50 protein-coding genes and 3 pseudogenes (1 of these 53 running past the window's edge) are annotated in these 57,671 nt (G+C 39.6%); 45 read left to right on the forward strand and 8 right to left on the reverse strand.

All coding sequences use genetic code 11. From position 1 onward, the window contains the following. The first annotated feature begins 192 nt into the window (after nucleotides 1-192). Entirely contained in the window at nucleotides 193-1,044 is an 852-nt protein-coding gene (locus tag OTG27_RS23865; protein ID WP_057277192.1) for a tyrosine-type recombinase/integrase, read from the forward strand. Between the two features lie 279 nt (nucleotides 1,045-1,323). Here OTG27_RS23865 and OTG27_RS23870 read toward each other — a convergent pair whose 3' ends face one another. Continuing rightward, entirely contained in the window at nucleotides 1,324-1,563 is a 240-nt protein-coding gene (locus tag OTG27_RS23870) for a hypothetical protein (RefSeq protein ID WP_098865472.1), read from the reverse strand. A 544-nt stretch (nucleotides 1,564-2,107) separates the two neighbouring features. On the opposite strand from OTG27_RS23870, the pseudogene OTG27_RS26810 reads away from it, so the two are divergent. The 8 genes and pseudogenes from OTG27_RS26810 to OTG27_RS23910 form a co-directional block, all read left to right on the forward strand. After that, a pseudogene (locus tag OTG27_RS26810) lies at nucleotides 2,108-2,230 on the forward strand (recombinase family protein); the annotation flags it as partial. A gap of 485 nt (nucleotides 2,231-2,715) precedes the next feature. After that, entirely contained in the window at nucleotides 2,716-4,314 is a 1,599-nt protein-coding gene (locus OTG27_RS23880) for a long-chain-fatty-acid--CoA ligase (RefSeq protein ID WP_268938339.1), read from the forward strand. Between the two features lie 94 nt (nucleotides 4,315-4,408). Further along, nucleotides 4,409-5,677, forward strand: a complete 1,269-nt coding sequence (locus OTG27_RS23885; protein WP_268938340.1) for an MFS transporter — start codon at nucleotides 4,409-4,411, stop codon at nucleotides 5,675-5,677. A 95-nt stretch (nucleotides 5,678-5,772) separates the two neighbouring features. After that, nucleotides 5,773-6,945, forward strand: a complete 1,173-nt coding sequence (locus tag OTG27_RS23890) for a thiolase family protein (RefSeq protein WP_268938341.1) — start codon at nucleotides 5,773-5,775, stop codon at nucleotides 6,943-6,945. Nucleotides 6,946-7,056: 111 nt separating this feature from the next. Beyond that, nucleotides 7,057-8,205, forward strand: coding sequence for an acyl-CoA dehydrogenase family protein (locus tag OTG27_RS23895; RefSeq protein ID WP_268938342.1), 1,149 nt, complete (start codon nucleotides 7,057-7,059; stop codon nucleotides 8,203-8,205). Nucleotides 8,206-8,275: 70 nt separating this feature from the next. Then, on the forward strand, nucleotides 8,276-9,460 hold the full coding sequence (locus tag OTG27_RS23900) for a thiolase family protein (RefSeq protein ID WP_268938343.1): 1,185 nt from the start codon (nucleotides 8,276-8,278) through the stop codon (nucleotides 9,458-9,460). A gap of 86 nt (nucleotides 9,461-9,546) precedes the next feature. After that, a complete protein-coding gene (locus OTG27_RS23905; protein ID WP_063576637.1) occupies nucleotides 9,547-9,951 on the forward strand; it encodes a PaaI family thioesterase in 405 nt (134 codons plus the stop codon). Between the two features lie 63 nt (nucleotides 9,952-10,014). Further along, nucleotides 10,015-11,619, forward strand: coding sequence for a long-chain-fatty-acid--CoA ligase (locus OTG27_RS23910; RefSeq protein ID WP_268938344.1), 1,605 nt, complete (start codon nucleotides 10,015-10,017; stop codon nucleotides 11,617-11,619). Nucleotides 11,620-11,714: 95 nt separating this feature from the next. Here the strand turns inward: OTG27_RS23910 and OTG27_RS23915 are convergent, their stop codons facing one another. Next, on the reverse strand, nucleotides 11,715-12,479 hold the full coding sequence (locus tag OTG27_RS23915; RefSeq protein WP_268938345.1) for a hypothetical protein: 765 nt from the start codon (nucleotides 12,477-12,479) through the stop codon (nucleotides 11,715-11,717). 343 nt (nucleotides 12,480-12,822) lie between these two features. On the opposite strand from OTG27_RS23915, the gene OTG27_RS23920 reads away from it, so the two are divergent. Next, entirely contained in the window at nucleotides 12,823-13,398 is a 576-nt protein-coding gene (locus OTG27_RS23920) for a hypothetical protein (RefSeq protein ID WP_063576634.1), read from the forward strand. A 152-nt stretch (nucleotides 13,399-13,550) separates the two neighbouring features. Here OTG27_RS23920 and OTG27_RS23925 read toward each other — a convergent pair whose 3' ends face one another. After that, nucleotides 13,551-13,967, reverse strand: coding sequence for a PaaI family thioesterase (locus OTG27_RS23925; protein ID WP_034312878.1), 417 nt, complete (start codon nucleotides 13,965-13,967; stop codon nucleotides 13,551-13,553). 1,689 nt (nucleotides 13,968-15,656) lie between these two features. Here OTG27_RS23925 and OTG27_RS23930 point away from each other — a divergent pair. From OTG27_RS23930 to OTG27_RS23995, 14 genes are all read left to right on the forward strand, one after another. Next, the gene (locus OTG27_RS23930; RefSeq protein WP_268938346.1) at nucleotides 15,657-16,514 is read left to right on the forward strand and encodes a MurR/RpiR family transcriptional regulator; all 858 of its coding nucleotides are present in this window, start codon (nucleotides 15,657-15,659) and stop codon (nucleotides 16,512-16,514) included. Nucleotides 16,515-16,560: 46 nt separating this feature from the next. After that, nucleotides 16,561-17,691, forward strand: a complete 1,131-nt coding sequence (locus tag OTG27_RS23935; RefSeq protein ID WP_268938347.1) for an amidohydrolase — start codon at nucleotides 16,561-16,563, stop codon at nucleotides 17,689-17,691. A gap of 36 nt (nucleotides 17,692-17,727) precedes the next feature. Then, the gene (locus OTG27_RS23940) at nucleotides 17,728-19,212 is read left to right on the forward strand and encodes an amino acid permease (protein ID WP_268938348.1); all 1,485 of its coding nucleotides are present in this window, start codon (nucleotides 17,728-17,730) and stop codon (nucleotides 19,210-19,212) included. Between the two features lie 381 nt (nucleotides 19,213-19,593). Then, complete coding sequence (locus OTG27_RS23945; RefSeq protein ID WP_268938349.1) at nucleotides 19,594-20,424, forward strand: GNAT family N-acetyltransferase; 831 nt, start codon at nucleotides 19,594-19,596, stop codon at nucleotides 20,422-20,424. A 111-nt stretch (nucleotides 20,425-20,535) separates the two neighbouring features. After that, complete coding sequence (gene menC, locus OTG27_RS23950) at nucleotides 20,536-21,651, forward strand: o-succinylbenzoate synthase (protein ID WP_268938350.1); 1,116 nt, start codon at nucleotides 20,536-20,538, stop codon at nucleotides 21,649-21,651. Between the two features lie 260 nt (nucleotides 21,652-21,911). Next, on the forward strand, nucleotides 21,912-23,885 hold the full coding sequence (locus OTG27_RS23955; protein WP_268938351.1) for a transporter substrate-binding domain-containing protein: 1,974 nt from the start codon (nucleotides 21,912-21,914) through the stop codon (nucleotides 23,883-23,885). A 19-nt stretch (nucleotides 23,886-23,904) separates the two neighbouring features. Next, nucleotides 23,905-25,260, forward strand: a complete 1,356-nt coding sequence (locus tag OTG27_RS23960) for a sigma-54-dependent transcriptional regulator (protein WP_268938352.1) — start codon at nucleotides 23,905-23,907, stop codon at nucleotides 25,258-25,260. 363 nt (nucleotides 25,261-25,623) lie between these two features. Beyond that, nucleotides 25,624-26,568 (forward strand): formimidoylglutamase, encoded by a 945-nt coding sequence (hutG, locus tag OTG27_RS23965; RefSeq protein ID WP_268938353.1) that lies wholly within the window; start codon nucleotides 25,624-25,626, stop codon nucleotides 26,566-26,568. 5 nt (nucleotides 26,569-26,573) lie between these two features. After that, the gene (gene gltS, locus OTG27_RS23970) at nucleotides 26,574-27,767 is read left to right on the forward strand and encodes a sodium/glutamate symporter (protein WP_268938354.1); all 1,194 of its coding nucleotides are present in this window, start codon (nucleotides 26,574-26,576) and stop codon (nucleotides 27,765-27,767) included. 337 nt (nucleotides 27,768-28,104) lie between these two features. Beyond that, on the forward strand, nucleotides 28,105-28,719 hold the full coding sequence (locus OTG27_RS23975) for a HutD/Ves family protein (protein ID WP_268938355.1): 615 nt from the start codon (nucleotides 28,105-28,107) through the stop codon (nucleotides 28,717-28,719). A 590-nt stretch (nucleotides 28,720-29,309) separates the two neighbouring features. Beyond that, entirely contained in the window at nucleotides 29,310-30,497 is a 1,188-nt protein-coding gene (locus OTG27_RS23980; protein WP_268938356.1) for a hypothetical protein, read from the forward strand. A 17-nt stretch (nucleotides 30,498-30,514) separates the two neighbouring features. Beyond that, nucleotides 30,515-31,741 (forward strand): Zn-dependent hydrolase, encoded by a 1,227-nt coding sequence (locus tag OTG27_RS23985; protein ID WP_268938357.1) that lies wholly within the window; start codon nucleotides 30,515-30,517, stop codon nucleotides 31,739-31,741. 2 nt (nucleotides 31,742-31,743) lie between these two features. Then, nucleotides 31,744-32,919: an amidohydrolase gene (locus OTG27_RS23990; protein ID WP_268938358.1), complete on the forward strand. Its 1,176-nt coding sequence runs from the start codon at nucleotides 31,744-31,746 to the stop codon at nucleotides 32,917-32,919. A gap of 358 nt (nucleotides 32,920-33,277) precedes the next feature. Continuing rightward, nucleotides 33,278-33,427: a hypothetical protein gene (locus OTG27_RS23995; RefSeq protein WP_268938359.1), complete on the forward strand. Its 150-nt coding sequence runs from the start codon at nucleotides 33,278-33,280 to the stop codon at nucleotides 33,425-33,427. A gap of 36 nt (nucleotides 33,428-33,463) precedes the next feature. Here the strand turns inward: OTG27_RS23995 and OTG27_RS24000 are convergent, their stop codons facing one another. Together OTG27_RS24000 and OTG27_RS24005 are read right to left on the reverse strand one after the other, a co-directional pair. Continuing rightward, nucleotides 33,464-34,897 carry an aldehyde dehydrogenase family protein gene (locus OTG27_RS24000; protein WP_268938360.1) on the reverse strand — a complete coding sequence of 478 codons (1,434 nt, stop codon included), beginning with the start codon at nucleotides 34,895-34,897 and terminating at the stop codon, nucleotides 33,464-33,466. A gap of 27 nt (nucleotides 34,898-34,924) precedes the next feature. Then, nucleotides 34,925-36,559 (reverse strand): acetolactate synthase large subunit, encoded by a 1,635-nt coding sequence (locus OTG27_RS24005; RefSeq protein WP_268938361.1) that lies wholly within the window; start codon nucleotides 36,557-36,559, stop codon nucleotides 34,925-34,927. Between the two features lie 285 nt (nucleotides 36,560-36,844). Here OTG27_RS24005 and OTG27_RS24010 point away from each other — a divergent pair, with 285 nt between their 5' ends. From OTG27_RS24010 to OTG27_RS24060, 11 genes are all read left to right on the forward strand, one after another. After that, nucleotides 36,845-37,828 carry a tRNA dihydrouridine synthase gene (locus tag OTG27_RS24010; RefSeq protein WP_098936091.1) on the forward strand — a complete coding sequence of 328 codons (984 nt, stop codon included), beginning with the start codon at nucleotides 36,845-36,847 and terminating at the stop codon, nucleotides 37,826-37,828. An 817-nt stretch (nucleotides 37,829-38,645) separates the two neighbouring features. Beyond that, nucleotides 38,646-38,906, forward strand: a complete 261-nt coding sequence (locus tag OTG27_RS24015; RefSeq protein ID WP_268938362.1) for a metal-sensitive transcriptional regulator — start codon at nucleotides 38,646-38,648, stop codon at nucleotides 38,904-38,906. A gap of 38 nt (nucleotides 38,907-38,944) precedes the next feature. After that, complete coding sequence (locus OTG27_RS24020; RefSeq protein ID WP_268938363.1) at nucleotides 38,945-39,250, forward strand: monooxygenase; 306 nt, start codon at nucleotides 38,945-38,947, stop codon at nucleotides 39,248-39,250. Nucleotides 39,251-39,361: 111 nt separating this feature from the next. After that, entirely contained in the window at nucleotides 39,362-39,841 is a 480-nt protein-coding gene (locus tag OTG27_RS24025) for a DsrE/DsrF/DrsH-like family protein (RefSeq protein WP_048687705.1), read from the forward strand. A 26-nt stretch (nucleotides 39,842-39,867) separates the two neighbouring features. Then, nucleotides 39,868-40,236, forward strand: a complete 369-nt coding sequence (locus OTG27_RS24030; protein WP_268938364.1) for a rhodanese-like domain-containing protein — start codon at nucleotides 39,868-39,870, stop codon at nucleotides 40,234-40,236. Nucleotides 40,237-40,254: 18 nt separating this feature from the next. Next, a complete protein-coding gene (locus tag OTG27_RS24035) occupies nucleotides 40,255-40,557 on the forward strand; it encodes a rhodanese-like domain-containing protein (RefSeq protein ID WP_063576599.1) in 303 nt (100 codons plus the stop codon). 43 nt (nucleotides 40,558-40,600) lie between these two features. Next, on the forward strand, nucleotides 40,601-41,173 hold the full coding sequence (locus OTG27_RS24040; protein ID WP_268938365.1) for a sulfurtransferase TusA family protein: 573 nt from the start codon (nucleotides 40,601-40,603) through the stop codon (nucleotides 41,171-41,173). Nucleotides 41,174-41,197: 24 nt separating this feature from the next. Continuing rightward, complete coding sequence (locus OTG27_RS24045) at nucleotides 41,198-41,593, forward strand: DsrE/DsrF/DrsH-like family protein (protein ID WP_098186535.1); 396 nt, start codon at nucleotides 41,198-41,200, stop codon at nucleotides 41,591-41,593. Between the two features lie 47 nt (nucleotides 41,594-41,640). After that, nucleotides 41,641-42,768: an MBL fold metallo-hydrolase gene (locus OTG27_RS24050; RefSeq protein WP_268938366.1), complete on the forward strand. Its 1,128-nt coding sequence runs from the start codon at nucleotides 41,641-41,643 to the stop codon at nucleotides 42,766-42,768. A gap of 42 nt (nucleotides 42,769-42,810) precedes the next feature. Next, on the forward strand, nucleotides 42,811-43,038 hold the full coding sequence (locus tag OTG27_RS24055) for a sulfurtransferase TusA family protein (protein WP_034312794.1): 228 nt from the start codon (nucleotides 42,811-42,813) through the stop codon (nucleotides 43,036-43,038). A 51-nt stretch (nucleotides 43,039-43,089) separates the two neighbouring features. After that, on the forward strand, nucleotides 43,090-43,869 hold the full coding sequence (locus OTG27_RS24060) for a sulfite exporter TauE/SafE family protein (RefSeq protein ID WP_268938367.1): 780 nt from the start codon (nucleotides 43,090-43,092) through the stop codon (nucleotides 43,867-43,869). Nucleotides 43,870-44,044: 175 nt separating this feature from the next. Here the strand turns inward: OTG27_RS24060 and OTG27_RS24065 are convergent, their stop codons facing one another. Continuing rightward, nucleotides 44,045-44,527 (reverse strand): DUF456 domain-containing protein, encoded by a 483-nt coding sequence (locus OTG27_RS24065; RefSeq protein WP_145506061.1) that lies wholly within the window; start codon nucleotides 44,525-44,527, stop codon nucleotides 44,045-44,047. A gap of 139 nt (nucleotides 44,528-44,666) precedes the next feature. After that, nucleotides 44,667-44,885 (reverse strand): annotated as a pseudogene (locus OTG27_RS24070) (IS4 family transposase); the annotation flags it as partial. 188 nt (nucleotides 44,886-45,073) lie between these two features. Between OTG27_RS24070 and OTG27_RS24075 the strand changes: the two are divergent. From OTG27_RS24075 to OTG27_RS24105, 7 genes and pseudogenes are all read left to right on the forward strand, one after another. Continuing rightward, the gene (locus OTG27_RS24075) at nucleotides 45,074-47,533 is read left to right on the forward strand and encodes a SpoIID/LytB domain-containing protein (protein WP_268938368.1); all 2,460 of its coding nucleotides are present in this window, start codon (nucleotides 45,074-45,076) and stop codon (nucleotides 47,531-47,533) included. 1,353 nt (nucleotides 47,534-48,886) lie between these two features. Beyond that, the gene (locus tag OTG27_RS24080) at nucleotides 48,887-50,695 is read left to right on the forward strand and encodes an amidohydrolase (RefSeq protein ID WP_268938369.1); all 1,809 of its coding nucleotides are present in this window, start codon (nucleotides 48,887-48,889) and stop codon (nucleotides 50,693-50,695) included. A gap of 480 nt (nucleotides 50,696-51,175) precedes the next feature. After that, nucleotides 51,176-52,315 (forward strand): annotated as a pseudogene (locus OTG27_RS24085) (IS110 family RNA-guided transposase). Nucleotides 52,316-52,563: 248 nt separating this feature from the next. Next, complete coding sequence (locus OTG27_RS24090; protein WP_268938370.1) at nucleotides 52,564-52,746, forward strand: hypothetical protein; 183 nt, start codon at nucleotides 52,564-52,566, stop codon at nucleotides 52,744-52,746. A gap of 265 nt (nucleotides 52,747-53,011) precedes the next feature. Continuing rightward, entirely contained in the window at nucleotides 53,012-54,235 is a 1,224-nt protein-coding gene (locus OTG27_RS24095; protein ID WP_268938371.1) for an MFS transporter, read from the forward strand. A gap of 169 nt (nucleotides 54,236-54,404) precedes the next feature. Beyond that, nucleotides 54,405-54,542, forward strand: coding sequence for a hypothetical protein (locus tag OTG27_RS24100; protein WP_187049253.1), 138 nt, complete (start codon nucleotides 54,405-54,407; stop codon nucleotides 54,540-54,542). Nucleotides 54,543-54,662: 120 nt separating this feature from the next. Continuing rightward, nucleotides 54,663-55,139: a GNAT family N-acetyltransferase gene (locus OTG27_RS24105; RefSeq protein ID WP_268938372.1), complete on the forward strand. Its 477-nt coding sequence runs from the start codon at nucleotides 54,663-54,665 to the stop codon at nucleotides 55,137-55,139. Nucleotides 55,140-55,290: 151 nt separating this feature from the next. Here OTG27_RS24105 and OTG27_RS24110 read toward each other — a convergent pair whose 3' ends face one another. Next, on the reverse strand, nucleotides 55,291-55,641 hold the full coding sequence (locus tag OTG27_RS24110) for a winged helix-turn-helix transcriptional regulator (RefSeq protein WP_063576571.1): 351 nt from the start codon (nucleotides 55,639-55,641) through the stop codon (nucleotides 55,291-55,293). Nucleotides 55,642-55,788: 147 nt separating this feature from the next. On the opposite strand from OTG27_RS24110, the gene OTG27_RS24115 reads away from it, so the two are divergent. The 3 genes from OTG27_RS24115 to OTG27_RS24125 all read left to right on the forward strand — a co-directional run. Then, nucleotides 55,789-56,373 carry an NAD(P)H-dependent oxidoreductase gene (locus OTG27_RS24115; RefSeq protein ID WP_145506055.1) on the forward strand — a complete coding sequence of 195 codons (585 nt, stop codon included), beginning with the start codon at nucleotides 55,789-55,791 and terminating at the stop codon, nucleotides 56,371-56,373. Nucleotides 56,374-56,601: 228 nt separating this feature from the next. After that, nucleotides 56,602-57,060: an NUDIX hydrolase gene (locus OTG27_RS24120; RefSeq protein ID WP_268938373.1), complete on the forward strand. Its 459-nt coding sequence runs from the start codon at nucleotides 56,602-56,604 to the stop codon at nucleotides 57,058-57,060. Between the two features lie 382 nt (nucleotides 57,061-57,442). Continuing rightward, nucleotides 57,443-57,671: the 5' end (the start) of an NADPH-dependent FMN reductase gene (locus OTG27_RS24125; protein ID WP_268938374.1), read on the forward strand. It continues 371 nt past the right edge of the window; 229 of the gene's 600 nt are visible here — the first part of the coding sequence; the start codon lies at nucleotides 57,443-57,445; its stop codon lies off the right edge, out of view.

Genomic DNA, 57,671 nt, shown 5'->3' on the forward strand with positions numbered 1-57,671 from the left:
CTCCCCCTGTGAGAGTAGGACGCCGCCAAGCAATGTTTATCACATCAATTAGGATTCATAAACCCGTATAAACAGGTTCAAATCCTATCTACGCATCTAAACCTTAGGATTATCCTAAGGTTTTTTTGTATAAATTCCACAATTTGTTGGAAAGGCTTATTAATAGCATGATTTTGGTAGGGGGCTTCTCGAATGACCAGTAAAGAAGAAATCCTGGACAATAAACAAATTCTTCATTCTTTTGCGAAATGGTTAATGGGTCAAAATAAATCCGATGGTACGATTAAAACCTATGTGGGAGTCATCTCCCAGTTTCTTCAATGGTTTAAAGATGAGGCGGAAGAGATTGAAAAATTCCACGTCCAAACCTATTTAGACGATATGGAACAGTCAAACAAGAGTGGAGGAACGATTGAAAAACATTATTCAGCCATTACCATGTTTTCCAGGTTCCTTGATAAACCCGAAATCGTCCTCAACATCGATCGTAAAGCAAAGGAAAAGAAAGAAGATCCGCCAAAAGCCCTGAACATGCTTGAGCAAGCTGCTCTCCTAAAAGAAATCGAGGCCTCTGGGCATTTCAGGAATATTGCTATTGTCTACACAATGATTCATACGGGTATCCGGGTGTCCGAACTTTGTGATTTGAACCATAGTGACATTCAAAAAGAGGGAGAAAGGCAATATATCCTCATTCGGGATTCAAAAGGTGATATAGACAGGAAGATTCCACTCTCCATGACTGCTAGTGAAAAGATCAAGGCATACAAGGAATTTTTAAATATGGAAACGGAAGCCATCTTCATATCCAGTGTGAATCAACGCATAACGCCAAGGTCCGTGCAATATATGTTGACTAAATATAATACGACTCCCCATAGGCTGCGGAATACGTTTTGCCAAACATTAATCGATAAGGGGATAGACCTTCAAACCGTTTCAAAATTGATGGGGCACAAAGATTTGAACATGACCAAACGTTATATAGGAGAAGGAAAAGAAGAATTGGAATCAGCCATTGAAAATACTTTTGATAATTTGTAGGATTGGGAATACTTAACGATATACAAGAAGTTTTCCTTCATTATATAAGTTCCAATAGCACGGGGAATTTAATGCTGATGATTTAAAAATAGCATTTCTTTTATAGTTGTAGGCCTTTTAAAGGACAGATTAAAATGACTAGGAATTTTTAAGGAGAAGATCTCTTTTGGTGAATGCCACCCAAAACAACCCTTTGGTAGCCAAGAGGGTTAATTAGAAGGAATTTATTCTTTACCTAGGGTAGACTAGAAAACATCATTGGACTTCTTATTCTACAATTTAGGGTTGCAGGGTAGTTTCTCTTAGTAGTTTCTCGGCTTCAATTATACAAGCACCCCTGTCATGTAGGTATTCAAGTGAGATACTCCTTTTTAATGCTGTTTGTTCAATTAATCTAATTTCATGCTGCATAGCACCAGACAAGATTCCATTTTCAATGTTCTTATTTATTTCATAATAAAATCCTGCCAATAATTCTAACGGTAATTCATCGTAAAGGGAACTTTTTTTGATCTTCATAAAGTACCTCCTCATTTTACAATAAAACTAGCATACATATTTGTAATAAAAACATAAGGGATTTAAACGAATTTGACCGAATACAGAGTTTTTTTGTATTTGAATAATATGATTGATAAATCACTGTTTCCTATTTGGAAGAAGCTATTCTTTCTATGTACTGTTCCGGGTATTGGCCCCACCTACGCCAGATACTATGACGGCCACGCATGCCATCCAACCTATTATTATCATATGAGAAAGCGCTTACATTGTCAAGAATTTCATTTGGAAATTCGAGCAAAAACCTCTTGGCATGATAAAAGGATGACAGGCTGATAGGATGAAGGGGCTAAAATTAACAAAATCAGCAGATTTATTATTTTAATAATATCCAAAAAAGAAAATATTGTATTTCACAAAAATGGTTGAGCGCCGTTTAAAGCTAAAAAATTTCCGAAATGGTCTGTATAGCATTGTTACACCCGTTCGTAAAAGTTAGAAAAACATTTACGAACGTTTTTGATAGAATAAGAGAGAGAAAAATAGATGAAGGAGTAAAAAAATGGATGTCCGTAAATTTGGATACATAAGAGTGAGTAGCAAAGATCAAAATGAAGGACGACAACTTCAGGCCATGTTGGATAATGTTCTTAAAGAACGTATATATAGATCTTTACAGGATGGTCCGATCGATTGAACCAGTTGTGTGGCTTTGATGATTCTTGGATTCAGCGGTGGCAAAATCAGTCTACGAATGCGCAAAGTCTAAAAATCCAGGAATGGAAAGGGAGCTATAGATTTTTTATTTAACCGTAGGTCAATAAAATTCAAAAAGCCCATCCTCAGCTGGATGGGCTTTTCAATTTTATAATCCCCAAAGCCTATAACACGATTTGTGGGTAGGTATAATCTATAATATGGTAAAAGTCACCTTTTTCAATATCGTTAGTAAAGAGCAGAGTTTATATTAATTCAAAAATGAATTATGGGCATTTCGATGAATCCCCTATAGAAAGGCATTATTTGTGAATAAAATTCATTAATGAATTGACTGATGTTAATAATAAGTGATTTCACATTAAATTGGGACTTGGCATGCTAGTTGCATAATAATAGTTATAAATCAAACATGCACGATATGAAATTCGTTTATGTGCGGAGGGATAAATGGTGCGAAAAACGATAAATAAACCATGGGAGCAATGGTATGTTGAAAGAATGAAATCTATGGAGCTACCGGAAATATCCGTCTATTCACTGCTTGATATAACAGCGAGTAAGTTTCCACATCATACAGCCATCATTTATGAAGACCAGTCCATGGATTATAAGAATCTAAAAATGCAGGTAGACAAACTTGCAGGTAAATGGAGAGAAATGGGCTTTGTTAAAGGTGAACGGATTGGACTGATGATGGCCAACCACCCTTATTTCATAATCAGTTATTATGCTGCCCAGGCACTGGGTCTGTTGGTCGTACAAATTAATCCCATGTATAAACCGCGGGAACTATTGCAAATATTAATAGACTCGGATACCAAGAATATTGTATTTGACCAAACGGCCGCAAATACAATCAAAGAAACGAAGGCGATATATGAATTTGATGTATGCATTGATACGGAAAATGATCAAAATGGCTCCTATTCCCTTAAAACGATGATTGAAACAGGGGATGCGATTAAGAAGCCCGTAGTGATAATCCCTCATGAAGATACGGCAGTCATCCAATATACTGGCGGCACCACTGGGAAGATGAAGGGTGTCATGCTTACTCACCATAATTTAACCTCCAATGTCGTGCAGAGCTTTGAAATGTATGGTGATTCCCTGAAACCTGGCGAAGAAATCGTTTTGGCAGCTACGCCTCTTTACCATGTTTATGCCATGACGAGCGCAATGAATCTAGGTATCTATATTGGAGCTGCCATCCTCTTATTTCCTAAATTTGAACTTGAAGATGTACTTGCAAAAATAAAAAAGTACCGTCCGACTTTCTTTCCGGGAGTTCCAAAGATGTATAACGCTTTCGTCAATCATCCAGGAATTGAAAACTATGGACTGAATTGTTTAAAAAGTTGTTCTTGTGGATCGGCGCCCCTGCCGGTTGAAGTAATAAAGCGATTTGAGGGGCTGACCGGTGCCAAAATCGGAGAGGGTTTCGGTTTGTCTGAAGCTTCACCTTCCACTCATCGCAATCCGCCTTTCGGAAAAAGGAAAATAGGAAGCATTGGCATCCCTTTTCCAGGCACGGATTGTATGATCATTGACGATGAAAATAATGAAGTGCCTAACACATGCGTCGGGGAGTTGCTCATAAAAGGCCCGCAAATCATGAAGGGTTATTGGAATAACGAAGCCGAAACCAAAAAGGCCTTACAGAATGATTGGCTATATACTGGCGATCTTGCTGTGATGGATGACGAAGGATATTTCTATATCGTCGGCAGGAAAAAAGAAATGATCATCGTCGGCGGATTCAATATTTACCCGCAGGAGGTAGAAGGGGTTCTGTATGAACATCCGGCCATTAAAGAGGCAGCTGTGGTCGGCATCCCACATAAAGAAAAAGGAGAAATAGTGAAAGCATTCATCGTACCTAAAGAAAGCGCTTCCGTGGATCTTGAAGAAATAGAAGGATATTGCTATTCCCAATTGACGCCTTATAAAGTACCAAAAGTATTTGAATTAAGAAAAGAACTTCCGCGTAATACAGTGGGTAAACTATTAAAAAGATTGTTAGTTAAGGAGGAATTAGAAAAGGGTTGAAAGTGGGGGAGTGTGATTTCAACAATCTAAGTTGAACCTTACGTTGGATGGTATGCCAGTTTGTAAACAAAAATAAAGAAGAGGAGGGATTCATATGCGTTGGGTTGTTCTCATTCTATTATTCTTTGGAGCCGTCATCAATTTTGCAGATAAATCGATCGTGGGCCTCGCAGCTGTTCCCATCATGAAGGAATTCAATCTTACCTATGCGGAGTGGGGTCTTGTTGGAAGCAGTTATTATTGGCTTTACCCAGTAACAGGGATTTTTGGGGCAGCATGGGCTGATCGGCTGGGGGCTAAAAAAGTGCTGGGGTTCATCATGCTGACATGGACCGTTTTGCAATTCGGCGTTTTAGCCATCACCGCTCTTCCGTTATTAATTCTATACAGGATTTTACTTGGCGCATTCGAAGGGCCTTATAGCCCGATTGCTTACAGTCATGCCGATAAGTGGTTTCCGCCGAAGCTGAAAGGTTTTGCCAATTCGGTGGTTGTTGGAGGAGGGACCGTTGGCGCGATGATCGTGGCACCGATCCTCGTATCCTTAATTACGATATTCGGCTGGAAGGTTGCCTTTGCCGCCCTTGGTGCAGCAAGCCTTGTTTGGTTCTTCCTCTTTCAATTTTTAACAAAGGAAAATCCGGTTGAAGTATACGAAAACGTCCAAAAGAAAAAGAAACAAAAACTGGAAAAAATAAAAGTGAAAGACTTTTTGCTGCTACTGGCCTCGCCAACTGCTTTGTTTACTACGCTCGCTTATTTTTCAACGTATATTTTAGTTGTTTGGTTTTCCGTTTGGCTCCCGATTTATTTAGTGGAAGCCGTAAAAATGACTCCAGGTCAAATGGGAACCAGCGTTGCGATAATCGGAGTCGTTTCCGTATGTATTTATATGGGTGTTTCGATGGCGTCCGATTATTTATTCAAGAAGAATCAGAATTGGCGATCATCAAGGGTATTCGTCGTTGCGGGCGCCATGATTCTTGGTGCATTGTTCTTTTCCTCAATCATGATATTTCAAAATCCAATCTGGGTGATAGTCGCCATGTGTTTAGCAAAGGGTCTTACATACGCCATTTTACCAATTGGACCAACGATCATGATCAATGAAATGCAGGAGCGGGGGGGATTGATGACAAGCATCTTAACATCATCAGGAAATCTAGCGGGCATTATTGCACCTCTATTAACTGGCTATATCATAAGTCTAGCTGGAGGAAATCAACTATTGGGTTATAACCTATCGATATTGTTCATGGCCATCCTTGTCCTGGCTTTTGGCATCCTGTTTGCGATATTCGTTAAACCGGCCGGGAAACGTAAAAATAAAAGTTCGGATAACTTTGACCTTAAGTCCTCATAAGCAGGTTCGAACCTGCTTACATTCAATGAAACTGGTGAAATGAAGTCATGCCTTCAAATAATGGCGTGAATAAAAGGAAAAGGAGCGGATTGGACATGAATAGAGAAGCCGTCATAGTTTCTGCAGTTCGAACAGCAATTGGAAAACAGGGAGGTGCACTTGCATCTGTTCCTGCCCACGTATTTGGAGCAGAAGTGATGAAAGAAGCCTTGAAACGAGCGAATCTAGAACCTCGTATGGTAGATGATGTAATCATGGGGAATGTGTTAAGCGGGGGTGGAAACATTGCCAGGTTAACTGCACTGGAAACAGGCCTCTCGATTAATCTTCCGGGTCTTACTGTCGACCGACAATGCGGCTCGGGAATAAATGCTGTCAACTTGGCTGCACAAGCGATCCGGGCTGGCGAAGGCGATGTCTATATCGCCGGTGGGGTCGAGAGCATGAGCAGGGCGCCATACTTGATGGACCGACCGGAAAAACCATACAGTGCAAAGCCGCCGCAGTTCAGAAAGTCCAGGTTGTCCCCTAAAGAGGTTGGCGATCCCCCGATGGGAATCACGGCTGAAAACTTAGCGGGTAAATATGAGGTCAGCAGGGAAGAACAAGATGCTTTTGCTCTACAAAGCCAAAAAAATATGGCCAGAGCCGTGGAAGAGGGCCGGTTCAATGAACAAATTGTGCCTATCCACATTCCCGTCAGAAAAGGTGACGATATCGAATTTAAATTGGATGAGCATCCTCGACCGCAAATAACGAAAGAAGGGCTAGCCAAATTATCGCCTGCATTTCTGGAAGGCGGGTCCGTGACTGCAGGCAATAGTTCGGGATTGAATGATGCCGCATCAGCATTGGTCATCATATCGAGGGAAAAAGCGGTGGAATTGGGGATTAAGCCTTTAGCGACGATCAGGGCACAGGCAGTTGCAGGGGTAGATCCAAATTATATGGGAATAGGACCTGTTCCCGCTATAAGAAAGGTAATGGAGAAATCAGGACTTTCCTTAAATGAAATGGACATCATTGAGTTTAATGAAGCATTCGCCGCTCAAGTCATTGCTTGTAATCGGGAGCTTGATATGAATCTAGCAAAAGTGAATGTGAACGGGGGAGCCATTGCACATGGACACCCGCTAGGTGCGACGGGTGCCATCCTCATTACGAAAGCGGTTCATGAATTGAAGCGTTCTGCCGGAAGGTTCGCCCTTATTACAGCATGCATTGGAGGCGGACAGGGAATTGCTACGATAATTGAACGTGAAGGCTGATTTTATATGTGTGTTTACAAAAAAGCAATCAATTTAGCACAGCATTCAGACCTAAATGCCCTACTTGTTGATGGCTACTATATATGAACAGAACTAAGGAGGAATAAACTCATGACAATCACTTTAACCAAGGAAATGCAGCAAATGAAGGAAATGATCCGTAATTTTGTTGAAAGGGAAGTGGAGCCCTTCGCCATACAAATTGAAGAAGAAGATGCCATCCCAGAGCATTTGGTGGAAAAAGCGAAAGACCTTGGCTTATTCGGGATAAGCATTCCCGAACAATACGGTGGAATTGGCTTAAATGCGGTGGGAAAGGCTACCGTTTTAGAGCAGTTAGGAAGGACCCATAATGGTTTCGTTTCATTAATAAGCGCTCACACCGGGATTGGCAGTACAGGTCTGGTTAAGCTGGCATCCGAACATTTGAAAAATAAATACTTGCCTGAAATGGCAGCAGGCACGAAAATTGGCGCCTTTGCTTTATCTGAACCCGGAGCGGGATCGGATGCAACCAATTTGGCAACGTGTGCAGAAAAGAAGGGTGATTACTGGGTGATGAACGGGACGAAACATTTCATCACGAATGGGCCGATAGCTGATGTTTATACCGTATTCGCTTTAACGGATAAAGATAAAGGGGCAAAGGGAGGGATTACCGCTTTTTTAGTGGAAAGAGACTTTCCTGGTTTGACTGTCGGCAAAAAGGACAAAAAAATGGGATTAAGAGGATCATATACCTCACAGGTCATTTTTGAAGATTGTATCATACCTGAAGAAAATGTAATCGGCGAAGTTGGAATGGGATATATTTCTGCACTTAAAATTTTAGGTGAAGGAAGAGTAGGATTGGCTGCAAGAGCAGTGGGGTCAAGTGGGAAATTAATTGAATTATCAGCCAAATATGCCAAAGAGCGCATCCAATTCGGTAAACCGATCGCTGACAACCAAGCGATTCAATGGATGCTTGCTGATATGGCAACCGAAACGGAAGCCGCAAGAGCATTGACGATGATGGCGGCACAAAAGATTGATGAAGGAAAAAAAGTGATCAAGGAAGCTTCAATGGCCAAACTGTTCGCTTCTGACGTTTTTAATCGGGTGGCGGATAAAGCGGTACAAATTCATGGCGGGATGGGATATATGGCTGAATATCCAGTAGAACGTTTTTATCGGGATGCCCGCATAACGAAGATCTATGAAGGAACGAATGAAATCCAACGTTTAATCATTGCAAGAAATGTCTTGGAAGAGTGCTGAATGTTTACTGTTTTATTCGGGCAGGTAGTCTTTTGCCCAAGCATCCGGAATTTCAAGGGGGAGGAACGAAATGGGAGAAGATATCGTGATCGTGAGTGCTGTACGAACACCAATTGGTAGGTACGGTGGAGCATTTAAAGAGATTAGTTCCGGCCATTTGGCTAGCATTGCCATTAAAGAAGCGATCAAGCGGGCAAATATTGCAGCGGAACAAGTGGATGAAGTCATTTTCGGGGAGGTAAGGCAAACGACCGAATCCTCGAATGTCGCGAGGGTGGCAGCATTGCGATCAGGGATTCCCGATTCTGCACCGGCTTTTACGGTAAACCGGTTATGTGCATCTGGAATGCAAGCCATCACCTCAGCAGCACAGCAGATAAGCTCAGGTCAAGCAAATATAGTCGTTGCCGGGGGTACGGAAAGCATGAGCCGGGCACCGCTTTATTTAAGAAGTGCCCGTTTTGGGGGAGACAGGACCCAACTAGTTGATTCTAATATTGAAGCTGGGCAGCAGCCTCAAGAAATTTATGGGAAAAGTTTGGGGATGGGAATCACCGCTGAAAATGTCGCGCAGCGATACAACATTTCCAGGGAAGAACAGGATGCCTTTTCAGTGGAAAGTCAACGAAGAGCAGCGCAAGCTATGGAAGAAGGAAGGTTCAAGGATGAAATCGTTCCTGTCCAGGTCTCTGACAGGAAGAGTACAGTTACGGTTGAAACGGATGAATATCCACGCCCCGATACCACAATGGAAAAGCTTGCAAGCTTAAAACCAGCATTCAGGGAAAACGGAACTGTCACTGCCGGTAATGCTTGTGGCCGTAATGACGGGGCGACTGCATTGGTGTTAATGAAGGCCAGTGAAGCGGAACGGTTGCAAGTACAGCCGATCGCAAAGATCGTCGATTGGGCGACTGCCGGAGTTTCTCCTGAAGTGATGGGAATTGGTCCAGTACCAGCCGTTGGAAAACTTATGGAGCGCACCGGGAAAAAAGTTGAAGAAATTGGGCTTTTCGAATTAAATGAAGCGTTCGCTTCACAGGCATTGGCAGTAATCAGGGATTTATCGCTAGATGAAAACAAGGTGAATGTAAACGGAGGCGCCATTGCACTTGGGCACCCAGTCGGATCGACGGGCGCAAGGATCGTGACAACGCTAATACATGAACTGATTCGCAGGAAAGAAAAATATGGAGTTGCTACACTTTGTGTAGGCGGCGGCCAAGGAATGGCGATCATGATTGAAACGATATAGTCCAACGATAAAGGAGCGGAAACCCCATACGTTTCTGCTCCTTTCCGTATATAATTTGAATCGCGCAAAAGTGAGGGGGAGGAAGATTGCCTGTTGAAGTGGAGGATATTCGGAATCAATTCGAAAGTAGTGCTTTCTTTTCGCATATTGGGTTTGAAATCATTCGGTTTGAAGAAGGAAATGTAACGATAAAGCTAAACATTGAAGAACATCTACTTAATGTCAATGGAACACTGCACGGGGGCATTCATGCCACCATGCTGGATACCATCCTAGGAATGGTGACTCGTTCCGTTACCAAATCTAAAGTCGTGACGACAAGTTTAACAGTACATTATTTAGCTAGCATATCAAGCGGGGAACTCTTTGCGGAAGCAAAAGTCCTGCAAAAAGGATACAAAATTGCCTTTACTGAAGGAGAAATAAAAGATGCTGAAGGCAACATCATTGCTAAGGGCACAGGAATTTTTAAAATCATTCGCGATAAATGAGGCAAGGATGATCAAATTGGCTGACAAGTGACTATGCTCCATTTTAATAGTAAAAAATGAGGTGTGAAAAAATTGACTAGAACTTGGCATCGATTTTATCCGAAAGAAACCCCAGCAGAAATTGACATTCCAGTATTGTCCTTATATGGACTCCTTGAACGTTCAGCCCGACTTTACCCAACCTGCAAGGCCGTAATAGATGGGGATCGGGAAATGACATATATGGAATTAAAGGATGCCGCAGATCGTTTTGCTGTGAATTTAGACAACCGTGGATTTCAAAAAGACGATCGTATAGCAATCATGCTGCCAAATTGTCTAGAATATATCATTGCCTATTATGCCACCCATCGTTTGGGAGGTATGGTCGTTCAAGTGAACCCACTGTATAAGTCGAGTGAATTGGACTATATATTACGGGATTCCGGAGCCAATTGGTTCATTGGGCGGGAGGTACAACGGGAAATATTAGCGCTGACAAGTTTTTCAGAAAGGTTAACGTTCATATCTGCCAAGCAATTAATGGAAACTGGAACGGATTTATCAAGGAAAGATAAAGAACTTCCTGTTCTGGACATCGACCCAAAGGAAGCTGTGGCTGTTCTTCAATATACAGGGGGAACTACAGGGAAATCAAAAGGGGTCATGCTCACGCATTTTAATTTGATCTCGAATGTATTTCAAGATTTTGCTTTCACGGCTAATGCCCTTCAACTCCAAAGTCCTGGCGAACGGATGCTTGGATTGACCCCATTATTCCATGTCTTTGGTAATGGACGATTGAATAGTGCCATATATGCCGGATCAACATATATCACATTAGAGAAATTTGAAATAAATAAGGTGGCAGATTTGATTCGAACACATCGGCCAACCATTTTTCCTGGTGTCCCGACCATGTATATTGCTTTATTGAATCACCCGGATTTGACGGCGGACGATTTATGCTGCTTTAAGTACTGTAGCTGTGGTTCTGCGCCGCTCCCGATAGAAATCATTCAACAGTTCGAAAAAAAATTACGGGTTACAATAATAGAAGGATTCGGGATGTCGGAAACTTCCCCCACTACACACCGTAATCCAGTCATAGGACAGCAAAAACAAGGAAGTATCGGAATTCCATATCCAAATACCGATGCTAAAATCGTCGATTTGAAAACAGGCGTTGATGAATTGCAAGCAGGAGAAAGAGGCGAACTGATCATTAAAGGTCCGCAAGTAATGAAGGGATATTGGGAAAATCCAGAGGAAACCGCAACAGCTTTGCGGGATGGATGGCTTTACACTGGGGATATCGCGACGATGGATGAAGAGGGATATTTCTATATCGTAGGCAGGAAGAAAGATATGATCATTGCAAGCGGTTATAATGTATATCCAATCGAAGTCGAAGATATTATTTATCAGCATCCAGCCGTGAAAGAGACATGTGTATATGGAGTGTCGGATTCATACCGTGGGGAAACGGTAAAAGCGGCCATAGTTTTAAAGAAAGGCAAGTCAGTCACGGAGCAGGAAATCAGGGAGTTTTGCGTGCAGCGACTTGCCAGATATAAAGTGCCGCGAAGTTTTGAGTTCAGGGAGCAATTGCCAAAATCAGCTGTCGGGAAAATATTGCGCAGAATTTTAATGGAGGAAGCACAGAGCCCTACTGCCGGGGGCAGATAAGCATAGCGGTTATCGTAAGGGAGCTCAGATGAAACCCTAAATAAGGGAAACCTTTATTCGAGGTTCCCTTTATTTAGGGTATATAGACGATGAATCTACTTTCCTTTTAGGGGAATTTCAAATGAAGTCCCATCCACCAATAATTCATGAGACTCACCATCCGCTATATCATCGGTAGTGAATGAAAAGGAATCGAGCCGATCTAATTTTGCCTCTGGATCAACCAATAAACCAATTGTGCCTTTTCTCAATTCTCCTGGTTGGTAATCTGATCGACTTACTTTTTTTGTCCCCATAAAAGTATCCCCGGAATGGATGAAATTTTTAGAAGGCACATCATATGTAAGATCATCATTGAAAGTAACATTTTCCATGCTGAAGAACTGAAGTTCCTTCGAATCTTTATTTTCAACAGAATAAGTTATCTCTAGATAAGAAACCTCTTCATCGATATCCGTTTTAGACAACGCCGCCCGTTGATCGATTTGCTCCATGGATAAATTCTCTTTATAATATATCGAATAGGCCTCTTCAAAACTCAATCCAGTATAGGACTTGAGTTCCTCTTTTGCTTCATCTGTGAGTGAAGATAATTGAATCCTGCGGATATCCTTGACTGTGATGACCATCGGTGCCAATTCAAAAGCCTCATTAATAGACTTCGTTTCTAGTAATCTGAAGGTTCCCCAATTTTTTTGGCGAACCTTATCCCCGACTTTTTCAAGATGGATCCCGCCATATTCATCAACCTCAGGAATTTTGGATTCCTTGGCTTCCGCATTTTCCCCTTTTTCAGTTTTATCGCTCTTGAAATAATTTAAGGCAATCACACTTAAACAAATAAGCAATAATCCAACCATTGCTGAAATGATCCAACTTTTACGAATACTTCCATCACTCCTTGTCTTAAACCATTGATGCCAAAGAATAATATACCATTTTTTTTGCAAAAGAAGGAAAGGGGAGTGCCTGAAGATTGATCCTTATGATTTCTAGAACATGTTAATCCAAATGATTCGAAGTTCCCTGGCCATGATAATGATTTCTCAGCTACAGTACAAGCCGTTTTATAAAAGATTCATATCATATTTATAACGAAGGGGAATCTTGAAAAACTGAGAACATTCTTTTATTCTTTTATAGTTTTCTCATCCCTGGAGACCTCTCTAGTAACAAATTTTAAAAAAAGGAGACGTTTAGGGAATGTTGTGGCCAATTAACAATGGTAAGGAAAGGTTACATCAGCCAAATAAAAGTGCAATGCTGTCCATGCAAGAGATAAAAGCCATTGAGTCCTGGATATCTCAAATAGGGATATTCCAAATATATATAACCGCTGGACAATTAGTATCTACCGCCAGAAAAACGCTCAAGTTCAAGTATAAAATAATCGGGCATGGTTTTAACCGGGTTGTCTATGATTTAAATAATGGCTATATTTTAAAAATTGCATTGTCACAAGTAGGACTAATAAGCAATGCAAATGAAGCCTATATATACAATAACTGTAATGAGGAAGTCAAAAAGTATTTATGTCCAGTTAAGGAGTATGGGACGGGCTGGATAATCATGAAGAAGGTGGACACGAAAGTGCCGTTTGCAATCAAGGAATATACGAAACTGATCAAGTTGGAATTAAAATTCCTGAGGCACGGTATTATCCCAATAGATTTGCGTTTAGATAATGTCGGATATAACGAGAATGATGAAATGGTCGTCATTGATTACGGTCTATTCACCATGGATCTCAAAAGCCCCGTGCTGCGATGGCTTGTTTGATGAGGTGTCTATCCAAAGAAAATATAAAATTGATTTACAATGAGGTGATTAGGCGAAGCGATGAATCTTGTGCTCTCTTGATTTTATCGAATGGTCTAAATGAAAGAAGCATGTTACGAGGTTTTTTTTGTGCAACATGCTTTTTTTATGGTTTAAAGGATCATTACTGATGACACAACGCTAGCAACCTTTTTATCATTTTGAAATAAATCTGCAAGTACATAAGCTGTTTTTTTTCCGATTCGGTCTACTTTTGCTTCAACTTGTACGTCACCTAATCTTACTGGTCGATGAAAGGTAGTATGTAAATCAATGGATGCGAAGGATTGTCCGATGCTTAATTTAGATGATATCGCATAAGCCATCATAATATCTGCTGCAGAAGTGACAAATCCACCCATTGCTACACCAATTCCGTTAATAAATTTTTCATCTACTTTCCATACACCTCTCGCAATTCCATCCTGGGCATAATTTGCTTCAATCTGTAACGTTAGATCACAATTCGGAGGTTGTTTCCCCTCTGTAATAACTTGTAAAAGCTCGTTTCCTTTAGATGGTTCCCCCATTAAAATGCCCCCCCTTGAATAAGTAGAAACTACAGAATATTCTAACATATATCTTAGTGTCAATGAAGTTATTGATTTTACAAATAAAGTAATTAGAGACCCGAAGTGGTGGATTAGATTTCCACTTCAGGCACTCGCTTTCCGCGGGCGGTCTGGGGAGCCTCCTCGGCTTCCGCCTGCGGGGTCTCTCTTGGACACGTTTTTCCCGCAGGAGTCTCGTACCTTTCGTTTCAATCACCTTTTATTAAAAATTCAGATGAACCCTTTTGTATAAAAAGTAGCTCGGAATGGTCACACCCTGAACCGAGAAATGTAATTTGGTGGAGGACTTGATTTCCACTCCAGGGACTCGCTTTCCGCAGGCGGTCTGGTGAGCCTCCTCGGCTTCCGCCTACGGGGTCTCCCCTAGACACGTTTTTCCTGCAGGAGTCTCGTACCCTCCGTTCCAATCAACTTTTATTAAAAATTCAGATGTGAAACCCTTTTGTATAAAAAGTAGCTCGGAATGGTCACACCCCCAACCAATAAATGTAATTTGGTGGTGGATTAGATTTCCACTTCATGCACTCGCTTTCCGCGGGCGGGCGGGAGCCTCCTCGGCGCGCCTGCGGGGTCTCCCATGCCACGCTTTTCCCGCAGGAGTCTCGTACACCCGCTCCAATCAACTTTGTGTTCTAAAAGAAAAAATTGTAGGCTGCTCTATTCGGAACCAAGTTTAGACTAGTTTATACTTTAAGTTTTTCAGAGTAATCCTCATTGGATTGAAGAAATTTGCGACACTCCTGCCGAAATACTGTCTAGCCTAGACCCACAGACACTTGCGTCGAGGAGGCTTGGCAGGCAGTCGCCGAAAGGGTGCGGATTTCAGAAATCAACTGGAACGTCCATTAAGAAAAAACTCTAGGCTGGTCTCATCCCGAATTATTTTTAACTAGATAATCCTTCAAGTTTTTTTACTATAATTCTTAATGGATGGAAGAAATTTGCGACACTCCTGCCGAAATACTGTCTAGCCTAGACCCCACAGACGCTTGCGTCGAGGAGGCTTGGCAGGCAGTCGGCGGAAAGGGAGCGGGTTTCTGAAATCAAGTGGAATGTTTTCTAGAAAAAACTGCAGGCTGATCTCACACCGAATTATGTTTGAGACTAGTTAATCCTCCTAGTTTGTTTTTTTACTATAATTCTTAATGGATTGAAGAAATTTGCGACACTCCTGTCGAAAAACTGGCTAGCCTAGACCCACAGACACTTGCGTCGAGGGGGCTTGGCAAGCAGTCGCCGAAAGGGAGCGGGTTTCAGAAATCAACTGGAACATCCATTAAGAAAAAACTCTAGGCTAGTCTCATCCCGAATTATTTTTAACTAGATAATCCTTCAAGTTTTTTTACTATAATTCTTAATGGATGGAAAAAATATGCGACACTCCTGCCGAAATACTGTCTAGCCTAGACCCCACAGACGCTTGCGTCGAGGAGGCTAGGCAGACAGTCGGCGGAAAGGGAGCGGATTTCTGAAATCAACTGGATATCATTTTATAAAAAACTGTAGAAAAGTTCGAAGTTGATAATTGTCAAAAAAATCAAAAACTTCTTCTTTTTCTAATTAAATTGTGATAGTGTATAAAATAAAGAAGTATTTCATTCTTCATAATTTTAAAAAGAAGTATTTAATTCATCAGAAAGGAGTGATATGGTGGAACATCTTCCATTTAAATTATTAGTAAAAGAAAAATTTGACCATCTATCGGCAGGTCAAAAAAAAGTTGCCGCTTATCTGATTGAAAATTTGGATGAAGCCGCCTTTAAAACGGCATTTCAAATTGGTAGGGAAGCGGAGGTTAGTGAAACAACGGTCATTCGGTTTTCCTATTCATTGGGATTTGAAGGGTTTAGTAAAATGCAGTCGAGGATTCAAAAACAGCTGCTGCACCAAAATCAAATAGACTTATCGAATACTGATTCCATTCTCCACATTGATGACAAGCAAGATCCCTTTACAAAAGTGATAGAAAACGAAGTTCATATTTTAAGACATCTATTAGATCATACGAACGTTCAGGATATATGGAAAGCAGTCGATGTTCTGATCCAGGCTGACCAAATATTGATTGCAGGACATCGGGTTTCCCATGCTGCCGCATATTGGTTCTCCTATACGCTAAGTTCATTAAGGGAAAATGTAAGTTTATGTTCACCTACAGGAGACTTCTATGAAAAGTTTTGTAATCTCACAAATAAGTCTGCATTAGTTGTTTTTTCCTTTCCCAGATATGCAAACGAAACATTAAAAGTTGCTGAGTGTGCCAAAGAACAAGGAGTTTGTTTAATTTCAGTTACAGACCGCCTTCTGTCACCTGTTGGCCGCATCTCTGATATTTCTCTGACAACTGAAGAAAACGCAGAAACCGGAACCAATTCAATCGCTTCCGTTATTAGCTTGTTGGACTTGGTCATTGCAGGCATCCATCAAAAAGACGCAAAACGGATATATACCCATCAGCAAAAATTAGAAAGGCTATATTCAAGTTATGAGGTGTTTAATGAATGAGTTTTTAATAAAGTTAAAATTCATGTAAAGGAGGAGGGGCATCATTATGGACCCGATTCAATATATTGATCAGCATCAAGAAACATTGATGAAGTCCTACCATGACTTGCATGCTTTGGCTGAGCCAAGCTGGCAGGAAGAAAGAACGTCTTGCTATATTTTAAAATGTCTTAGGGAAGCGGGCATTACCGTAAAAACATTTCAGGGCCATTATGGAATCATTGCCGAGATTCCAGGCATTTCAAAAAAGGTTGTGGCATTAAGGGCTGATATGGATGCACTTGTTCAGGAAGTAGATGGAGTTGTTAAGGCCAATCATTCATGTGGACATGACGCACATAGCACAATGGTTTTATATACGGCATTGGCCATTGCCTCCAGCGGAATCCGGCCTAAACACACTCTCCGATTTATATTTCAGCCTGCAGAAGAAAAAGGGGAAGGCGCTCTTCAAATGATCAATGATGGTGCGTTGGAGAATGTTACATATTTATTCGGGGTACATGTAAGACCCAGTACGGAGGTTCCTTATATGAAGGCTTCCCCCGTCATTGTCCATGGCTCAGCCGAAACAATAAGGGGTACAATCAAAGGCCTTCAGGCTCATGCATCCCGTCCGAAAGATGGAATAAATGTAATCGAAGCAGCAGCTTTGCTTGTCCAAAAATTACAGCAGATTAATCTGGAAACCGAAATTCCTTATTCCATCAAAATGACTCAATTTGAAACAAACAATAAAGCATCAAACGTTATCCCGGAAACAGCTGTCTTTGCTATTGATGCCAGAGCACAGTCAAATGATGTAATGAATGAACTAAATCGCTTAACAAAGGAAGCTTTTGAACAGACAATGGAACAAACTGAAACATCGATCTCCTGGTCTGCGGAAGAGTTTGTCCCAGCTGCGACCTTGAATGAAAAGGCGATAAAGCTGGCTGAGGCCGCAATTGCAGATATCCTTGGGATGGAAAATGTCGTTCCGGTCTGTGTTTCTCAAGGAGGAGAGGATTTTCATTTTTATACAGCCGAAAATCCTGATATAACTGCAACCATGATAGGGTTAGGCTGCGATCTAACGCCTGGTCTGCACCATCCGGATATGAAGTTTAATTTACAAGCACTTATTTATGGAACGAAAATTTTAATTAACACAGTCATGATGGCGGCAGAAGAGTAAAATTTTTCACTTAAAAAATTAATGAAGGGGTGTTTTATGGAAAATACCGCACAAACATCACAAACCGGGGACCATACAGCAGCTGATGAAAAACAACTGGAGCGAAAACTCAAACCAAGGCATCTTTCGATGATTGCAATCGGCGGCACCATTGGAACGGGGCTATTTTTAGCGAGCGGTTCCATTATTCATACTGCGGGTCCTGGAGGAGCTGTGGCTGCCTATATTATTGCCGGGATCATGGTTTACTTTCTGATGACAAGCTTAGCCGAAATGGCTGCCCTTATTCCTATTACAGGCTCTTTTAGTACCTATACATCAAGGTTTGTCGATCCTGCATTGGGATTTGCGATTGGATGGAACTATTGGTATAACAATGCAATCGTAGTCGCACTGGAATTAGCAGCTTCCTCCCTGATAATGAAGTATTGGCTTCCTTCTGTTCCGGGCATCATTTGGAGCGCAATATTTCTTGCAATCATATTTGGCCTGAATATTTTATCGGTAAAAGGATATGGTGAATCAGAATTCTGGTTTGCCATTATAAAGGTTTTGACGATTATCATTTTTATTGCAGTAGGTTTATTAATGATTGTAGGAATCATGGGAGGGGATGCCGTAGGTTTTGAAAATATCACCAAAGGGGAGGCACCGTTTAAAGGAGGCTTTTTATCTATTATAAGTGTCTTTATGGTAGTAGGATTTGCCTTTCAAGGTACCGAGTTAGTAGGAATTGCGGCCGGCGAGAGTGAAAACCCAAGAAAAAATATACCAAAGGCCATTAAGCAAATCTTCTGGAGGCTGCTCTTGTTTTATGTATTGGCGATAATTGTGATTGGATTTTTAATAAGCTATAATGATCCGCGTTTGTTAAGCTCGGATATTGAAGATATTGCGGTAAGTCCCTTCACTCTAGTTTTTCAAAACGCTGGGCTTGCCATCGCTGCCTCCCTTATGAATGTGGTCATTCTTACTTCCGTTCTTTCTGCAGGAAATTCGGCCATGTACGGAGCTTCTCGCGTGCTTTGGGTGCTGGCGAAAGAAGGCAAAGCCCCTTCGTTTCTAAAAAAAGTGAATTCAGGCGGCATTCCAGTGAACGCTGTGTACTTTTCTACCATCGTTGGGATGGCAGCTTTCCTGACCTCTCTTTTCGGTGAAGGCACGATTTATACTTGGTTATTGAACGCTGCAGGATTATCCGGTTTTTTATCCTGGTTAGGAATTTCGATTACACATTATCGTTTCCGGAAGGCATATATTGCACAAGGTAGAGATTTGAAAGATTTGCCTTATGTATCAAAATGGTATCCATTCGGTCCGATATTAGCCACACTTTTATGTATTACGGCAATTCTGGGACAAAATTACTCTGCATTTTTCGGTCCTGAGATTGATTGGTATGGAATTTTAATTTCCTATATCGGGCTTCCTTTATTTTTCCTGGCTTTTCTAGGTTATAAAATCGTAAAGAGAACAAAAATGACTCCATTGCAAGAGGCCGATTTCAGTAAAGTGGAATAACCTCTTTTGTAAAGGCTCTTTTTGTAAAGATTGTTGTTTTTAAAACGAAACTATTTAAGGTTGATTGGAGCGGAAGTGCGAGACTCCTGCGGGAGCAGCGGGACAGGTGAGACCCCACAGGCGTTTACGCCGAGGAGGCTCACCGCCCGCCCCGCGGAAAGCGAGCATCTGGAGGGGGAAATCAACCACAACTCACTACCTGGTAAATAGCAACAAAGTATGTGAAAACCGCCTTTGTAAACAAGCAGGAAAGTATTTTTTATTAAGAAAGACAATTACATGATAGCGCCAGTGCCTTGTTAGACATGCTGTCAGTTGTGGACTATCTTGTCATCTTATGTTGTCAATAAGGGCACTTGTGCTATACCTAGGAGGTTGACCATGACGAAATCACAGGAAATTGTAATTCGTTCTCTTCATCGAATTGAAGAGCTAGAGGAAGTAAGAAAGCTAGAGTCCAGCATTTGGGGAGAAACCGACTCAATCCCCACACACCAAACCTTAACAGCCGTGAAAAACGGCGGTTTGGTTATAGGAGCTTATTGGGAAGGAAAGCTGATTGGATTTCAATACAGTTTTCCGGGATTCAATGGGCAATCAGCCTATCTTTGTTCACATATACTAGGAATTGATGAGCAATTTCGCAACAAAGGTATAGGCGAGAAGTTAAAGTTAGCACAACGTGAGGAAGCGCTAAAGCTCGGCTATTCCCTTATTACCTGGACATACGATCCTTTGGAAAGTGTTAATGGGTATTTAAATATAGCCAAGCTCGGCGGGGTATGCTCCACATATATCGCAAACTGCTATGGTGAAATGGAAGATCTTTTAAACAGCGGAATTCCTTCTGACCGCTTTCTTGTCGAATGGCATATTGATAAAAAAGAGACAACGGATTCTAGCGGACAGGGAATGCCGCTGGACTTTGTGATGGAAAACTCGCTTATTCAATGGGATACCATTGAAAAGGGATTGCCAGTTCCATCGTTCACTCGCCCGCTGCCTGAACAAGAATGTGAAACAGCTTTTGTTGCCCTTCCAAAGGACTTCCGAACAATAAGAGTCACAAATATTCAAGCGGCCAATGACTGGCGGATGAAAACCAGGGACATTTTTACCGGATTATTTCAACAAGGATGGCAGGTAACAGGTTTTATGAAGAATTCCATGACGGAAATTCCCGTTCAGTTTTATATGCTATCAAGGAAATGAACTAGGAGAATATATATAATGTTTAGTAATTTCAGGCTGTGTAAGCCTATTAATAAAAAATTTGTAAGACTGTGTTCTTTAACAGTTTTATCATAGAAGGAGAATTTCCAAGTGAAAATTAAACAAGTTATTCTAAGGCATCTTAAGCTAGACTTGCTTGAACCTTTTACAACTAGCTTTGGGACGGAATACGATAGGGATTTTATCCTTGTCGAAGCCATAAGCGATGATGGCATTTCCGGTTGGGCTGAATCGGTTGCGATGCTCGACCCCCTGTATAATGAAGAGACCTTAAAAACAAACTGGCATATACTAGAAGACTATCTAATTCCAATAATCCTAAAAAATGAAATCAAGCATCCTGATGAAATTTCCGAAAAATATTTCACCCATATTCGCGGAAATTATATGGCAAAAGCTGCTTTAGAGGGTGCCGTTTGGGATTTGTATGCTAAAAAGCAAGGTGCTTCTCTTTCAAATGTGTTAGGTGGAACAAAAAAGAAAATTGAAGTGGGGGTAAGCATTGGAATAAAGGATTCGATCGATTCGACCCTGGATATAATTGAAGCTCGTCTCGGTGAAGGCTATAAACGTTTTAAACTAAAAATCAAACCGGGCTGGGATGTTGAATTAATAGACAAGGTACGAAAAGTATATCCTGAAATCCCGCTGATGGCCGATGCAAATTCAGCTTATACCTTAAAAGATATAGACCGGTTATCCGCCTTGGATGATTTTAATTTAATGATGATTGAGCAGCCGCTTGCCTATAATGATATCATTGACCATGCAGAATTACAGTCAAGGTTAAAAACACCTATTTGCCTGGATGAAAGCATACACTCATTAGAGGATGCCAGGAAAGCTATTAAATTGGGCAGCTGTAAAATTATTAATATCAAGATTGGCCGTGTCGGAGGTTTGACTGAATCTAAGAAAATCCATGATTTATGCCTAGAACATGGCATTCCGCTATGGTGTGGAGGTATGCTGGAATCAGGCATTGGAAGAGCTCATAATATTGCAATCACTTCACTGCCGAACTTCACTCTTCCCGGTGATACCGCAGCTTCCTCCCTCTATTGGGCAGAAGATATCACTGATCCCGAAGTTACAGTGGAAAACGGAATGATCAGTGTTCCAGAATTGCCTGGAATCGGCTATGAACCAAGCATGGAAAAAATCAAAAAGTATACTATACACAGTCAAACCTATCATTTAAGTTAGAATGTTGCTAGAAAAGCCTAGGCTGCTACAACATTTGCATAAAGGCATGATTCCCGAAAAAGGGAGCATGCCTTTTTATATATAATCCATTTTCCATTCAAAATATATTGTAATTCGACTATCTGCCATGTATGGTGTTATGAAATGCAGATTAGCTTTTCTTATATCCTTTAAAAAGTTATCATAATAGAGTCTTTGTACATTGTATATATACACATTTATGATACAAAACAGCAAGTATAGAAAAAAGGGGTGAGGCGATGCGAAATTTACATACTATCTGTGCCGTATTAACCGTCTACCTTTTCTTTTTTTGCTGCTTCTTTCCTTCAGCAGCCCATTCGGAAGCCCAAAAAGTGATACGGGTTGCAGGGGATAATAACTTTCCACCTTTTGAATACTTGAGCGATTCGGGTGTTTATACCGGTTTTAATGTGGATATAATGAACGCCATTTCTATCGAGACTGGCATTAGGTTCGAATACTATCCCATGCCATGGAACGAGGCAGTACAAGCTATGCGCTCTGGAAAAGTGGATGCGATTCAAGGCATGAAGTACAATCAAGAACGTGAAGAGTTTTATGATTTTTCAGCTCCGTATTTCACAAGTTCACAAGGGATTTTTGTGTTGAAAGATAATATGTATATCCGAAAAATCGAAGATCTTAAAGGCCGGAAAGTAGCTGTACAAAAAGGAGATGTTGCAAGCGGTCTATTAAGTAAAGTCGATCGTTTGCAATTGGTGGAAACTAATAATCAACAAGAAGCCGTTCAGTCGCTTATCGACGGTAAAGTGGATGCTTTCATTGGAAATCGGATTACTGGTCAATATTTTCTACAGAAAAATGAGCAGCAATCACTCATTAAGATTGTCGGTGAGCCGCTTGACGCCACAAATTATGCTGTAGCCGTTATGCCGAAAAACAAAGAGTTGCTGACACTATTCAATCAGGCCATTTCTCAAATCAAGAAAGATGGAACGTATGAAAAGATAGAGAAAAAGTGGTTCGGCGAATATATCCTGCCAAATACTCAACGGCTCCGTAAAACGCTGTTGTATTTGGAAATTGGTCTTATTCTTACCTTCATTGTGATTTCTCTCATCTTATGGTGGAATCTCAGCCTTAAACGAGAAGTGGCTAAGCGAACCGAGCAAATTGAGCACGTGAATAAAGACCTGGAAGAGAAGATGCTCCTTCTTGAGGAAAACATCAACTTTCAGCAGCAAGTATTAAACAGTGCCTACAGTTCGCTTATTACACTGAATCAGCAAGGTCTTGTATCGATGATTAATGTTAGGGCCATGGAATATTTGGGGGTGGACGGTAATGTTGTTGGAAAACGTTTTCAGGTTCTGCCAACTGCCCGTTTCATCCCGGAAAAGGAGATTAAGGCTGCATTAGAGAAAAAGAGAGTTTTCTTGCAAAAGGAAACGGTATGGTCTCATTATGAGGGCAAAAAAAGGCATATAACTTACAGCATGTATCCAATTCAGACTATTGGGGGAGAAAGTGTAGGTGCGGTGTTGAACTTTTTCGATAGTACGGAACAAAAACAACTGGAGAGAAAAGTGGCTCAGGATGACCGATTGCGTTCATTGGGTCAACTCGTGGCGGGTATCGCTCATGAAATAAGAAATCCGTTAACATCCATCCTTACCTATACGCAATTGCTGCCGAAAAAATTTGCAAGCGCAGATTTCCGAACGTTCTTTTCCGAACAGGTCACTAGTGAAATTACCCGACTTAATACATTGATTAACGATTTGCTCGATTATGCCCGCCCTAAAAAATCAGAGCCTGTCACATTTTCGCTGAATGAGGCCATGGCAGGGATTGAGCTATTGCTAAAGCCGAAAATCAAAGAAAAAAACCTGAGCATTGTTCGAGAGTTCGCTGGAGACATTCAGGCAACTGCAGATACACAGCAAATCAAACAAGTACTGGTGAACGTCATTCTCAATGCCATACAGGCGTCCAATACAGGGGGAACACTTATTTTTCGGGCATACTATCGGGATGTGTTCACTGTCGTTGAAATCGAGGATGAAGGAATTGGGATTTCGGAAGAAGACATTGATAAGATCTTTGAACCGTTTTACACCAGGAAACCCAACGGGGTCGGGCTAGGGCTTTCTATTACGTATCAGCTTGTCAAAGAAAACGATGGGATTATCGAGACAAGAAGTGAAGTAGGAAAGGGAACAGTAGTGACCATTTGTTTACAGCATTAATACAGAAAGGGTGAAAACGATGCACGATATCATGATTATTGATGATGAACCAACCATATGTCAGTCACTTACGTTTGCATTGGAAGACCAGTATCACGTTTATTCGTTTACAGACCCACGAAAAGCGCTTCCGCTTTTCGAAAGGGCAGAAATCGCCATCGTTTTGCTGGATTTAAAAATCGGGGGATACAATGGGATGGAAGTGTTAGAAGAAATCAAACGCCTATCCCCCTCGACTGTTGTCATTATGATGACGGCCTACGGCACCATTCCTTCTTCCGTGGAAGCAATGCGTAAGGGTGCGTTTTCATATGCGACAAAGCCGCTTCATATTGATGAATTGGAAGTGCTGATGCAAAAAGCAGAAGAAGTGTACACCCTTCAGTCCAAAGTGAAATGGCTGAGTGAAGAATTGGATAAGGTGGCAGGTGTGAACGGCCTCATCGGTGAAAGCTTGGCCATGCGTAAAATATTCTCCCTCATCGAAAAAGTGAAGGATATCGATTCCAACATTCTCATAGAAGGGGAAAGTGGAGCCGGTAAAGAAGTCGTCGCCAGAACCATCCATAATCAAAGCAAGCGCAGAAACAAAAAGTTTCAGGCTATTAATTGTGCCGCCATTCCGACTCACCTGTTGGAATCAGAATTATTCGGATACGAAAAGGGCGCATTTACAGGGGCGACACAGCGAAAATATGGACTTTTTGTTTTGGCGGAAGGAGGTACAATCTTTCTTGACGAAATCGGTGAGATGGATTTGGCACTGCAGGGGAAAATTTTGCGCGTTCTACAAGAGAGAAAGGTAATGCCCGTTGGCGGGATAGAAGAAGTCAGCATCGATGTCCGGATCATTGCAGCGACAAACAGAGACTTGGTTAAAGAAGTAAAAGAGAATCGATTTCGTGAAGATTTATATTACAGATTAAATGTGATTCCGATTCACCTTCCGGCTTTACGTGAACGAAAAGAGGATATTCCTTTGCTGTTGGAATTTTTCATTGCAAAAATCGGTGATCGAATGGGAAAACCTGTAGAAGGAATTTCCCATGAAGCGCTGCAGCTTTTACAGCAATATGACTTTCCAGGAAATATTCGTGAACTGCAGAACGTGATTGAAAGAGCAATAGCGCTTACGAATGATTCTTACATACAGAAAGCCGATTTACCTTCCGACATCCAAAAAAGCTCGCGCCCATTTTTCGGCAATACCCTAATCCCCGTATATGTCGGTGAACCGCTTGAAGAAATCGAAAAAAGAGTGATTCTTCATAACCTTGCCGCATTTAACGGTCATCAAAGGAAGACAGCGCAAACAATTGGCATCGGGGAGAGGACATTGCGGGACAAGTTGAAGAAATATCGGGAAGAAAAGTAGGCGGAAATTGCCGAGCGGCAATTTTCGCCTACTTTTTATTTTGAATATATCTGAATTTTCCACTGTTTTTATGGAAATGGACCTGGCATGAAACTTGCTTAATAAAAATGTAGTAAAACCATTAAGCAGAATGGAGGGAACATAGATATACAACATAATGGTCTACAGAGCTGGACTGGAAGTTACAGTGCGGCGAAAGCGGGGATGTGCAAAATGCATCAGGCAGGATAAGTCAATGGCCTATCCAAATTTAACGAAAACAAAAGGACAAGCCATTGAACCAGAGCTTTTATAACAGTACATCCCGAAATTTATTGGCGATTGCAAATATGAAGTATTTTTATTTATGGGGAGGAAAAGTAAATGTATGCGTTACCAAATATGGATTTATGGAAAGGCAGAACAGATAGTCTAATAGATAAAGATGAATTTAGAATTCATCAAATAGTTAAAGATAATCAAACAACATCAGCAAATAATACATGTGGAATAGTAGGGTTCTCTTGTGAAGAAGGCGTACGCAGGAATAAAGGAAGACTTGGAAGCAAAGAAGCTCCCAATGAAATACGTAAATCCTTATCATCTCTATCTTGGCACGGCCAATCAGCAGATAGCCTAGTTGATTTCGGAAATATCATTTGTGAAAATCAACAGTTAGAAGCAGCTCAAGCTGAATTGGGAAGCCACGTAGAGAAAATATTATCTAAAAATATGTTTCCTGTTATTTTGGGGGGCGGACATGAAACCTTTTATGGTCATTATCTAGGAATTAGGTCGAGTGTTGGACCCAATGCCAAAATAGGCATTCTTAACATTGATGCTCATTTTGATTTACGTTCTTATGAAGAAATAACTTCTTCTGGAACGATGTTTAAACAAATATTAGATAATGATCATCAAGCTAGTTATTTGCCAATTGGTATTCAACGTTATGGAAATACTAAAAAATTATTTGACACTGCAACTACACTTGGTTGCTCTTGGATATTGGAAGAAGAATTAGTAGATGAAAATTCTGAAGAAAACGAAAATAAAATTCTGAATTTTATAAATCAACATGATTATATTATATTGACACTTTGTATGGATGTTATAAACGCTTCTGAAGCACCGGGTGTGAGTGCGCCTTCTTCATTTGGTCTTTCAGGAAAAATGGTTAGGCAATTAATTCGTAAGATTACTTCACATACGAAAACTATTTCATTTGATATCTGTGAAGTGAATCCATCATTAGATTGTGATAATCGGACTGTAAAACTAGCTGCAAACCTAATAAATGAAGTATTCATGTGTGTGGAGAGGAGATAAGCAATATGAACATCGAGATTAATCAAACGATCACTATTTTTTTAGCGATACTGCTTTTAGCACTAGGCGGGATTATCGTTAAGAATGTCAAATTATTTAGACACTTTTGTATCCCTGCACCCGTTGTGGGGGGATTACTTTTTGCAATCGTCGCTACAAGTCTTAAAACCTTTTTAAACATAACCATTTCATTGGATACGACACTCCAGGGATTATTCATGTTAACATTTTTTACGTCCGTTGGATTGGGTGCCAGTTTCCAATTAGTAAAAGTCGGCGGTAAATTATTATTAATATATTGGTTGTTATGCGGGTTTCTGGCATTTGCCCAAAATTTAATCGGAATTTCTTTAGCACCCGTTTTTGGGATTGATCCATTGATTGGCATGATGGCAGGAGCAATTTCCATGGAAGGCGGCATTGGTGCAGCTACAGCTTTTGGCGGTACGATTGAATCGCTGGGCATTCAATCTGCCCAAGCAATTGGAATAGCAGCAGCTACATTAGGATTAGTGTTTGGTGGATTAGTTGGAGGTCCCACTGTAAAGTATTTAATTAATAAACACAAATTAACACCAAGTAAAGAAGATATTGAAATTCAAGAAAAGAAAGAAATGGAAGACAAAATAGAATTAAATGTAGCTTCATTTATGAAACAATTGTTAATACTGACATTTTGTATGGCTTTAGGTTCATATCTAGGAGAGTTATTTTCGGCAAAGACAGGTTATGTTTTACCGAACTATGTGGGAGCAATGATAGTGGCTGTAATAGTTCGGAATATTTTAGATAAAATAAACGGAAAAATTATCGAAATGCCTAGTATTAATTTTATTGGAGATATCACTTTAGGTATTTTCTTATCTATGGCATTAATGAGTATAAAATTATGGGAAGTTGCTGACCTTGCTTTACCAATAATTTTAATTGTGGTGATACAAGTAATTTTCATTATCCTTTTAAGTATATTCATCATGTTTCGTTTTCTTGGCAAAAACTACGATGCGGCAGTTATGGTTGGAGGATTCATCGGACATGGTATAGGGGCTACACCAAATGCTATGGCAAATATGTCAACAATCACTGCGAAATATGGACCTTCAAGTAAAGCATATTTAATCGTTCCGATAGTCGGTGCATTTCTTATCGATGTATTTGCCATGCCAATCATCATTATAAGTATTAATCTATTTAAATGATAATTTGTTATTAAATAAGGAATCAAAAAATATAGTGTTACCGAATGTTTTTGGGAATGCCAAAACATTCGGTATTGATTTTTTTATTCTGAAATTGCCCATATAGTAGGTAATTCACGATGGTTTTTCTGTATGCATTATTAATGCACCGGAACCCTATCAATTTCGCAACATCTACATGTATGTATCGTAGCGTTTCACAGCCTGATTTAGTAAGAATGCTGCTGCGATGATCAGAGGTCAGTAAAATTAAGCTCTCTTATGCATCTCTGTTAATGATATCCATCCTAGCCTAGATTGTACTGAAAAAATGTAATAATTAAAGGGGAGAAATTCATTGTCATTTTCACTAAAAATAATAAAGAAAAGTGAACAAATAACCAGTCTTTGGTCAGGTGGTAAAACAACTCAACTAGCCATTTATCCTGAAGAAGCTGATTACTCGAAGCGTGATTTCAAATGGCGGATAAGCACAGCAGAAGTCGAGGTGGACGAATCCTTATTTACTCACCTTCCAGGCATTCAGAGAATCATCATGATCCTTGATGGTGAAATGTCGCTGCAACATCAGGGAAAGCCCAGTGTGCATTTAAGCCCATTTGAACAGGATCGGTTTGATGGAGGCTGGACAACCCGCAGTATAGGGAAGGTCACTGACTTTAATTTGATGTTAGCGGAAGGATGTGAAGGTGACATCAGCACGATTCATATGAATGATGTAACCCATGCGGAAGTGTTGGAAAATCGGGATTCTTCGAAAAGAACCGACGCCTTCTATTGTTTCAAAGGCAGGAGTAGAATGAATATCGATGAAAAAGAGACAATTGTTTTAGAGCAAGGTGACTTAATAACCTTAAACAGAGATCATACCTCCGACAATATAAATATAAAGTTATCAAATCACGATGAAGACTCTACTGCAACAATTATTAAGGTAAGTATTTTTTATTGATAGAGAAATTCTGGGGCCCAAAAGCATCCTTCACCTATATAAATCCGAGTTCATTGCGCCGCAATTTACTTAATGATATTTTTTATTAATTAACAGAAATGTCCTTTGTCGGCTAAGTTTGTATCAAAAAGGGTTCCGTCTGAAGCTTTAAAAATAGTTGTTTGGAGCGGGTGTGCGAGACTCCTGAGGGAATAGCGAGTCCAAGGGAGACCCCACAGGCGCAAGTGCGCCGTGGGCGGACCGCCCTACGTTCCAATCAACGTCCAAATTTGTACAAGCCCAAAAAACTGAAGACAAACTCGATTTTCTTCGAGTTTGTCTTCAGTCTGAGCCGTCAATAGACGGCTTTTTCTTTTTGAATTTTTAAAGGAGATAAAGTGTCTATTTTAAGATTAAATTATTTTGATATATCCAATCCCTTAATTATTTGAGAATGTTTGGTGTGTGAAGTTGAAATTAAAACACTTACATTTCCTATTATCTGTGTACAATTACCTGAAAATATGAAATTATATTTAAATTTATACTATTCAGTGTTATTATTTTATAAGAATATTCAAACTATTAAATGAGAAGGTGAGGGAACTCATATGTCACAGATGTTGGCTTTGGTTATCGTAATTCTGATTTTATTTGTAGGGGACATAGTGGCGGTTCGAACAAAAGCCTGGGTACCTTCCGTTTTCATTTCGGCGATCCTATTTCTATGTGGTTATTGGACATTCTTTCCGCAAGACATCGTTTCAATAGCAGGTGTTCCACCGGTAGTGGCAACCATGATGATGTACTTATTGATCACGAATATGGGGACATTGCTTTCAATAAGGGAATTGGTGAATCAATGGAAGACGATTGTCATCTCCTTATCTGGTATTCTTGGCATTGTTGCACTATTATTTGGAATTGGCATCTTTATTTTTGATCTGCAAACTGTCCTTGTAGCGGTTCCGCCATTAGTGGGAGGTATGGTTTCTTCAATAATCATGTCAGAAGGAGCGGCAGATGCAGGACTTACGAGCTTGTCCGTTTTTGCCATTGTTATTTATGTCATGCAAGGCTTCGCCGGATATCCTTTAACTTCAATTGTCTTGAAGAAAGAAGGCAAGAAGCTTTTGGGGCAATACCGCAATGGAAAGTTAACGGTAAAAAGGGATGAAACTGCAGCCGCTGCAGAAGGCATGACGGAACTTAGGCTGTTTAAGAAACTTCCTGAAAAATATAATACGGAGTATTTCAAATTTTTAAGACTGGCAGTTGTTGCTTTACTTGCTTACCTTGTTTCGAGTGGATTAGAGCCGATTATATCTATTAATGCATTTGTTCTTTGCTTACTATTCGGGGTTATCGGAAAAAGTATCGGTTTCTTGGAAAGACAGACACTGCAAAAAGCAAATGGATTCGGATTTGCCATCATGGCCCTTATGCTTTTCGTCTTTGATGGATTGAAAAATGCAACACCAAGTATGATGATGGAGATTCTTTACCCACTTGTTGTTTGTATTATCTTCGCTGTGATAGGTATGTATATATTCTCATTCATAGCAGGGAAATTGTTAAAAGTCAGCAAAGAAATGGCCTTTGCTGTATCTTTAACAGCATTATACGGATTTCCAGCTGATTACATTATCACCAATGAAGTCGTCAATTCATTAACAAAAGATGAAAATGAAAAAGAAGCATTGCTAAGCCATATGCTGCCGCCGATGCTTGTTGGCGGATTTATATCGGTAACAATCGTGTCGGTTATTTTGGCAGGAATATTCGTACAATTCTTGTAAAATAGGAGGGATTCTAAGTGAGTCTTAGCGAACGTATAGAAAAGCAAATAAATGATTTGAGCGAATTTACATCAACACCCGGAGAAGGGACTACCCGGCTTACGTATAGCAAGGAAGACTTGCTTACACGTAATTATATAAAAAATAAAATGATGGAATACGGCCTGACAGTAAAGGAAGATGGATTTGGAAATATTTTTGGAAAGCTTGATGGTACTTTAAAAGATGCACCGAGCGTTCTGTTAGGTTCACATTTTGATTCCGTACCAAATGGCGGTGCGTATGACGGACCAGCCGGTGTAATTGTCGCACTTGAAGTGGCTGCCCTATTTGCAGAGAATCAATTAACACCTAAATATCCATTGGAAATCGTTGCCCTGATTGAAGAAGAAGGAGCTCGTTTTGGCGGAGGGCTAATGGGGTCGAGAGGAATAGTGGGAACGCTTAGTGAGGAAAGTTTTAAAAATTTAAAGGATAAAGATGGTATCACCACAATTGAAGCGATGTCAAAAATTGGACTGGATTTCACTCTTCCGAAAAGAAGAAATCCCAATAGCATTAAAGCGTTTCTCGAATTGCATATAGAACAAGGTCCAATCCTTGAAGAGAAGAATATCCCCATTGGTGTTGTAGAAGCTATTGTTGGTTTAACCCAATTTGAAGTAACCATTGAAGGAAAGGCAGGACATGCAGGCACAACCCCAATGGATCGCCGTACGGACGCATTGGTTGCTGCCGCTCAAATTATTTCTCAATTACCGAGCTTTGCAATTGAGGAAGGAGAAGGAACGGTTATAACGACAGGGCGACTAGATGTTTTACCAAATGGAGCAAACGTCATACCGAATAAGGTGGTATTTTCGGTAGATATTCGATCAAGCAAGGAAGAACATATTAACAATGTCATCAGGCGGATGAAAGAATTAATCGAATCCTATCAGGTACAGGGGATCCATTCAACGGCGGAACAGCTGTTGTATATGCCGCCAAAGATATTGAGTAATGAGATTAAAGATTTATTAAAAGATAAAAGTTCAGATTTGGAAATTCCATACTGTTCCATTGATAGTGGTGCAGGTCATGATGCGATGGTTTTTTCCGATGTGACTGATGTTGGCATGCTTTTTGTTCCAAGTAAAGCAGGACTAAGTCATTGTCCAGAGGAATGGTCTGATGCACGTCATTTGGCAAATGGAGTGCAAATATTTTACGAAGTGGCTAAATGTTTAACGGAGGTAGAATAAGAATGATTAATCAAACGATAAAAGAAGCGATTCAAAATTATAATGATGAATTAACAGAAATACGCAGAAAACTTCATAGCGAACCTGAGTTATCATGGGAAGAAGAAAATACAACTGCCTTTGTTTGTGACTACCTTGAAAAATTAGGAATTACTTACCGAAAAGCAGAACCAACAGGTGTCATTGGAGAAATTAAAGGCGGTAAGGCTGGAAAGACCGTCGCATTAAGAGCAGATATGGACGCCCTTTCTGTAGAAGAACTAAATAAAGACTTGTCGTATGCTTCAAAGGAAGAAGGGAAAATGCATGCATGTGGTCATGATGCACACACATCCATGCTATTAATTGCAGCGAAGGCACTAAACGAAATAAAAGAAGAATTGCCTGGGAATGTGCGCTTAATATTTCAACCAGCCGAAGAAGTGGCAACAGGTGCAAGGGAAATGGTTAAACAGGGGGCCGTTGAAGGTGTTGATAATGTTTTTGGCATACATATTTGGTCGCAAATGCCAACAAACAAAGTCGCTTGCACTCAAGGACCTTCATTCGCTTCAGCAGATATCTTTACCGTAACCTTTAAAGGAAGAGGGGGACATGGTGCAATGCCGCAGGACTGTATCGATGCAACCATTGTCGCCTCTTCATTCGTCATGAATGTACAGTCCGTCGTATCAAGAACGGTCGACCCCCAAAATCCCGCTGTTTTGACAATTGGAAAAATGGTCGTTGGCACACGTTTTAATGTCATTGCAGAAAATGCCGTCATTGAAGGGACTGTCCGTTGTTTTGATTCTAAAACACGTGACCATATTGAAAAGCAGCTTCAGATTTATGCTGAAAATGTTGCGAACATTTACGGTGCGACCGCAAAGGTTGATTACTACCGTGGCACGCAAGCTGTAATTAATGATGAATATAGTGCCAAATTAGTGCAAAAGGTGGCCTCGCAAGCGTTTGGTGAAGACGCAATATATAATGAAAAGCCAACAATGGGGGGCGAAGACTTTAGCTTCTATTTAGATGAAGTACCCGGAAGCTTCGCTTTAGTGGGATCAGGAAACCCTGAAAAGGATTCGGAATGGGCGCATCATCACGGGAAATTCAACATCGACGAGGATGCGCTTGCTACCGGTTCAGAACTTTATGCCCAATATGCATGGGCGTATTTGAACGAATAACGGACTGAAAAGAAGAAGGAACTTGGGCAATAACAAAAAGTCTCAGAAGGCCGCCAATTGGCGGCCTTTTGGCGTAAATGGTTAAACTTCCTCTTATGAATATCAAGGGAAATTAGAAGAAAAGAGAAGGATAATGTGTAAAGAGAATTTCCTTGATTTTTTTGACTAATTTCATTATAAAATCTTTCAGCGTAAAAACCGTTATGTCCCAGTTACGAATTTATCCTACTTATTCAATCTTTCTGGGACACTGTTTGTTTGGCAATGACAAAACAGGACATCGGTCGGAAGGGAAAAATAAAATCTGAAGGGAAATTGTAAGGAGTTCGGATGTACAAAAAAAGAGGGAGATGGAGCTATGAAGAAATTATTAACTAGTTTGGTAGTATTGGCAATGGCCCTTGGGGTATCTTTTTCCACCGCTTCAGCATCTGCTGGAGGTTTTCACCACCCCGAAAGCTGGGATAAGAATTCCATTTACGATAAAAAAGGAAGACGAGATCCTTAAGATATCGCCTCCTCATTTACCACGGGTTAGTATTCCTCAATTGTCGCTTATTTTAAAGCTGATAAACTTCTGCTCCATCATTTCCTGCATCGCATATTTGACGCCTTCCCGGCCAACACCGCTGTCCTTCCAGCCGCCATAAGGCATATTATCAATTCGGTAAGTAGGGATATCATTGATTACGACTCCACCTGTTTCCAAGCGTTCCGCCGCATAAAAAGCTCGTTCTATACTCGGAGTCATCACTCCTGAGTTCAAGCCGTAACGCGAATCATTTGCATCATTGATGGCATCATCCAGCGTATCGAAAGGGAAAATGCAGACAATCGGACCAAATACTTCGAAACGAAATACCTTTGAGTCACGATTTACATTGGTTAAAACGGTAGGCAATAGTACATTGCCTTCCACTGTACCGCCGCACTCAATTTTTGCTCCTTCCTGTACTGCCTCATCAATCCAACTTTGTAACCGCTCCAATGATTTTTTTGAAATCACCGCTGTGATATTTGTATTTTCCTCGAGAGGTGAACCGATGACAAGCTGTTTTGTGGCACTGACGAAACGATCTAAAAATTGTTGGTATAGTGATTTGTGGACATAAATCCGTTGAATCGAGATGCACACCTGCCCATTATTCGTAAATGAACCCATTACACTTCTTTGAATAATTTGATCGATGTCGACTCCTTCATCAATGATGAAAGGGGAATTGGACCCGAGTTCAAGTGTAAGCTTACGGAATCCTGCCTGCTGCTGGATAAGGTGTCCGACCTCAACACTGCCTGTGAACGTCACTTTTTTTACATGTGGATGGGTCGTCAAGGCTTCACTTAAAACATCGCCTTTGCCAGGTATGATGTTCAATACTCCATCTGGCAACCCGGCTTCTTTAAAAATATCGGCAAGAACCAGTGCACTCAATGGGGTTTGTTCGGCAGGTTTTAACACAATCGAATTTCCAGCGGCAATAGCTGGACCGACTTTATGGGCAACCAGATTAAAGGGAAAATTAAATGGGGTAATCGCGGTGACGACGCCAATCGGGGTGCGAACCGTGAAGCCAAAACGGTTTACCCCCCCAACTGCCGCATCCATCGGGATTTGTTCTCCATAATTGTTCTTGGACGCTTCTGCAGCGAAACGATAGGTCTGAACCGTACGATTCATTTCTTCACGAGCATTTCGAATCGTTTTCGCCGCCTCCAGAGAAATGATTCTTGCAAGTTCTTCACTGCGTTCTTCCATGATTGCTGCAGCTTTAAATAAAATTTCTGCTCGTGCATGAGCCGGGTAGGATCGGTATTTCTGAAAAGCAGCATTTGCCTCAACAATCGCTTCAATGGCATCCGCTGGTTCAGCCTGTCCGATTTGTGCAATTTCTTCGTTTGAATGGGGATTATATAATGGCTCATATGATTTAGCCTCCCGCCATTTACCACCGATCCACAATTGCCACTTTTTCTTCATCTGAAATCCCTCCAATAATATCTGCCTTTATAATTTACAAATATAATCACCTAGTGTTTTCGAGAGCTTTACATTTTCCGAATAATCGACATCCACATCAATCAAGACAATTTCCTGACTCGAAAGCGCTTCTTCTAATGCAGGTAGCAATTCATCGGAGTGGGTTACTTTCACACCTTTAACTCCAAAACTTTTTGCGAACCCTAAAAAGTCTGGATCTGTGAATTCAATGGCATTCGTACGATCAAATTTATTCAATTGTTTCCACTCAATTAGGCCGTATTTTGAATCATGGAAAATGACGATCACGAAGGCAAGACCTAGACGTTTTGCCGTTGCCAATTCAACTCCATTCATCAGGAATCCGCCATCCCCAGTAACTGCAATAACAGGTTTATCAGGCTTTGCCAATTTGGCTGCAATTGCGCCGGGAATGGCAATTCCCATCGATGCAAAGCCATTAGAAATAATTGTGTGATTAGGGATTTCCGGCTGATACATCCGGGCAATCCATAATTTATGGGCACCCACATCCGAAATGACAATGGCTTCACCCTTTTCCGCCCTTTTCAAATCGGCAATGATTCGCTGAGGGATGATAGGGCTTCCTGATACATCATCCGAAGAATGAAATTTTTCAATGATTTGGGACCTTAACCTTTTCACTTCTGGCCAAAGTTCTTTTTTTGCTACACCAGTCGTCAAGGCTTCAAGTGCCTCCGTAACGTTCCCGACCAATTCTGCTTGAACCGGGTAATAAGCATCAATCTCGGCAGGTCGTGCATCAATATGAATAATCGGATTCATTGCCTCATCGTTCCAATACTTTGGCAAATACTCGACGAAATCATACCCGACGGTGATAATAAGATCGGCCAAATCAAATCCGCATAGAACATAATCCCTTGCTTGCATCCCTACTGTAAAAAGGGACAATGGATGGTCGGAAGGTAAAACTCCTTTAGCCATGAATGAATTCACAACGGGAATTTGCTTCTCTTCTGCAAATTTCCGCAAAACCTCAGAAGCTCCATCGCGGATCACGCCATTACCAGCTAGAATGATAGGCTTTTTAGCGCGATTTATTAATTCGAAGGCTTTTTTGATTTCTTCCTCGGCTGGGCGGGATCTAGGCATTGGTGTAACCGGAAGAGCTTCCCCTTCAGTATCCATCATCGCCACATCTTCCGGAAGTTCTATATGAACAGCTCCCGGCTTTTCAATGACAGCCGTTTTAAATGCTTTACGGATAATTTCCGGAATCGTATGCGGCACCTTAATTTGTTGATTCCATTTCGTTACTTCCTCGAAAACGCCAATAATGTCCACATATTGATGCGACTCTTTATGAATGCGATCAAGGCCCGCCTGACCTGTAATCGCGACAACAGGGGAATAATCCAGATAAGCACTTCCTATCCCTGTCAATAAATTGGTTGCACCCGGTCCCAATGTGCCCAAGCAGACGCCTGGCTTTCCAGTTAGCCGGCCATAGATGTCTGCCATAAAAGCTGCAGCTTGTTCATGATGAACCAAGATAAATTCAATATCTGAGCTTATTAGAGAATCAATAAGATCCGTATTTTCCTCACCAGGTATCCCAAAAATATATTGTACCCCTTCATTCTCTAAACATCTTACAAACAAATCAGATGCCTTCAAATTATTCCCTCCTCGACCATTTCAATTTCTTTCCTTATATGTTGGCTTTGCCCCCAAGAAATTATGTACTTGCGTGTATTAAAAACCATTTCGAGCATTTGCGTCTCTAAACTAGGAGGGGGAATATGGAAGTCGGAATGGTTTCGTGAAAAAAAACATTTCTGCAGTTTGATAAAAAGTGCTTAAGCATGGTATAAGTGTAAAGGAAGCAGGGACATTCTGCTTTTTAATTTTGGGAAAAGGGGTTAGCCTGGTACCCCATAATGAAAGGATTGGAATTTTAATATGATAGATAATTTTTGGCGTGATCTACCACGACCTTTTTTTATACTGGCACCAATGGAAGATGTGACGGATGTAGTTTTTCGCCATGTAGTGAGTGAAGCAGCCAGACCTGATGTGTTTTTTACAGAGTTTACAAACACGGAGAGTTATTGTCACCCAGAGGGCATCCGCAGTGTGCGTGGGCGTTTGACTTTTACAGAGGACGAACAACCAATTGTAGCCCATATATGGGGGGATAAGCCTGAATACTTTCGGCAAATGAGCATAGGTATGGCGGAACTGGGCTTTCGGGGTGTGGATATCAATATGGGCTGTCCTGTACCTAATGTGACACAGAATGGGAAGGGAAGTGGCCTTATCCGTCGTCCAGAAGTTGCAGCAGAATTGATACAAGCAGCAAAAGCAGGAGGATTGCCCGTAAGTGTAAAGACAAGGCTTGGTTACACGGATGTAGACGAATGGCACGACTGGCTAACACACATACTGAAACAGGACATTGTTAATCTTTCCATTCATTTGCGTACAAGAAATGAAATGAGTAAAGTAGATGCTCATTGGGAACTAATCCCGGAGATTAAGAAACTTCGTGACCAGGTGGCACCAGATACGCTCTTGACGATCAATGGAGATATCCCTGACCGTCAAACTGGCTTAAAGCTCGCTCATCAATACGGTATTGATGGGGTTATGATTGGGCGTGGTATTTTCAATAATCCATTTGCCTTTGAAAAGGAGACGAAGGATCATAGCAGTAAGGAATTGCTTGATCTCTTAAGGTTGCATCTGGATCTCCATGATAAATATTCAAAATTGGAGCTACGTTCGTTCAAGGCTCTTCATCGCTTTTTTAAGATATATGTCCGTGGGTTTCGAGGGGCAAGTGAATTAAGAAATCAATTAATGAACACTAAGTCAACAGATGAAGCGCGTGCTTTGCTCGAAAACTTTGTGTCAAATAATCTCGATGGAGTGGGGGAACTGTAGAAATGTCCCCATTCATGGTAAAAGTGAAGTAGGACGTTTAACTGTTTTGCCCCAAAAGCTTTTTACTAAGCTGTTAATTGAAAAATGTGAAGGCGGTATTGAACCGCACCATTCCCGCAAATTTTTGCTTTCTATGTTTGTTATTATAGTAATCTATATTGGGTTATGACAAATAAAAGCAAGTTACCGGGGAAAATCATTATGTCTTCTATATTTTTAGACATACAGCAAAAAAAAAGATGAACCTAAGGCTCAAATCCTTGTAATAACAGGGGGTTGGGCTTTTTTATTTTGTCCAACTAGATGCGTTTTGTTCAACATTAGTGATTTTCTCACATCTTTGCGGGGACTTCTTAGGGCCGTTGTAGAAAAAATAAGCCACTTCATCATCATATGGGCTAATGCTCTCCCTCCAAGAGGTCAGTTTAATCCATAATGTGTTTTTAGTATTAGGTGGCGTTTATTAAAGTGTGAATTAAACGGCTTGACAATATACCCCTATAGGTATAATATGAACTCACGAGTAAAACGTGCAAACTCACGAGTAAAATGCCTAAACTCACGAGTAAAACGTGCAAATTCACGAGTAAAACGCGAAAACTCACGAGTAAAACGTGCAAACTCACGAGTAAAACGTGCAAACTCATGAGTAAAGTGCGCAAACTCACGAGTAAAATACCCAAACTCACGAGAAAATGATTAAATTCACAATAATTGCTTCGGAAGAAGTGATCTTGGGACTGAGCTCCTTAATCGGAAATGGAATTAATGTAATCAGTTATGATATTAACGATTGTAAATAGATGGGGGGCGGAGTATGGAGTATGATAAAAGTGTCATTAATCGCTTGAAGCGGATTGAAGGACAAATCAAGGGTGTTCTTGGAATGATGGAGCAGGGAAAAGATTGCAGGGAAATCGTCACTCAGTTGTCGGCTGCGCGAAGTGCCATCGATAGGACCATGGGTGTTATCGTAAGTGCCAATCTTGAGCAATGCGTTCGGGAAAACGTCGAGAATGGAGAGAGCACTGATCATCTAGTCAAGGAAGCGGTTAATTTACTGATAAAAAGCAGGTAAAAGAATTGACCTGAACTGTTGAAAAAGGAGTGTTATTCATGTCTTATATTTTACAAGTGGATTTTAAAATGAAGGGACCTTTCGGCAACGAAATGGTAAAAGAATTTACAGATTTAGCAAAAAGCATTAATAGTGAAGAAGGCTTGATTTGGAAGATTTGGACCGAAGACAGTGAGGCAAAGGAAGCAGGCGGCATTTATCTGTTTGAAACGAAGGAATCCGCATGTAAGTACTTGACGATGCATACAGCTCGGTTAAATGGGTTTGGTATAGAGAAGGTTAATGGAAAAATTTTCGAAGTAAATGAAGGGCTGACTTCAATCAATCATGGTCCAAGCAAATAAAGATAACCATTTATTTTAGTGAAGTGGGTTGACGCACTATATTTTTTAGCATAATATATACCCCGTAGGGTATTTAAAGGTAAAAATGAAATTTCATCAGGGGGAAGCATAATGACTGAAAAGAAAAAAACGACGATCATTTTATTTAGTGGTGATTATGATAAGGCAATGGCTGCTTATATCATTGCAAATGGGGCGGCGGCTTACGATCATGAAGTGACCATCTTCCATACGTTCTGGGGATTGAATGCTTTAAGGAAGGATGAGCCGATTTCATTAAAAAAAGGATTTCTTGAAAAAATGTTTGCGAAAATGATGCCGCGTGGTTCTGATAAAATGGGTCTATCAAATATGAACTTTGCTGGGATGGGTCCCAAAATGATCAAACACGTGATGAAAAAGCATAACGCCATGTCACTCCCAAATTTAATTGAGTTGGCTCAGGAACAAGAAATCAAATTGATAGCCTGTACGATGACAATGGATTTATTGGGTTTACAGCAAGAGGAGTTATTGGATGGAATTGAGTATGCAGGTGTTGCGGCTTATTTAGCTGAAGCAGAGGATGGAAATGTAAACTTATTTATATAAATTTGGGTACCGGAGGGATGGGTCCATTGGGAACTATATTTAACCTCATCATATTAGGTTTCATTGTTTGGTTTTTATATCAGCGCTTTGTCCCTGTAAAGGGGATAAAAAATATAAATGCGGCAGAGCTAAAAGCTGTGTTGAAAAATAAGGGAAATAAGCAGTTGATTGATGTCCGTACTCCTAATGAATATAGGGGCAATCACATAAAGGATTTTAAAAACATTCCTTTAAACGAACTTGGCAAAAGGGCACAGGAACTGTCAAAAGATAAAGAAGTGGTTGTAATCTGCCAAAGCGGGATGAGGAGCAGTAATGCGAGTAAAGCATTGAAAAAACTTGGATTTAAAGAAGTCACTAACGTAAAAGGCGGCATGAGTTCTTGGCGCGAATAAAAGGAGGTTCTTATAAAGGTGAAAAAAATTTTACCGAATGAAGTGAACGCATTATTGAAGGGGAACTCCCCAGTCCACATCATTGATGTACGGGAGGCCGATGAAGTAAAAGCAGGGAAAATACCAAATGCTGTGAACATCCCGTTGGGTCTGGTGGAATTTAGAATGCAGGATTTGGATAAATCAAAAGAGTATATCATGGTTTGCCGGTCAGGGGGCAGAAGTTCAAGGGCAGCACAATTACTTGAGGATCATGGATATAAAGTGTTGAACATGATGGGTGGTATGAATGAATGGGAAGGTCCCACAGAAAAATTTTAAATTCAAATATACCCCCATACCTATAATAGAAGGAGGAAATAAAATGATAAAAACAAATTCCGTTTTGAATGCAAAAGGTTTAGCCTGTCCAATGCCAATCGTAAAAACGAAAAAAGCCATGAATAAGCTGGAAGCGGGGGAAGTACTGGAAGTTCAAGCAACTGATAAAGGGTCAACCGCCGATATGAAGGCCTGGGCGGAAAGTTCAGGTCACCAATACTTGGGAACGGTTGAAGAAGGAACGACACTAAAACATTATCTTCGGAAAGCAAGCGGAGAAGAAACAGAAGTGAAGAAGCATGAAAAAATCATTTCCAATGAAGAACTTATACAAGTGATGGAAGAAAATAGAAATATGGTCATCCTGGATGTACGAGAATCCGCAGAATATGCTTTTAATCACATTCCAGGAGCAAGATCCCTTCCAATGGGTGAATTGGAACAACGTATGGGTGAACTGGATATAGAGTCAGAGATTTTCGTGATTTGCCGTACAGGCAGCCGGAGTGATCTTGCTGCACAAAAACTGACCGGTGCTGGATTTGAACAGGTATGCAATGTTGTACCCGGCATGAGCCAATGGAACGGTCCTTCCCAAAAATCCATGAATGAATAAAACTATAAAATGGAGGAATAGATCATGACTAACAAAGTAGCCATAATCGCAAGTAATGGTGGTTTATTTGATGCATATAAAGTGTTTAACATCGCAACTGCAGCGGCAGCAACAGATCAAGAAGTGGCCATTTTCTTTACTTTCGAAGGTTTGAACTTAATTCATAAAGACGCGAATGGAAAACTTCCTCTGCCTGAGGGTAAGGAGCATTTTGCCGAAGGGTTTAAAAAGGCCAATGTTCCTTCCATTCCTGAGTTAGTTACTATGGCACAGGAAATGGACGTCAAGTTTATTGGGTGTCAAATGACCATGGACGTATTGGGCATGGAAAAAGAAGCTTTCGTTGATGGAATCGAAGTAGGTGGAGCGGTCACATTTTTGGAGTTCGCGAAAGATGCTGATGTTACATTAACCTTTTAATAAGGAAAATTTTTTTGAAAACATAAATACTACAGGGGGTATATGATATGACTTTTAAGCAAATGACAGCTGCTGAAGTTTCAAAGAAAGTGATCAATAAAACCGACTTATTTATTTTGGATGTTCGAAATGAAAGTGACTTTAATGATTGGAAAATTGAAGGGCAGAATTTCGAATTCCTTAATATCCCTTACTTTGATCTACTGGATGGCGTGGAAGAAATTCTCGATCAAATCCCGGCCAATAAAGAAATCCTGGTAGTATGTGCAAAGGAAGGCTCATCCGTCATGGTAGCTGAAATGTTATCTGAAGCTGGATTGAATGTTTTTTATTTAATGGGCGGCATGAAAGCATGGAGTGAACACTTGGAACCAGTGAGGATAGGCGAATTGACAAATGGTGCCGAAATTTATCAATTTGTTCGACTTGGTAAAGGCTGTTTATCTTACATGGTCGTTTCCAATGGGGAAGCAGCCGTTATTGATTCCGCAAGAATGATAGATGCCTATCTTGATTTCGCAGATGATATCGGGGTTAAGATTACACATGTTCTGGATACTCACTTACATGCCGATCACATTTCAGGTGGAAGACGAATCGCGGAAGCAACAAATGCAGCTTACTGGCTGCCGCCAAAAGATGCGGCTGAAGTAACTTTTGAATATCAGCCATTAGAAAGCGGGAACGTGATAACGATCGGTCATACAGCGATTGATATCCAAGCATTATACTCCCCGGGACATACCATTGGATCAACTTCATTTGTGGTGGATCAAAAATACTTGCTAAGCGGGGATATACTATTCATCGATTCCATTGGCAGACCGGACTTAGCTGGTTTGGCTGAGGATTGGGTAGGGGACTTGAGAGAAACACTGTATACACGTTATAAAGAATTATCAGAAGAGTTAATTGTATTGCCATCACATTTCATGATCATCGATGAATTGAATGAAGATGGAAGTGTCGCTAAAAAGTTGGGTTCCCTATTTGCTGAAAATCACGGATTGAACATAGCGGATGAAACGGAATTCAGAGAGCTGGTAACAGGTAATTTACCGCCTCAGCCAAACGCCTATCAAGAAATTCGCGAAACCAATATGGGGAAAATCGAACCCGATAATGAAAAACAGCGCGAAATGGAAATTGGACCAAATCGCTGTGCGGTTCGCTAATACCGATAAAAATAGAAACCAAGAAAATAGGAGAGATGAAATATGAATGCAGATAAAGTACTAGATGCTAAGGGACTGGCATGTCCAATGCCAATCGTCAAAACGAGAAAAGCGATGAATGATTTGCAAACCGGGCAAGTGCTGGAAATACATGTAACCGATAAAGGAGCTAAAGCAGACTTAGCCGCTTGGTCAAAATCCGGTGGCCATGAGCTGATGGAAACAGCAGAAGAAAATGATATACTGAAATTTTGGATCAGAAAAGGTTGATAAAGAGAGGGGAACCATTTGGTTTCCCTTCTTTTAAGGGAGGCACTTACAATGGATATAACCTTTATCATTACCATCTTTTTGATTGGTTTTATAGGTTCATACGTTTCAGGGATGCTCGGCATCGGCGGTTCGATAATAAATTATCCAATGCTGCTGTATATTCCCCCAATCTTTGGTTTAGCGGCATTTAGTGCCCATGATGTGACAGGCATAAGCGCTGTACAAGTCTTATTCGCCTCCATCGGAGGTATATGGAGCTATCGTAATAGCGGACATTTAAATAAAACGCTTATTCTCTATATGGGGATCAGTGTGTTGATCGGAAGCGTGGTTGGAAGTTTTGGATCACAAACGATGTCGGAAAACGGTGTGAATATCGTCTATGGCATCTTGGCGTTGATAGCGGCTGTCATGATGTTCATTCCGAAGAAAGGGATAGATGATATTCCTGTGGATCAAGTTACCTTTAATAAATGGCTTGCGGCCATCCTGGCATTAATCGTTGGTTTAGGCGCCGGGATAGTCGGTGCCGGAGGGGGCTTTCTATTAGTTCCCATCATGCTTATCGTTTTAAGAATTCCAACAAGGGTCACGATTGCGTCTTCATTAGCAATCACATTCATTTCATCCATTGGTGCAACAGCAGGGAAAATATCAACGGGTCAAGTTGACTTCTATCCGGCGTTGATCATGGTTGTAGCTAGCTTAATAGCCTCTCCGCTAGGGGCAATGGCCGGTAAAAAAATGAATGTAAAAGTGCTGCAAGTCATACTGGCTCTATTGATTTTAGCGACGGCTGTAAAAACTTGGGCGGGGATCATGTCCTGAGTTTTGACACGGAAGGGAGCAGTTGTGAAAAGTTCTATCGTTAAAGAATTGTTCACAATAGGCCACACTAATGGTTCCTTTTCCTCCATCACTTTTTTTTCTCGTACGGACTTTGTTAATAGAAAAAGCTGACTGTTGAAAGTCAGCTTTTCCTTATTCGGCCGTTTATAAATAATTAAAAGATTACCGCTAAAATAAACCAAACAATCATCAATAATTGAAGTAATACTTTGGCTAAGCTGCCGCCTAAAAAACCGATGATCGTTGCAAACCCAACTTTAGTAGCCTTCATTATATCTTTTTGAATGATTAATTCCGAAATGAGGACTGCTAAAAATGGTACGAGAATTATTCCAAAAGGAGGAAAGACAAATGAACCAACAATCGTGGCAATAGCTGCTATTGTCTCGGATGTTTTTGACCCACCATACTTTTTAACAAAATAACTGTTTGCGATAATGTCTGCCGCGATTAATACACCGCTCAACACAACCATACTGATCCAGAACCATAACGATAACTCATCAGGATTAATGAGGAATTGATAAACTGCAAATCCTCCCCAAATGGCAACTACCGAAGGAATAATAGGATAGATAATTCCTACAAAACTTAAAGCAAATAAGACGATCGTTAACCCCCACCATAAAATATCCAATGAAACTCCACCTTTTCATACTTACTTTTTCAAATATCTATTAAATTATATTTCTATTTAGGGACAAACACCATTTATTCTTTTTTTGTATATTCGAATCCCGCATAGGTCATCAACTACCAAAGGAACAAATCTTGATAGTAGATGCCTCGAGATGGCTACACAATTGTGTGAGTGGCGTACTCGCGACCTGTTGACTAAGCCATACACATAAAGCAATTAATTCTTGTGTTTGATATTTACTTTTATGTTGAACAAAACCAACTTCTTTAGCTAATTGTTGTAGAGAAGACGGAGATAAGTAGTTTTGAAGTACTTGAGAAAAGAGATTCATTTCGTCTGAAACAGAAAAACTCATAGAAAACGCCATCCTTCCTGTATATTTCTACAAAAAGAATAGCGTTTTTTTCGTGATGATGATACAAATTCACCTTAGCTTAATGGCCATGCGAGGACCCCTAAAATAGTAAAATATCGACTAATGTATCATTATGGATGGTATACTATTTTTTAAATATATTTCCAAATTATGAGGAGGTTATTCAATTGAAAAAGGTACGGAATGGAATATGGATGTTTGTTACACTCGTTCTCATGCTATCTTTACTTCCAGAAATGCCTGTTAAGGCGGCAGCCGATCCGATCATTAAGGTTAAATTAAAAGGCTATCTTGGTAATAAATCCGAGATTACCGTCGAACCGGAAGTCACATACACTACGAATCTAGCAAATGTAAAACTAGAATCGAACAAGAAGTATACGTTGAGGGTCAGTGGTACGGACATTGTTGTTCTGACAGATTCAAAAGTAATAGGCAAAGCTTCTGAGATTGAAGTGCAACCTGAAACAGGGAACGGTCCACTTTCGATTAATGGGCGTACATACTTAGGTAGTTTACGTTTTATTATGGAAGATGGGAAATTCATCCGTCCATATAACTCAATTGGTCTTGAAGATTATTTAAAAGGGGTTGTTCCAGCTGAAATGCCGGCTTTATGGAATCAGGAAGCCTTAAAGGCACAGGCTGTTGCGGCAAGAACCTATGCGATGAGCTACATCAATAGAACGCCCGATGACACAATGAGTTACCAGGTATATGGTGGCTACACTTGGCACGAAAACTCAACAAAAGCTGTTAAAGCAACAGAAGGTCAGGTCATCGGTTATGGTGAAAAACTACATATAGGTTCAGATGCTCTTTTTTCCTCTAGCAATGGAGGGAAAACCGAGTCCAACAATAATGTCTGGGTTGGTACAGAGCTACCATATTTAATGGTCAAAGACGATCCATATGATCCGCAAACTGTGTGGAGTTTTAGTGTAAAAAAGCAACAAATAGACCTTACAAATTTAGATTTGACAAAAGCAGATACATGGTGGGCTAATACCAAGGAAGCTGAACAAACACCAGTAATTTCTAATATAAGAGCTTGGCTACAGAAAAATGGATATACCGGCAAAGACATTAAAATAACGGCTGTCCCTCATCTTTCCCTTCACGCACTAACAAGTGGCGGCAGGGTGAGTAAGGGAAGTATTACGATTGAATTTATGGTGAAAGAAAAGGAGAAAGCGCTACAGCAAAGTGTAATATTAGAAGATGTAACGGCTTCAAAAATTAGAGACATTATCGGTCTGAGCTTCATGAAAAGCTTTTTAGTAGATAAAGTGGATACTGCAAGGGATGTAATTAACGTTTCAGGCAAGGGCTACGGCCATGGTGTCGGACTAAGTCAGTATGGCGCGAAAAAGGCTGGCGAACAGGGACATACGTATCGCGAGATTCTTGCTTTCTATTATGAAGGGACAAGCTTAAAACAAGCTTATGAGCCAGAACCTGAGGAAGTAGAACCAGTAAAGCCGGAACCGGCACCTGTCATTCCAACGCCAATCCCAACACCAGTTCCAGACCCTGCACCTAAAGATGAAACAGCACCTACGATTAAAGATATAAAAACGTATTACGATACTAAAACTAAACAAGTCAAACTAACCTTTGATACAAATGAAAAAGCGAAGGTGACAGTGGAAGTTAAGGATGAAAAAGAGCATGTCGTCGCTACTCTTGTCAAAGGGGACGAAAAACTGTCAGGATCGCAATTAGCCATTTGGGATGCACCAGAAGTAAGTAACGGTTCATACACCTTTGAAGTTAGAGTGATTGATAGTAGTAATAATGCAAGTTCAGCATCTGTTCCATTTTCATTAACAAAGCCTGACACAACGGCTCCAGTTATTAAAAATACAAATACCTCATATGACTCAAAAACGAATAAAGTTTTCCTGAAGTATGAGATCAATGAAAAATCAAAGGTTACCGTTCAAGTAAAAGACGCAAAAGGCAAAATCTTAGCTACCCCAATCAATAATACAGAGAAAAATGCCGGTGTCCAATGGACATCGTGGGATGTATCGAAGGTTTCGAACGGTAAGTACTCATTTGAAATTGCAACAATCGACAGCAATCAAAATAAAAGCTCGGCAACGGTTCCATTTACATTAACAAAACCCGATACAACGGCACCTTCCATTAAAAATATAAAAACCTCATATAATTCAACAACAAATAATGTTGCTTTGAAGTATGAGATTAATGAAAAGGCGAAGGTAACCGTTCAAGTAAAAGATGCAAAAGGCAAAACCGTGGCGACACTGACCAGTAACGCTACAAAAAATGCCGGTGTCCAAAGTGCATTATGGAATGTATCAAAGATATCGGACGATAAGTATACGTTTACCATTACAGCGATTGATCCAAGCAAGAACAAACGTACAACGACGGCTTCCTACACATTAAACAAACCGGCAGCGAAGAATATGACTGGTAAGGTCAATGCTACGAAGTTGAATGTCCGTTCCAAACCAACCACATCAGGGAAAGTTCTTGGCTCTTTGAAGAAAAACCAAATCGTTACCGTAATTAATAAGAGCAGCTCTTGGTACAAAATTCAGTATGGTAATGGAACAGGCTATGTGTACGCAAAATACCTAACGAACGTCCGATAACGAAATCAATCAGTGAAAAGCCCTAATTAAATTTATAGAGCACTGAAAAAGACCATGATTTTTTAAAAGTCATGGTCTTTTTCTATAAATTTCATTTCCGATAAGTAAATTCAGTCTGAAACAGCCCCTTATTGGGGTCCCCACAGCATCGCCATTAAGATAAAAAATAAAACACCCCAAAACAAAAAAAGAGCTACTTTTTCTGTAAAATCAATAGAACAAAGAATTTTTTCGTTATGGGGATACATATTTATCTTAGCTTGATGGGCATGGGGTCCTACCAGCAAAACGCGGAAAACATACGTTAAGGGAAATTTGTCTATAAATCTATACCAAAAACGGTTCTCGAACAACTATTTTGGTTATTTGTTTTTGGTTTTTCTTTTGGTCATAGAAAATTCTCAAAAACAAGGGTTTATGGTAGTGGTACCGTCAGGAAAATATCCTTTGCGTATGTTTTCAGCGAAATGTTGGTGGTACGCCAAGATGAAGAAATCACTGAAGGAATGGTGCAAATTTCTATGTTGAATTGCATAAACTATGAAGTTCTGAATTAAATATATCTCCATTTTTGGAAAAGATTGTTTTCGTCTGAAATGTTATTTTGAGAGAAACTATTAATGATTATATTATTATTTCTATTACTCGCAATTGGTATAAAATTTGCACTTAACCTAAATGTCAGGAATTGCTCTTAAATAATCCTTGATAATTCTCTAATTTAATTATTGAGAGGAGGAATTAATATGAATTCACAACAAAAAAGCTGATGTTTATTTTTCAAGTATGCTTTTACAGGTCTTATTGATCAAGTTTAACCTGCTTTATTCACGATAAACATGAGGAGATGTCCCGATTATCAATCAGTTGGTATGGGACAGCGAGGGGAAAAAGAAGTTTTTCAGTTAGATCTAAGAAAATGGACGTGCACTATGTTTTTGGAACATGAGCGTAAATGACATGGAGTAACATGATGACGCTCTCACTTTTCAAATGTTAGCTTCAAAACTGATCATGCACTATTAAGACAAAATAACAAAAATCTTTTGATGGTGAAAGATTTGTCTAAAAGAATTGTCATCATAAGAGATAAAAAGTGAAGGATGAACTGGTTATTCGAAGCGTTTTCCAAGAACTGAGATAGGACTCTATCTGAATGATAAAATAATTTTTTCTTTCATTTTCTATTCTACTAATCTGATAAATGAAAGATATTAATCTAAAAGGAGATATTTATATAGTTGATTGAAAAAATCAGTACCAATACTTGTTTTCTTTTTCATACGATAGAAATTCTTGGCACATAGTTAGAGCTATAGTGAATGCACATAATTAAATTAGGATGTGAATACTATGAACAGTATCATACGTAATTCCAAACTTACATTTTTGATTACAATTCTTTTGCCTGTGTTGATAGTTTTAAATGCTTGTACAAATCAAACAGACGTAACTGAGGAAAAAGATAAAGAAATAGCTAGTGAGGCATCTAAGGAAAAGGCGACACTTGTACTTAAAAACGGTATTATACATACCGTGGATGAAGCTAAATCTACAGCTGAAGCGATAGCATCCAAAGATGGTGAAATTATCTTTATTGGAAGTATCAAAGATGTGGAAAAATATGTTGGGGACGACACACAGGTCATTGACCTAAAAGGTAAGATGGTTTCCCCTGGCTTTATGGATGGTCATATTCATCCTCCTGGCCTATGGATCTCTAAGCTATTTGCAGTAGATCTTTCAAAACTAAAAAGTCATAAAGAATATATTCAGGCTGTCGCTAATTTTAGAAAGAACAACCCTGATGCCAAAATCATTACAGGTACAGGATGGCTAAATGGACAGTATGAACAACCAGATGGTACAAACCCAGGCCCAAAGAAAGAGGATTTGGATGCTGTTGTTTCCGATATTCCAGTAATCCTTAATTCTATCGATGGCCATTCTGTATGGGTAAACTCCAAGGCACTTGAGATGGCAGGTATAACCAAAGATACAAAGGATTCAGAGGTTCCAAAAGGTGGTATGATTGAACGTAATCCAGACGGATCTCCCCGAGGAGTATTACGTGAAGGGGCAACTGATTTGCTCGCTGTTGTACGGAGTTTGTTTGAGATTAGTGAGGAGCAGTATAGAGAGGCTTTCTTAGCAATTCAGGAAGAAATGCATAGTTTCGGTATCACTGGAATCATGAACATGTCCGGTAGCGAAATGAGTTTGAAAGTAATGAATCAGCTGGAAAAAGAAGGTAAATTGACTTTGCGAGTTGCGACTGCAATTACCTTCGATCCAGGGACCCAGCCAGATAAAGCTGTAAAAACGATTTTAGATGCTCGTCAAAAGTACAACTCCGATTGGTTGAAAGTCAATACCGTAAAACTGTTTGCCGATGGTGTAACCGAAGGTAAGACTGCACTATTCGTTGATCCATATACAAAGAACGCTGGTATGGGACATAACCACCATGGTGAAGCGAATTGGGAGGTTAAAGAATTTAATCATATGGTTTCCACATTGGACAAAGAAGATATACAGGTGCATTTTCACGCTATCGGTGATGGAGCTGTGAAAATGAGTCTCAATTCCATTGAGAAGGCTATTAAAGCTAACGGTAAACGTGATTCCCGTCATACTATTACTCATATTTCATCTATCCAAGATAGTGACATAAACCGTATGGCCGAAATGGGAGTCATTGCAAGCATGCAACCCTTCTGGTTTTATAAGGATCAATACTATGAGTTGGAAAAGTCAATGATAGGTGAGAAGCGTGCACTGGCAATGTACCCAACCCGAAAGATGTGGGATACCGGGGTAACTATTGCTAGTAGTAGTGACTATTCTCCGACTCCCGATTACCGTCCACTTAACGCTATAGAAACTGGAGTCACTAGAAATAGTCCATATCCAAAAGAACAGGATTCCGATTTAGTTCGTAATTCTTCTCAGGCTCTCACTGTTGAGGAAATGGTTCATTCTTTTACAAAAAATGTGGCTTACCAGATTTTCCGTAATGACCTAGGTAGTCTTAAGGTTGGCAATAAGGCTGATTTTGTAGTTCTTGAAAAGAATATTACCAAAATTGAGCCAAAAGACATCTCTGAGACTCCAGTGGTCTACACTATTGTTGACGGAAAGATTGTTTACAAAGGAAAATAAAAACCAATCTTAAAATATATTGATTGTATATTTCCCAAAACTCGTCGAAACATTTAATGAGACATTTAAGCATCAGAATACACCTGAAAATATGAATGCCTATTTGGAAAGGGCATTTAACTTAAAACAATTAGAAAAAGATTTACGCACCTTTTAGTAAAATAAGTTCAGCCAGATATTTTTGGTTTTGTTATTGATGTGAAGTTGTGAAACCTTTCACTTAAACTAACGGGTGCGTTCGTATTATAAGGTTAGCCAGTTTTTACTGGTTGACCTTTTTTTAATAGAATCTAATATATCAGTAGCCAAGGTAGGACGTACGGGTGCATGGGACTTGATCCCGTGAACTAAACTGTCCGCCCCCTACTTGTAGAAACATGTTAGAGGCTGGTTGGGACGCAGATCTCGAATAACAAGCGAAGCTATGACACTACATGGAGGACTAGGGGTACTGGTTAGTAAGTAGAGGAGGAAAAAACAATGAATCCAGTTGTTGGTCTGGATGTGGCAAAAGGAGAGAGCCAAGTTCAGGCATTTTTAGATCAATCTAAACCGTATGGGAAGAGCTTTCCAATGAAGCATATCAAAGAGGAGTTAGATCATTTTTTACAATTTCTAAAAGAAATTGAAGAGGTGACAGGGCAAATGCCTATGGTCATTTTAGAATCTACAGGGCATGAGTTCTATATATCTTACTAAATCCGATTATTTCTTATCAGGCAAAGAAGTCCAGCTTACGGAAGGTGAAAACGGACGCTATCGATGCGTACCAGTTGTGTGTGCTGTATTACAAAGAGGATTTAGAACCTCATAAAATTAGAGGAATTCAGCTATTAGACCTTCGGAATTTGTCCAGACAACAGGAAATCGTAACGAATATGTAGTGGAAGCCACACTTCAGTTTCACACCATTTTAGATCAAATGTTTCCTGAATACAGGAAGGTTTTTGGTGATCTATATTCAAGGGTTTCTTTATTGATATTAAAGGAATATCCCACTTCAGAGGCGGTATTAACAGCTGGGGAAAGTAAACTAGCAGAGAGTGTTATAGAGTTCTGTCCTAGCCGATTTGTCAATGGGCATGGGAAAAAGCAAAAAAAATAATGGACTCCGCGTCTCGAAATCCATTTCAAATAAACGTGTATCAAAGTCACGTAATCAATCTTCGTATGTATATTGAGTTGCTTTTTCATTACCAGGGAGACCTCTCTGAGTTGGAAGATCGTATAGTGGTCCTGGCAAATGAACTAGAAGAATATAAGATCATCCAATCGATTCCCGGTATCGGAGAAAAAATCGCAGCCACGATTATCTCTGAAATTGGTGAAATCGATCGGTTTAATCACCCGAAAAAACTAGTTGCCTTCGCTGGAGTAGATCCAAGTGTTCACTCATCAGGTAAGTTTACGGCAACCATTAATCGTATTACTAAAAGAGGTTCGAGCAGACTACGTCATTCTCTGTATCTTGCCGTACTATGTGGCATAAGAAGTTCAAGGAACAAAAAGCTCAAAGCCTACTATGATAAGAAAAAATCAGAAGGAAAACCGGCCAAAGTGTCAATCGTTGCATACGCTCTTCTATTAAAGAGAAAAGAAATGTACCTAGATTTAGCCTGATTAACGGTTTTGTGAAACAGAGAAACATCCTTCCAAAAGGGGGTTGGAGGGTTATTTGTCATGGTCAAAAATAGTATATCATAAGGGAAATGAAAATTTTAGAGAAAGAAATTGACATCCTATTAGCTGGTTTAGTTCATTAACAGGGGTTGCTGCGGCAGCCTTTTTCTTATGGCACTAACGGGGCAGGTTAGTTCAGGAATACATGTCGTTAAATATGGTAAAATGAGTAAAAAAGGAGGGGCGATATGAAGGTGGTTCTTCAAGCAATTATAGGTTCAATTTCAATTCATGTAATCTATTTAGTCGTTATGATGTTAGTTGGTTATATAAAAACAAAAAACTATAAACCAGATATTGAGAGTGCATGGGATAAAGTAGAAACCCTTCAAAACGAGGTAGTGTTTGGGAGTTACGCCTCCTCATTTTAATGTATTATCCTTTTTGGGATTATCCGTAATATGTGGAATTGTAATTTTATCGTATGAAAAGTTAATGAACTAAAGTGGCAGGTTTGTTAAAGAAGAAATGATAATAATGTGGTTTGGTTGAATTTATAGAATTATAAAGAAATTTTCATTGCATCTGTAATCATATAAAGTGGTATTATTTGGTTGTGAAGTGTGTAACATTTTACCAATAACGAGTTTGTTCAGATAAAGATTGAAGTAATTCTTTAAGGAAAAAGGTGAGTGAATGACCAGTTGGAAGAATCCTATTCTTTTAATATCAGGAATAGGGATTTCATATTTAGGAAATTGGATTTACTTAATTGCACTTAATATTTCGATATTAAACTTAACTGGCTCTGCAACAGCAGTTGCGGGGCTATATATTTTAAGGCCTATTGCCGTATTAATCACTAATACGTGGTCTGGGAGTGTCATTGATCGTGTTAATAAACGAAGATTAATGATTTCTATTGATATTATAAGAGGTGCCTTAATATTTGTGATTCCTTTCATATCATCATTATGGACTATATATACAGTCCTTTTATTGATTAATATTGCCGGTTCATTCTTTGGTCCAAGTTCATCCGTCTACATAACAAAGCTGGTACCTCCTGTAAATCGAAAACGATTTAATTCGATTATGAGTTTGGCCAGCTCCGGTGCATTTTTATTAGGCCCAGCTATTTCAGGGATACTTATTATGTATGTAGGGACAGATATATGCATTGTAATTAATGCGATTACTTTTATAATTTGTGCATTTTTCATCTATCTTCTTCCTGACGTTGATGAAGATCTAGATAATATAAGAGAACCAGTTCAGTGGAAAACTCTAATAAATGATTGGAATGCAGTTAGGGAATTTACTAAGATTGCAAAGTTCTTTGTATCAGTTTATTTATTGTTTCAATGTGCAATGCTAATTGGCTTTGCACTAGATTCACAAGAGGTTACTTTTATTAAACAGCACTTGGAGTTGTCTGATAGAGATTATGGCGTAATTGTAAGTATTACTGGTATTGGGGCATTGGGAGGAGCTACTGTCGCCGCCGTTGTATCTAAGAAGTTGCAACTAAGGTTATTTATAGGTGCTGGAATGTTACTGACATCAATAGGATATGTTTTGTTTTATGCATCTTTTAACTTTATAACCGCAACATTGGCATTTGTATTTTTAGGCTTCTTTATGGCATTTGCGAATGCAGGATATGCTACCTTTTTTCAAAGTAATGTACCAGTAGCAATTATGGGAAGGTTCGGTAGTATTGCAGATATGGTTCAAGGCATCATTCAAATTGGATTGACACTGCTCTTAGGGTTAACAATAGAATGGTTTTCATTACAAGTTGTTTGTATTATTTTTACTATTGTCGGAGCAATTCTTGCAACGGTACTTTTCATTACCGTATTTATTCCTTCAAAGGCTGGTTATTTTGAAGAAAATAAAAAATCAATTACTGGCTAAAAAGACAATTCTTAAAATATCTTAATCAACTAACAGGTGCGTTAGCTGAAGATCGGAGCTGCCTTTAAGGCAACTTTTTATTATGGAACTATCGGGGCAGGATAGTTGGAAAATATAGGTTAGTAAAGTTATACTCTTAAACATAAACTGAATTCACCGGAGGGGAAATATGGAATTGTTTATTGGAATAGCTCTTATACTTATTGTATTTTTTTCATCAAGTATTATTGAAAAAAGGTTAAAGAATATAGAAAAACAGAACAATCGTGTAATAGAAATTTTAGAAGAAATTAGAGATAAGAAATAAACGTTCCTTAACTAACAGGTTTCTCTTTGGGAACTATCGGGGCAGGTTAGTTGACTAACAATAATTCACAAATGCATGTTCGGATGATAATCTATATATAAATTGAGGGGGAATAAGGTTATGGAAAAAGTTGATTACGTTGAGTTAAAACATTTTTCGAATGAATATTTTGATGTATTAAATTCATTTGAACTCCCTGAAGAACAAGTGCAATTCACTGCATTACCAAACAAGATTTTAGAGGCGACAGAAGGGCAACATCGGATTGTTATTTTAAGTGAGAATGAACCTGTAGGTTTCTTTTTATTACATTCAACTGAACGAGTAAAGGAGTATTCAGATAATCCGAAAGCTATGTTGTTAACTGCATTATCTGTTAATCATGCGAAGCAAGGAAAAGGTTATGCTAAACAAGGTATGCTCTTACTAAGTGATTTTGTTAAATCTGAATTTCCTAACTGTGATGAAATCGTTTTAGTTGTAAATCATAAAAATCTTCCTGCCCAGCAACTGTATTTGAAAGTGGGTTTTCAAGATACTGGCAAGAGAAAAATAGGACCAATTGGTGAACAGTTTATAATGAATTTATCGGTGTAAAATACATAGTGCTTAATGAACTAACGGGTGCGTTAGCTGAAGATCGGAGCTGTCTTTAAGACAGCTTCTTATGGAACTAACGGGGCAGGTTAGTTTAGGATAAACCAAGCAAACATAATTAAAAAGAAAAAGCTAAAGACCAGTATAGGCTTTAGCTTTTTCTTAATTCTTTATATTTTTTCCCCCACTCACCCATACTATCTAGTATAGGAATAAAACTTTTCCCTAAAGATGTTAGCGAATATTCTACCTTTGGAGGAACTTCTTTATATACTTCTCGGTGAACCATTTGGTCTTCTTCTAATTCTCTCAACTGACGTGTTAGTATTCCTTTTGAAATGTCAGGTAATAACCTTTGAAGTTCATTAAATCTTCTTGTCTGTCTGCTTAAATGCCATAAGATGATGATTTTCCATTTTCCTGCAATTATGTCTTGAGTTTCTGTTACTGGACAGACCTCTATTTGGTCCTCAGGAGGTTCACCGAACCTACTTCGTGCCATAATGAATACCTCTCTTTCTTATAGGTACTATTTTTGTGACTATGTTATAAAAAAGTGACTACTTTTAAAAAGACATCTAATACTATAATATTAGATTAAGCTTAGTAATCCAATAAAAAGATATTAAATAACTGGAGGTTATTTTAAATGAAACATCTTGTTGTTTATGCACATCCATACGCTGACAGCTTAAATCACTCTATTATGGAAACAACAGTCAATGCATTAAAGAAAAATGGTCACGAAGTTGTTGTCCGTGATTTATATGCACTTGATTTTCAACCTGTACTAAAACCAGAAGATACAGCAGCTATGAAAGCAGGAAAAACTCCTGATGATATTAAAACTGAACAAGAATTTATTGCTGAAGCAGACGTAATAACCTTTATTTACCCTATTTGGTGGACAGGTCTTCCAGCTATTCTTAAAGGATATGTAGACCGAGTATTTGCATTTGGGTTTGCTTATTCTGCTGGACCAGAAGGTGTAATCAAGTTATTAGAAGGTAAAAAAGGTTTTATCATCAATACACATGGTACTCCTAATGAGGTTTACGATGAAATCGGTATGACAGCAGGTTTGAAAGTCACTTCCGACATTGGGATATGGGATTTTACTGGAATTGAACCTATGGGCCATTTGCTATTCGGAAGTATTGGATACCTTGATGAAGAAGCATATAAAGGTATGTTAAAGAAAGTTGAAGATACAATTAATTCCGATTTCTCATAAACACATACAAAAATAATAAAAGACTACTCATAACTGGGTAGTCTTTTATTATTTTTGAAAGGTTATTATTCCACTAACGGGTGCGTTAGCTGAAGATCGGAGCTGTCTTTAAGGCAGCTCTTTTCTTATGGCACTAACGGGGCAGGATAGTGGTAGAAGAAGGAATCAGGTGTTAAGAAGAGAAAAAGGTAGCAATAAATATAAAATTAAATACTTGAGGAGAAAAGGATGGCTCATAATGGGATAGTTTTAGTAGCTAGTGTATCAATATTCAGAGATGATGAAGTATTAATAATTAGAGAAAATAAACCAACTGCTATTGATAAGTGGAACTTTCCGAGTGGACGCATTGAATATGGTGAAGACATTCTCTATTCAGCTCGTAGGGAGGTAAAAGAGGAAACAGGCTTTGATGTAAAAATTAATGGTACAACTGGTGTATATAATTTTATCAGTAGTACAAATAATCAAGTTATTCTATTTCATTTTACTGGTAAGGTTAATGGTGGTTCATTAAATCTTGAAGAAGATGAAATTTTAGACAGTAGATGGATTAATTTGAATGACCTTGTGAAATTTGATAATGAAGAACTACGTGAACCAAGGGTACTAAAGCAAATAATAGATAACTTATTAAAAGAGGAGGTACATTCAATTAGTATTTATAATGAACAACTAGTTACATAATTCTTATTAAGCTAACTAATAGGTTCATTACTTCATTACTAGGAGCTGATCGTACCTCCTTTTCTTATGCTGTTAAAAGAGTAGCATTCCTGTAATGAATGAAAATGAGTTTTGAGCACATCTTTCTTATTAAATTAAACAAAACCAGCTAAGATTGTGATTTAATACACTTAAACTAACGGGTGCGTTAGCGCCATAAGAATGCCGCCATTTGGCGGCATTTTGAACGTGCGATTTTTTACATTATCATACATTCAAAACAGAGAAAAAAATACCCTTGTTCAACTATTGGAGCAGTGTAAGAAGGAACAACTAAGCAATTTTGTATAGTGCTTCATTTCTTTGTTTATTCTAATAAAGAAAAAAATGGTGGTGAAATAGAATGAGTCTTTTAGACAAATTATTTGGAAAATCCACTAAGGAGGAAGAACCAATGACAAATGAAAAACTAAAAATAGGAATTATTTTAGGTAGTACACGCCAAGGTCGAGTTAGCCCTCAAGTTGGAGAATGGGTAAACGGTATTGCAAATAAACGAGGAGATGCAGAGTATGAAATTGTAGATATTGCGGACTTCAATTTGCCGTTTGTATTTACAACTTCTGGAGATG

It is taken from the genome of Peribacillus sp. AS_2 (assembly GCF_026891895.1).
GTDB classification, from domain to species: Bacteria; Bacillota; Bacilli; order Bacillales; family DSM-1321; genus Peribacillus; species Peribacillus frigoritolerans.

Excerpts from the sequence above, each read along its gene's own strand:
- OTG27_RS23930 (WP_268938346.1), top strand. The coding sequence starts at position 15,657 with ATGGTGGAACATCTTCCATTTAAATTATTAGTAAAAGAAAAATTTGAC.
- OTG27_RS24020 (WP_268938363.1), top strand. The coding sequence starts at position 38,945 with ATGTCTTATATTTTACAAGTGGATTTTAAAATGAAGGGACCTTTCGGC.
- OTG27_RS24000 (WP_268938360.1), bottom strand. The coding sequence starts at position 34,897 with ATGAAGAAAAAGTGGCAATTGTGGATCGGTGGTAAATGGCGGGAGGCT.
- OTG27_RS23940 (WP_268938348.1), top strand. The coding sequence starts at position 17,728 with ATGGAAAATACCGCACAAACATCACAAACCGGGGACCATACAGCAGCT.
- OTG27_RS24090 (WP_268938370.1), top strand. The coding sequence starts at position 52,564 with ATGAAGGTGGTTCTTCAAGCAATTATAGGTTCAATTTCAATTCATGTA.
- OTG27_RS24105 (WP_268938372.1), top strand. The coding sequence starts at position 54,663 with ATGGAAAAAGTTGATTACGTTGAGTTAAAACATTTTTCGAATGAATAT.
- OTG27_RS24045 (WP_098186535.1), top strand. The coding sequence starts at position 41,198 with ATGACTAACAAAGTAGCCATAATCGCAAGTAATGGTGGTTTATTTGAT.
- OTG27_RS23920 (WP_063576634.1), top strand. The coding sequence starts at position 12,823 with ATGTTGTGGCCAATTAACAATGGTAAGGAAAGGTTACATCAGCCAAAT.
- OTG27_RS24100 (WP_187049253.1), top strand. The coding sequence starts at position 54,405 with ATGGAATTGTTTATTGGAATAGCTCTTATACTTATTGTATTTTTTTCA.
- OTG27_RS23990 (WP_268938358.1), top strand. The coding sequence starts at position 31,744 with ATGATTAATCAAACGATAAAAGAAGCGATTCAAAATTATAATGATGAA.
- OTG27_RS23895 (WP_268938342.1), top strand. The coding sequence starts at position 7,057 with ATGACAATCACTTTAACCAAGGAAATGCAGCAAATGAAGGAAATGATC.
- OTG27_RS23995 (WP_268938359.1), top strand. The coding sequence starts at position 33,278 with ATGAAGAAATTATTAACTAGTTTGGTAGTATTGGCAATGGCCCTTGGG.
- OTG27_RS24115 (WP_145506055.1), top strand. The coding sequence starts at position 55,789 with ATGAAACATCTTGTTGTTTATGCACATCCATACGCTGACAGCTTAAAT.
- OTG27_RS23935 (WP_268938347.1), top strand. The coding sequence starts at position 16,561 with ATGGACCCGATTCAATATATTGATCAGCATCAAGAAACATTGATGAAG.
- gltS (WP_268938354.1), top strand. The coding sequence starts at position 26,574 with ATGAACATCGAGATTAATCAAACGATCACTATTTTTTTAGCGATACTG.
- OTG27_RS23960 (WP_268938352.1), top strand. The coding sequence starts at position 23,905 with ATGCACGATATCATGATTATTGATGATGAACCAACCATATGTCAGTCA.
- OTG27_RS23870 (WP_098865472.1), bottom strand. The coding sequence starts at position 1,563 with ATGAAGATCAAAAAAAGTTCCCTTTACGATGAATTACCGTTAGAATTA.
- OTG27_RS23900 (WP_268938343.1), top strand. The coding sequence starts at position 8,276 with ATGGGAGAAGATATCGTGATCGTGAGTGCTGTACGAACACCAATTGGT.
- OTG27_RS24055 (WP_034312794.1), top strand. The coding sequence starts at position 42,811 with ATGAATGCAGATAAAGTACTAGATGCTAAGGGACTGGCATGTCCAATG.
- OTG27_RS24050 (WP_268938366.1), top strand. The coding sequence starts at position 41,641 with ATGACTTTTAAGCAAATGACAGCTGCTGAAGTTTCAAAGAAAGTGATC.
- OTG27_RS24025 (WP_048687705.1), top strand. The coding sequence starts at position 39,362 with ATGACTGAAAAGAAAAAAACGACGATCATTTTATTTAGTGGTGATTAT.
- OTG27_RS24120 (WP_268938373.1), top strand. The coding sequence starts at position 56,602 with ATGGCTCATAATGGGATAGTTTTAGTAGCTAGTGTATCAATATTCAGA.
- OTG27_RS24010 (WP_098936091.1), top strand. The coding sequence starts at position 36,845 with ATGATAGATAATTTTTGGCGTGATCTACCACGACCTTTTTTTATACTG.
- OTG27_RS23885 (WP_268938340.1), top strand. The coding sequence starts at position 4,409 with ATGCGTTGGGTTGTTCTCATTCTATTATTCTTTGGAGCCGTCATCAAT.
- OTG27_RS24110 (WP_063576571.1), bottom strand. The coding sequence starts at position 55,641 with ATGGCACGAAGTAGGTTCGGTGAACCTCCTGAGGACCAAATAGAGGTC.
- OTG27_RS23915 (WP_268938345.1), bottom strand. The coding sequence starts at position 12,479 with ATGGTTGGATTATTGCTTATTTGTTTAAGTGTGATTGCCTTAAATTAT.
- OTG27_RS24060 (WP_268938367.1), top strand. The coding sequence starts at position 43,090 with ATGGATATAACCTTTATCATTACCATCTTTTTGATTGGTTTTATAGGT.
- OTG27_RS23925 (WP_034312878.1), bottom strand. The coding sequence starts at position 13,967 with ATGGGGGAACCATCTAAAGGAAACGAGCTTTTACAAGTTATTACAGAG.
- OTG27_RS23945 (WP_268938349.1), top strand. The coding sequence starts at position 19,594 with ATGACGAAATCACAGGAAATTGTAATTCGTTCTCTTCATCGAATTGAA.
- hutG (WP_268938353.1), top strand. The coding sequence starts at position 25,624 with ATGTATGCGTTACCAAATATGGATTTATGGAAAGGCAGAACAGATAGT.
- OTG27_RS24015 (WP_268938362.1), top strand. The coding sequence starts at position 38,646 with ATGGAGTATGATAAAAGTGTCATTAATCGCTTGAAGCGGATTGAAGGA.
- OTG27_RS23980 (WP_268938356.1), top strand. The coding sequence starts at position 29,310 with ATGTCACAGATGTTGGCTTTGGTTATCGTAATTCTGATTTTATTTGTA.
- OTG27_RS23865 (WP_057277192.1), top strand. The coding sequence starts at position 193 with ATGACCAGTAAAGAAGAAATCCTGGACAATAAACAAATTCTTCATTCT.
- OTG27_RS24095 (WP_268938371.1), top strand. The coding sequence starts at position 53,012 with ATGACCAGTTGGAAGAATCCTATTCTTTTAATATCAGGAATAGGGATT.
- OTG27_RS24080 (WP_268938369.1), top strand. The coding sequence starts at position 48,887 with ATGAACAGTATCATACGTAATTCCAAACTTACATTTTTGATTACAATT.
- OTG27_RS23890 (WP_268938341.1), top strand. The coding sequence starts at position 5,773 with ATGAATAGAGAAGCCGTCATAGTTTCTGCAGTTCGAACAGCAATTGGA.
- OTG27_RS23955 (WP_268938351.1), top strand. The coding sequence starts at position 21,912 with ATGCGAAATTTACATACTATCTGTGCCGTATTAACCGTCTACCTTTTC.
- OTG27_RS24040 (WP_268938365.1), top strand. The coding sequence starts at position 40,601 with ATGATAAAAACAAATTCCGTTTTGAATGCAAAAGGTTTAGCCTGTCCA.